Here is a 41,122-nt window from a genome sequence, read left to right as displayed (position 1 = left end):
GCGTCGGAGTGCCCGTGATAGCAACCTTCGAATTTGACGATGTACTTGCGCTGGGTGGCTCCGCGGGCCAGGCGGATGGCCGACATCGTGGCCTCCGTCCCCGAGCTGACGAAGCGCACCTTCTCCATCGAGGGATAGGCTTCGAGCACCAGTTCGGCCAGGTCGGCTTCCGCCGGCGTGCTGGCGCCGAAGCTGGAGCCGTTCCTGTTGGCCTCGGCGATGGCCGCGACGACGGCGGGGAAGGCGTGGCCCAGGATCAGCGGCCCCCAGGAGAGCACGTAATCGATGTACTCGTTGCCGTCGGCGTCGTACATGCGCGAGCCGGCGCCGCGCACGATGTAGGGCGGATCCCCGCCCACGGCGCGGAACGCGCGCACCGGCGAATCCACCCCGCCGGGAATGAGCTTTTCGGCCTTTTCTTGGAGTTCGCGGGACTTCTCGAGTTTGCGGGAGGCGCTCACAGTCATGGCGACGCTAGGCTGAGAACCATCTAATATAGCAGGCAGGGAGCGGGAGACGCCCTGACGGGCGTCTCTACCGGAAGATGTCTTCGGCAGTCCAATCCGAGATCGTTTCCTTGCGGCGCGGGCGCGCCATCAACACCCGGAATGCGGTCACCGCCGCTCTGTGCGGCGTGGTCCCCGCCGCGATCTTCGCCGCGCAGAGCCTTCCGAGTGCCGCGATGTGGGCGGCCGGGCTGGTGATCGGCTTCCTCTGGGCCAATGGCTTCGAGTACGCGCTGCACCGCTGGCCGCTGCACTGGCCTGGCACCTGGACCGGCGACGGACACATGCTGCACCACGCCTCGCTGGGCCGTCCGGAAGAGCCGCTCTATGTGAATCTCGCGGGTCGCCCGCTGTTCGTCATCGGGATGTTCGTGCTGAACATCTGGCCGTTCGCCCTGGCCGACTACTACCTGCGCCTGAACCTGGTTCCCGGCGTGCTCATCAGCTTCGCGGTTTATTTCATCGTGACCGAAGAAATCCATTGGCGCTTCCACATGGGCGGTTGGCTGCCGCGCTGGCTGGATGCGGCCCGAGCCCGCCACATGCGGCATCATGACGTCCCCTCCACCGACTTCGCCATCTTCTGGCCGCTGTTCGACGTGCTACTGCGGACCACGGCCCCGCGTCCGCCAACTGTTAGAATGAATCCGTAATGGTCCTGCCGTTCGTCCGCGAACTCTTCGCGGACGTGGAAAAGAGCCCTGAAATCGCGCGTGCGGCCCCCCACCTCCGGGCCGGCGCGGGGCGGATACGTGTCTCCGGGCTGACCCCTACGGCGAAGGCGCTCTACGCGGCACTGCTGCACCGCGCCGCCGGCGTACCCCTGATCCTGGTGGTTTCCGATAACCGCGCGGCCGAGACCGTGCTTCCGGTGCTGCAGGCGTTCTGCGAGTTGACCGGCGCCGCCGATCCGGCCGCCGTCGTCAACCTGCCCTGCTACGACGTGCTTCCGTACGAGAACCTGTCGCCCCATCCGGAGATCCAGGAGCAGCGCGCGATCGCCCTGTGGAAGATGGCGACCGGCGCTGCCTCGATCGTCGTGACCCCGGTGTGCGCCACCGCTATGCGCATGCGACCGCCGGATTTCTATGCCGGGTTGGCGCGCGTCATCCGGCGCGGCGAAGAGATCGATACTGAGCACCTCATCGAGCACCTCAACACCGTTGGATACATCGCGGTGGATGTGGTGGAAATGCCCGGGCAGTACGCGCTGCGCGGCGGGATCCTCGACGTCTATCCCCCCGACGCCGACCGGCCGCTGCGCGTCGAATTCTTCGGCGACGAGGTCGAATCGATCCGCAGGTTCGATCCCGCGACCCAGCGTTCGCAGAACCCGGCCGATGAGGCCGTGCTCCTGCCGCTGACCGAGACCCCGGTGACCGAGGAATTGCTGGCCGCGGTGCATGGCCGATTGTCGGGCCGGCGGCTCGCCGGCAGCGCCGAGCTGCTGCAAGAGGCGGCCGTGGCCGGCGGGGTCAGCGTCTTCCCCGGCTGGGAGTTCTACGCTTCCTTGGCTGGGGCGGATACGACGCTCTTCCAGTTGCTTCCCACGGTGGCCGTCCTGGTGGACGAGCCGGCCACGGTGAACAATGAACTGGACCGCTGGTGGGAGAAGGTCATCCAGGCACACGAGCAGAGCGGCGTGGGCGAGCTGGCCCGTCCGGATGAGCTCTATCTGGCGCCCGAGTCGTGGCGGGAACGGGTGGCAACCCTGCCGGGCGGCTCGCTGGAACAGCTAGGGCTGGAGCAGCCGAGCGACATACTACATTTGTCGTTTACATCGCAGCCCACCACCCGTTTCCGGGGCTCGATGCCGGCCATGGTGGAAGAACTCAAGAAGCTGACCAGCGAGGGCCGGCGGGTGCTCTTCGCCGCCGCCAACATCGGCGAAGTCGAGCGCCTGGCTGACATCTTCGGCGAGTACGGCGTCCCCTTCCGGCTGGGCAGCCGGGCCCATGCCGCCGCTGCCGATCCCTACCTGGAGGAAAGCGCGTATTTCGCCCAGGAGGTTACAACTACAATTGTAGTAAAAGCGACCATTCCAAACGGCGTGGCGCTGCCCGACGCGGGGCTCATCCTCTTCGGCTACGGCGACCTGTTCGAGGAGTCCGAGGCGGTGCTCACCCGCCCCGTCCGCCCGAAGTCGAAGACCTCGGCCTTCCTCTCCGACTTCCGTGACCTGCAGGTCGGCGACTATGTGGTGCACATCGAACACGGCATCGGCGAGTACCAGGGCCTGAAGGAGATCCAGCAGGCGGACACGGCGGTCGAGTTCATGGTGCTGGAGTACGCCGAGGGCGCCCGTCTGTACGTGCCCTTGACCCGCCTTGACCTGGTGCAGAAGTATCGTTCCGCCGAGGGCGCCAAGCCGGTCTTGAGCCGCCTGGGCACCGCCACCTGGGCCAAGACCAAAGCGCGGGTCAAAAAGGCCATGCAGGACATGGCCGACGAGCTGCTCAAGCTCTACGCCCAGCGCAAGCTGGCAGAGGGCCATGCCTTCCCCACGGATTCCGAATGGCAGCGGGAATTCGACGACGCCTTTGAGCACCAGGAAACCGAGGACCAGGAGCAGGCCATCACCGATGTGAAGCGCGACATGCAGTCGCCGCAGCCCATGGACCGTCTGATCGTCGGCGACGTCGGCTACGGCAAGACCGAGGTGGCGATGCGGGCCGCCTTCAAGGCGGTGGGCGACAACAAGCAGGTCGCCGTGCTGGCGCCCACCACGGTGCTGGCGTTCCAGCACTACCAGACGTTCAAGCAGCGCTTCGCCGCCTTCCCCATCGCGGTCGAGATGCTCAGCCGTTTCCGCTCGTCCAGGCAGCAGAAGGAGATCGTAGAAAAGGTCGAGCAGGGCAAGGTGGACATCCTGATCGGCACGCACCGCCTGCTCTCCAAGGACCTGAAGTTCACCGACCTGGGGCTGGTGGTGGTGGACGAGGAGCAGCGCTTCGGGGTCAAGCACAAGGAGCGGCTGAAGCAGCTCAAGAAGGAAGTGGACGTGCTGACGCTTTCGGCCACACCCATCCCGCGCACGCTGCACATGTCGCTGACCGGGCTGCGGGACATGAGCGTGATCGAGACGCCGCCGCGCGACCGCATCGCCATCCAGACGGTGGTCGCCGCCTTCGACGAAAAGCTGATCAAGACCGCCATCGAACACGAGCTGGAGCGCGGCGGCCAGGCGTACTTCGTGCACAACCGGGTGGAGACGATCTACGAGATCGCGGCCAAGGTGCAGGAACTGGCCCCGCAGGCGCGGGTGATCGTCGGGCACGGGCAGATGTCGGAGGGCGAACTGGAGAAGGTGATGCTGACCTTCATCCAGCACGAGGCGGATGTGCTGGTAGCGACCACCATCATCGAGAACGGCCTCGACATCCCGCTGTGCAACACCATCGTCGTCAACCGGGCGGACCGGCACGGGCTCTCGGAGCTGTACCAGCTGCGCGGGCGCGTGGGGCGCTCGAACCGGCGGGCGTACGCGTATCTGCTGGTCCCGCCCGAAGCCGAGCTGACACCGCTGGCGCGGCGGCGGCTGGCGGCGCTGAAGGAGTTCTCCGATCTGGGAGCCGGCTTCAAGATCGCCGCCCTGGACCTGGAGCTACGCGGGGCAGGCAACTTGCTGGGAGGCCAGCAGAGCGGACATATCGACGCCGTCGGCTTCGAGCTGTACACCACCATGCTGGAGCGCACGGTGCGCGAGCTCAAAGGCGAGGAAGTGCTCGCCGAGGTCGAGACCCAACTCAACCTGGGCATCAATATCCGCATCCCAGCGGAGTACATCCGGGAGGAGAACCAGCGTTTGCGCATGTACAAGCGCGCCGCCGCGGTGGCGAGCGAGGCGCAGCTCGAGGACGTGCGCGCGGAGCTGGAGGACCGCTACGGCGAGCCGCCGGCGGCGGTGCGGCACCTGCTGGAGTACGCCGCACTCAAGCTGCTGTGCAGGCAGGTGGGAGTGACGGCCATCGACCGGCGGCGCGAAGTGGTCAATGTCAAGTTCGCGGAGAGCGCGGCGGTGGACCCGGAGAAGCTGGCGCGCTTCGTGGCCCAGAACCGCGGCGCCCAGTTCAGCCCCAGCGGCGTGCTCAAGTTCCAACTCGCATCCACCAGCGCGGAAGAGGTGCTGGGGCGCTTACGTGCGCTGCTGGAGGAGCTGTCGGTGCCCAAGATCGCAGCCGATTGAGGTCGGCAAAGGCGGCTGGCGTAGAATGCGGGCGCATGCCGACCGTGCTCAGAGTCGGGCCGTATCGGTTCTACTTCTTCAGTCACGAGCCGAACGAACCGCCACACGTGCACGTCGATCGGGAGAAGTTCTCCGCGAAGTTCTGGCTCGATCCGGTTGCACTGGCCCGGAACTTAGGGTTTTCCGCTGCAGAGCTGCGCAGGATAGAATCGATCGTCCGAGAACACCGGGCGACACTGCTGGAGGCATGGCATGGGTATTTTGGCGCTGCAGGCGGATGAGCGCGTTGCCGACGTGAAAGTCACGAGCGACGACCTTGTCGTGCGGCTTATGGACGGACGCAGCATCAGTGTCCCCCTGGTGTGGTATCCGCGCTTGCTGAACGCTTCTGCCCGGCAGCGCCGCCAGTGGCGCATCTCCGCCGGAGGCTACGGCATCCATTGGCCGGAAATCGATGAAGACCTGAGCGTCGAAGGATTGCTGCGAGGAGCCCCAGCTCCTCCTGAGGGTCGCAAGCGAGCGACCCGCAACAAGAATGGCGAACGCCGCCGCATCCCCGCCCCGAGATAGCATGAAAGTCCGCAAAGCCGTTTTCCCCGCTGCCGGCCTGGGCACGCGCTTCCTGCCCGCCACCAAGGCGCAGCCCAAAGAGATGCTGCCGCTGGTGGACAAGCCCATCATCCAGTACGGGGTCGAAGAGGCGCTGGCTGCCGGCTGCGACCAGATCATCATCGTCACCGGCCGCGGCAAGCGCGCCATCGAGGACCACTTCGACGTCAGCTATGAGCTGGAGAAGATGCTGGAGGAGAAGGGCAAGACCGAGCTGCTCACGGTGGTGCGCCAGATCTCCGACATGATCCACGTGGCTTACGTGCGCCAGAAGGAGGCCCTGGGCCTGGGGCACGCCGTGCTGATGGCGCGGGAACTGGTCGGCGATGAGCCCTTCGCCGTGCTGCTGGCCGACGACGTGATCGATGCGCCCACCCCCTGCCTGAAGCAGATGATGGAGGTCTTCAACCAGACCCAGTCGTCGGTGATCGCCACCCAGGTGGTGGAGGGGCCGGCAATCTCGCTCTACGGCGTCATCGATCCTAAGGACTCCGGCTCGCGCTTCGGTGAGAACGTGGTCGAGATCAAGAACGTGGTGGAGAAACCGAAGATGAAGGATGCGCCCTCCAAACTGGCGGTGATCGGGCGCTACATCCTGACGCCGCGCATCTTCGAGATGCTGGAGCGCACCCCGCTGGGCGCCGGCGGTGAGCTGCAACTCACCGACGGCATGCGCCTGCTGCTGCAGCAGGAGAAGATGTACGGGTTCCGCTTCCAGGGCAAGCGCCACGACACCGGCGACAAGCTGGGCTTCCTGAAAGCCACGGTGGAGTTCGCGCTCCAGCGGACGGACCTGGGTGAGGATTTCCGCGCATATCTGAAGACACTGAAGCTCTGATTGGGTAATCGGGTAATTGGGTAATTGGAACACGGACGGGTGCATGGCAATTACTCAATCACCCAATTTCCCAATTACTCAATCTCTTCACTCCATCGCGTCGGAGAGCAGGAAGTCGTGCATCCAGTCCTGCTTATAGCCCTTGAGGCGCAGGGTGTTGGCCATCTGGGCCCAGTGGCGGACGCCGTGCAGCAGGGCATGGATCAGGCACTTGCGCTTGCTGGCCGTCAGGGTGCCGGCGGTGATGGTGGGGAAGGTCAGGACCTTGGCCATGTCGCGCTCGTTGGTCTGCGCCAGCCACTGGTCCATGTTCTTGCGCGCCCGGGCATGGATGCCGAACAGCTCGTCCAGCGTCCCGGTGGGCAGCTTCTCGTAGGCGGTCACTTCGGTCTCGAGCAACCGCTCGGAGTAGCGCAACTCGACGGCGAAGATGTGCAGCAGCACCCCGCGCACGTCTTTCTGGTTCGCGGTGTCGAAGGGGACGTCGAGGATCCCCGGCCCGGCGCTATTCAGGAAGTGGTGCCACTTGGCGGTTTCCAACTCGGTGTAACGCAGTAATTCTTTGAAGCTGACGCCGCTCATTTCCTTGCCGAGCCTCGCAACTTCGCCGACTTCTCTTCCACGCCCCGGGCGAGCTTCTCCTTGTGGGCCTGCATTTTCCTGGCGATCTCCGGGTCGGCGGTGGCCAGGATCTGCGCCGCCAGGATGCCGGCATTGGTGGCCCCCGCCTTGCCGACAGCGACGGTCGCGACCGGGATGCCGGCGGGCATCTGCACGATGGCCAGCAGGGAATCCAGCCCTTGCAGCGAAGTGGAAGGGATGGGCACACCAATGACCGGCAGCGTACTCTCGGCGGCGATGACTCCGGCCAGGTGAGCGGCGCCACCGGCGCCGGCAACGATCACCTTGATGCCCCGCCCCGCGGCCTCGCGCGCGTACTTGCTGGTGCGCGCGGGCGAGCGATGCGCCGAGGTGACATCGATCTCGTAGGGAATGCCGAAGCCGTCCAGGGCCTTGGCACATTCCTGCATGATCTCCAGGTCCGAGTCCGAGCCCATGACGATGGAGACTACCGGCTTTTTGTCCATGTCTCTCTATGCCTTCTGCTTCATTGCCCGGGCGGCGATGTCCTTGCGGTAGTGCATCCCTTCGAATTGGATGCGATCGACGGCCTCATAGACTCGCGCCAAGGCGGTGGGCAGATCGGCGGCCCGCGCCGTCACTCCCAGCACGCGGCCGCCGGCGGTGTAGAACCCGCCGTCGCGGTACGACGTGCCGGCGTGGAACACGGCCGTGCCCTCGACCTTGGCCGCCTGCTCCAACCCGGTGATCTTCTTCCCCGACTCGTAGGCACCCGGATAGCCGCCGGATGCCAGCACCACGCAGACCGACGGGTCCTTCGCCCAGCGGAAGTCTCCCTCGCTGGCGCGCCCTCCGATGGCGGCCTCGATGGCGTCCACCAGGTCGGATTCCAGGCGCATCAAGATGGGCTGGGTCTCGGGGTCGCCGAAGCGGCAGTTGAATTCCAGCACCATGGGCCCGCGCGCGGTCATCATCAGCCCGCAGTAGAGAATGCCCTTGTACGGATGCCCTTCGGCGGCCATACCGGCCACCACCGGCTTGGCGATGTGCGTGATCAGCCAGCCCTGCATCTTGGGATCGAGCAGCGCATCGGTCGAGTACGCGCCCATGCCGCCGGTATTGGGTCCGCTGTCGTTGTCGCCCACGCGCTTGTGGTCCTGGGCCGCCACCAGCGGCACCACGCGCTCCCCGTCGCTCATCACCAGAAACGAGAGCTCCTCGCCCTGCAGGCATTCTTCGAGCACGACCTTGACGCCGGCGTCACCCAGCATCTTGCCGCTGAGCATCTCGGCCGCGACCGCGGTGGCCTCGTCCTTGGTGGCGGTGATCACCACGCCTTTGCCTGCCGCCAGGCCGTCGGCTTTCACCACGATGGGAGGCTTGAAGTGCGGCAACGCGCCCTTCACTTCGTCATTGGACTTGCAGACCGCGTAATGGGCGGTGGGAATGTGGTGCCGCTGCATGAATTCCTTGGCGAAGCTCTTGCTCGATTCCAGCTGCGCCGCGCCGGCCGTGGGGCCGAACACCGCGAAGCTGCGCTTTTGGAATTCATCCACCACGCCCAGGGCGAGCGGAAGCTCGGGCCCGACCACCGTCAGGTCGGGGCGCACCTGGTTGGCGACGCCGAGGAGCGCGTCCACGCTCTTGACGTCGCCGGCGACACATTCGGCGTCGCGGCAGATGCCGCCATTCCCCGGGACGCACACCACCTGCTGCACCCGCGGCGACTGCCGCAGCTTCCACACCAGCGCGTGCTCGCGCCCGCCGCTTCCGATGACAAGGACCTTCATGGCTTGAAAAGAAAACAAGGTTAGGCGTCCGCCGGTGCGGGTGTCAATCGCGAGAGGAAGGCTGCGCGTTTGGCCCGCGGCTACTTCGTCTTTGCCCGGAGCAGAAGAACGGGGACGCTGATGCTGTGTTGCACGCGACTGGCAGTGGTGCCGAGGAACAGATCGGCAAGGAAGCGATGCCCGTGGGTGCTCATCGCCACCAGGTCGCAGCCCTTCTGCTCCACCCACTTGACGATCTCCCGAGCGGGCTCGCCGTAGGCCAGCTCGGCTTCAGCGGGAACGCCGGCGGCCTGGAATTCCGCTCGCACTTTTTGCAAGTACTCGGTGTCTTCGGCGATCTCGGGACTGACGGCGTCGGGGCCGTATTGTCTCGCCGCCCACCCATCCGCCACATGGAGCAACACCACGCGGCTGTTCGCCAGCTTCGCCAGACGTTTGACGTGCTCGATGATCGCCCGGTCGGTGGGCGTGCTGTCGAGCGTCACGAGGATGGTGTCGTACATGACCTTTTCCGTTGAGAAGCTATCCGCCGGCGATCACCTGCCACGCGGCCCGGAGGGAGGCAGGAAGGCCATAGAGGTCCATGGCGGTGATGAGAATAGCACTCCCCCAACCGGCGACCAGCAGCAAACGGCTGTTCCTCCATGGCCCCATGCGCTTGCGCGAGCTGGTGAAATGCAGCAGGGGAAACATGGCGAAAGGAAGCTGCAGCGCCAGCACGACCTGGCTGAGAGTGAGCAGGTCGGTGACGCCGCTGTTGCCCCGCAAGCCGATGATGAAGACCGCGGGCAGGATGGCCAGGGTGCGCGTGATGAGCCGCCTCAGCCACGGCTGGATCCGCCAGCGCATGAAGCCTTCCATCACCACCTGTCCGGCCAGCGTCCCGGTGATCGTGCTGCTTTGCCCACTGGCCAGCAAGGCCACCGCGAACAGCGTGCTGGCGGCGGCCGTCCCCAACAAGGGAGCCAGGGTCAAGTATGCGACCCGGATCCAATCACTGTTCGCGCTGAAGGTGACCACCTGGCCGCCGGCGGCCACGACGCTGGCCTTGCCGAAGAACACGGTCGCCGCCAGCACCAGGATGGCCGCGTTCACGAAGAAAGCGATGGTCAGGGCCACGATGGAGTCAATGGTGTTAAATCGGATCGCGCTGCGGATGGAGTGTTCGTCCCGCTGCAGCCTGCGGCTCTGCACCAGCGCCGAGTGCAGGTACAGGTTGTGCGGCATGACGGTGGCGCCGATGATCCCGACCGCGACGTAGATCATCCCGTATTGACGGAAATTCGGCGAGACCAGCGCCCGCCCCATCTCCCAAAAGGCGGGCTTGGTCTGCGGAAGAACGAACAGCTCGATAAAGTAACAAATGCCGATGGTGGCCACCAGCAGCACCACGACGGCCTCGATGGTGCGCATGCCAAAGCGTTGCAAGGCCAGGAGCAGCAGCACATCGAGGCCGGTGATGATCACCGCCCACAGCAGCGGGATGTGAAACAGCAGGTTGAGCGCGACGGCGCTGCCCAGGACCTCGGCTAGGTCACAGGCGCCGATGGCGACTTCGCCCAGCAACCAGTTGGGCCAGCGGGTCCAGGGCGGATACCAGTCGCGACAGCATTGCGCCAGGTCCTTTCCGGTCACCACTCCCAGTCGGGCTGAGATGATCTGCATGAAGATGGCCATCAGGCTGGCCAGGCCGACCACCCACAGAAGGCCGTACTTGAACTGTGCGCCCGCCTGAAGGTCGGTCCCCCAGTTGCCGGGATCCATGTAGCCCACGCTGATGAGAATGGCCGGGCCGACGAAGGCCCGCCACTGCTCCCAGAAGCCGGCTTCATGGTGCGGCACCGCGACCGTGCTGTGCACGCCCTCCAGCGAGCGTGGACCGTCGTAGGGAATGTGGTCAGTCATGGCGCTTCATCGATGCAGCTCGGTGGCAGTCTAGCACCCTGCCCTCGGCCGCATGTGACGGCGCGTCCATTCAACCCCCTCCTGAATCTATAGAATCAGCGTTCCTGAAGTGGTAGTGTAAGAGGTTTGATACCGCCCTTCATGAAGGTTTGTAGCCATGCAGAACAGTTTCGGAAGTCGCTCTTCCCTCCGCGTCGGCAATAAGGAATACGAGATCCACCGCATCGATGCCCTCGACAGGCAGGGCCTGTCCACCAACCGGCTGCCCTACTCGCTGCGCATCCTGCTGGAGAATCTGCTGCGCACCGAAAACGGCCGTTCGGTTATGCCGGAGGACATCCGCGCCCTGGCGCAGTGGGACGCCGCCGCCACCCCCAGCACCGAGATCGCCTTCACCCCCAGCCGCGTGCTGCTGCAGGATTTTACCGGCGTGCCCGCGGTGGTGGACCTGGCCGCCATGCGCGACGCCATGAGGAAGATGGGCGGCGATCCCGGGCTGATCAATCCGCTCTCGCCTGCCGAACTGGTCATCGACCACTCGGTGCAGGTGGACGAGTTCGGGACGCCGCAGGCGCTGCAGATCAACGCCGACCTCGAATTCCAGCGCAACCGCGAGCGCTACCAATTTCTGCGCTGGGGGCAGTCGGCCTTCAAGAATTTCCGGGTGGTGCCGCCCGACATGGGCATCGTGCACCAGGTCAACCTCGAGTATCTGGCGCGGGTGGTGTTCGTGAAGCAGAACGGGCAGCCCACCGCCTACCCCGACACCCTCGTGGGCACCGACTCCCACACCACCATGATCAACGGCCTGGGCGTGCTCGGGTGGGGGGTCGGCGGCATCGAGGCCGAGGCCGCGCTGCTCGGCCAGCCGGTTTCCATGCTCATCCCGCAGGTGGTCGGCTTCAAGCTGACCGGCCAGTTGCGCGAAGGCTCCACCGCTACCGACCTGGTGCTCACCGTCACCGAGATGCTGCGCAAGAAGGGCGTGGTCGGGAAGTTTGTAGAGTATTACGGCTCGGGGCTCGACAACCTGCCGCTGGCCGACCGCGCCACCATCGCCAACATGGCTCCCGAGTACGGCGCCACCTGCGGCATCTTCCCGGTGGACGAGGAGACGCTGCGCTTCCTGCGCTTTACCGGCCGCCCGCCCGACCTCATCGCCCTGGTCGAGGCCTACTACAAGGAGCAGGGCCTGTTCCGCACCAAGGAGTCGCCGGAGGCCAAGTACTCCGACACGCTCACGCTCGATCTCTCCATCGTCGAGCCCAGCATCGCCGGCCCCAAGCGCCCGCAGGACCGGGTCGGGCTCTTCCAGGCGAAGTCCAACTTCCAGCAGGCGCTGCCTTCGCTGCTCAAGCCCAACGCGAAGAAGGATGGCTCGGGCGACGGCAAGCTGCACAATGGCTCGGTGGTCATCGCGGCCATCACCAGCTGCACCAACACCTCGAATCCGTCAGTGATGGTTGCCGCCGGCATCCTAGCGAAGAAAGCGGTGGAGAAAGGACTCGCCACCAAGCCCTGGGTGAAGACGTCGCTGGCTCCGGGTTCGCGCGTCGTCACCGACTACTACAAGCGCGCCGGCCTGACGCCTTATCTCGATCAGCTCAAGTTCAACACCGTAGGGTATGGCTGCACCACCTGCATCGGGAATTCCGGTCCGCTCCCGGCCGACGTCTCCAAGCAGATCCAGGACAACGACCTGGTTGCCGTGTCCGTGCTCAGCGGCAACCGCAATTTCGAGGGCCGCATCAACGCCGAGGTCCGCGCCAACTACCTGATGTCGCCGCCGCTGGTGGTGGCCTTCGCCCTGGCCGGGCGCATCGACATCGACCTAGCCAACGAACCGCTCGGCCAGGGGAAGGACGGCAAGCCGGTCTTCCTGAAAGACGTCTGGCCCACGCAGCGCGAGGTGGCCGACACCATCCAGAAGGCGCTTGGCTCCGACATGTTCCAGCAGAACTACTCGCAGGTGTTCGCAGGCGACGAGCGCTGGAAGAACATGCAGGTTCCCAGCGGCGAGACCTTCGCCTGGGACCCCAAGTCCACCTACGTCAAGCATCCGCCGTACTTCGTGGACATGCCGCACACTCCGCCGGCGGTGGAAGACATCAAGGACGGGCGCGTGCTGCTCAAGCTCGGCCACAGCATCACCACCGACCACATCTCGCCTGCCGGCTCCATCAAGCCCGACAGCCCGGCCGGCAAGTACCTCGTCGGCCACGGCGTTGCGGTCAAGGATTTCAACTCCTACGGCTCGCGCCGCGGCAACCACGAGGTGATGGTGCGCGGTACCTTCGCCAACGTCCGGCTGCGCAACCAGGTCGCCCCTGGCACCGAAGGCGGATGGACCCGCCACTTCCCCGACGGCGAGACCATGACCGTCTTCGACGCTTCGGTGAAGTATGAGCAGGAAGGCGTGCCGCTCATCGTCCTGGCCGGCAAAGAGTACGGCTCGGGCTCCTCGCGCGACTGGGCCGCGAAAGGACCGCGACTGCTCGGCATCCGCGCCGTCATCGCCGAATCGTACGAGCGCATCCACCGCTCCAACCTGGTGGGCATGGGCATCGTGCCGCTGGAATTCCTGGGCGGCGCCACCGCCGACTCCCTCGGCCTTTCCGGCGAGGAGTCCTACGACATCGTGGGCCTCAAGGAGCTGGTAGAGAACAACTTCGCTACCGGCCGTGAGGTCACGGTCCGTGCCACCGGGCCCGCCGGCGTCAAGGAGTTCCGCGCTCTGGTGCGCATCGATACTCCGCAGGAAACGCTCTACTACCGCCACGGCGGCATCCTGCAGTACGTGTTGCGGCAGTTGCTGGCCGGCAGGCCGAAGCCGGAGGTGGTCAGCGCCGGGAGGTAGTTCTCAGTCCTCGGTTGTCAGTTCGCAGATAGGAAAGCGCCTCCTCGCGGAGGCGCTTGTTTTGTATCTGAGGACCGAGGACTGAGAACCAGGACTAGATCCCCACCGGCTCGTAATCGTCCGTCCCGGTCGCCGTTCGTTTGGGTTTGCGCTGTGTGGGCGCCTGGTGGACGTCGTAGGGCAGGTCGCGCTGCCATCTCTGCTGGCGCAGTTTCTTGCCGGCCAGCAGACCGGCGGTGAGCGCGCCCGCGGCCAAGGCTGCCGCCGCGATCGCCTTGCCCGGATTCATGGCCACGGGCCGCACTACGCGGCTGGCGGTCAGGAAGGCACGTCCCGGCAGGCCCATGGATTCGCGAAAGTCCGCAAGCGACCTTTGGCCGCCGCGCTCCAGCGCCCGATAGGCATGGATGACCGCATACGAGACCGGCATGGAGCGGTCTTCCCCGCTATTGACCACGGCGTGATCCACGCCGCGCTCGCGCTGTCGTTCCAGCAGGGCTTCCAGGGCGTCCTCCACCACTCCAGGCTGCGTCCACAGGCAGCGGAAGGCGACGCGTCCCGACTTGTCGATCAGGTAGGTGGGATTCGGGAGCTTGCCGTACCTGCGGTGGATGGGCCCGCTCAGCTCGTCCACCACGATCGGCATCTCGATCTGCTCTTCTGCTTGGAGGATCTGCGCCGCCCGCACCTTGTCCTTCATCTCTTGGTGGGCGGGGATCTCTTCGCCGGGGTGGGCCTCGCGCACATAGACGAAGAGGAATCGCACGTCTTCGCCGCGGTACACCTCGCAGAGCTTGTTCATGCCGCCGATCGAACCTGCGGTCATCGGGCAGGTGGCCGACCCAAAAGTCACCACGACGTTCCGGTCGCCCCGGAAGTCGCTGAGTCTGATCTTGTCGCCGTCCAGGGTGCGCCCTTCGAAGTCGGGGGCCTTTTCGCCCGGTTCCGGGCCTCCCGCCGACCTACAGGCCTCCATGTCCTTCACCAGCAGGTCGCGCGTGAACTTCTCGTAGTTGTAGGAGCTGAAGCCGAACAAGGATGCCTCCTCTCGGGTTCCGATGCCGCGCTGTTCCGCTCGCGTTATCTGGAAAACGTGCAGGGGAATCATACGCTCCGGAGAGGTTCCGTGCCCCGCGTGTGTGTGGGCCGGGAATCTTCTTCACCAGCGGGGTGCTCTCGGTATTCTTCGTCAACGATGTCGTGTGCCTGGTGATGGTGCCGTTCCTGGGCGCTCTGGTTGTGGTGGATCGGCTAGCCTGTGACTTGTCCCTTTTTTCCCCGCTGACTACAATCGAATGTTCGCCATCGATTGGCGGACGAAGCAGTAGTGCGGAGGAACCCCGAATGGCGTTGAAAGTCGGTGAAATGGCGCCGGACTTCGAGGTCCCTGCGGTCGTCGGCGACAAGAGGCAGAAGGTAAAGCTGAGCGACTTCAAGGGCAAGAAGCATGTCGTCCTGGCCTTTTATCCTCTTGATTGGACCCCGGTTTGAACCGCACAGATGCCGGCGTATAACGCGGACCTCGACAAGTTCGCCGGCTTCGATGCCCAGGTCGTGGGCATAAGCGTGGACTCGATCCCCAGCCACATCGCGTGGCAGAAGAAAGATATCGGCTTGCTGAACTATCCCCTGGGCAGCGATTTCTATCCCCATGGCTCGGTGGCACAGAAGTTCGGCGTGCTGCGGCAGGGCGACCCCATCCCCGGCATCAACGAGCGTGCCGTGTTCATCATCGATAAGGGAGGGAAGGTCGTCTTCAGCAAGATCTATCCCCTCGACCAGCAGCCCGACAACGAGGATGTGTTCGAGGTGTTGCGCAAGCTGTAGAGGAAGTACTCAGTACTCGGTACTCGGTACGCAGTGAAAGAGGGTGAAGGGCAGGTTGTGTGACCCGCCCTTCCTATTATCTTCAGGGTATTCGTGACTTCAGTGCCGGCGTTGTCGGCGCAGGCGGGGGAATCTATTTCTTGCCGGCCGCCGAATTCGCTAGGAGAATCTGCATCTTCCCTGTATGATAAGGCTGCGTTTGAAGTGAAGCGGTTGTGCGCAAGTTTCTCTCACGAGTTTCCTGCCTGCAGTACCCTCCGATTCAGTCTCAGCGTAAATCACAAAAAGAGAAAAGAGTTACAAATGGAACAAGGAACAGTGAAGTGGTTTAACGACGCCAAAGGGTTCGGCTTTATCAGCCGGCAGAATGGCGAAGACGTGTTCGTGCATTTCTCGGCCATCCAGGCGAGCGGTTTCCGCAGCCTGCAGGAAGGCCAGGCCGTGCAGTTCACGGTGACCAAGGGTCCGAAGGGACTCCAGGCAGAGAACGTTCAGCCGCTCTAAATCGCGGTGTAGAAGGTTCGAAAGGGCGGCTGTGAAGCCGCCCTTTCATTCTCCACGGCGGCGTTGACGCCCTCCGAATTCTGCCGGAAGGCATCGCTCGCAGCGTATACTCGGGTCACCGCTTAACCACGAAGACACATCGCCTATCCCACCTTGCGCCTTCGCGATTGAACCGGCCCGCACCAGATGCGGGACAAGCATCGGACGGACCGCTCTCCTGGTCCGGGAAATGAGAAACTCGTGGACAACGTGCAAGAGATGGTGAGGCCTGCCTCACCGGAGCCGGGCATGGTGCCGGTGGGCATCGGCAACGACCGCGTGCTGCTGGTGGACGCCGATCCGAGGAAGCGCAAGCTGCGGCTGGCGAGTATGACGCGCATGGGAATCAGTGTATGCTGCGCCACCGACGCCGCCCAGGCGCGAGTCATGGTGCGGGAGTCACCCTACGCGCTGGTGCTGATCGATCTGCCGCGTGACCGGCAAGCCGCGCTGAAGCTGCGCGCCGACATGAAGGAAGACCGACCGGGACAATCGGTTCGCTTCTTCGTCGGAAAACCATCGTACCTGGGGTTGAACCCCTTGCATGAGCATGAGTCTCCCGAGGCCGGCCCGGCTGATCCCAGGAAGAGGGTTCACGCTCTCATCGCCAAGACCTGCGACGGACTTCCCGGACGGGGACGGTTGCTGGAAGCCGCTTGGCGAATGACGCTCCTGCGCCGAGAGCGATGTGGTCCAGCGCCCAGTCCTACCATGGAAGGCTCTGCGCAATCCTCCTTCGCCGAGGCCGTGCGCCATGCGGAGAAAGAATCCAGGGATGAGTGACAACTCCGCGGCAAAGATCCTGCTGGTGGATGACAACTCAAAGGCGCGCAAGCTCCGCGCCCTGATGCTGCTCACGCACGGTTATGCAGTCGATACCGTCGGCTCACTGGCTGATCTGGGCCGCCCGTGGGAAGATGGGCGCTATGGCCTGGTGCTGCTCAGCATGGCTTCCCGCAAGGGGCGGGAAATCGATGCCTGGAAAAGCATCCAGCGCGACCATCCCGCCCAGGGGTTCATGTTCGTACTCAGCGCTTCCCAGCGGCTGTGCCCGCTATTCTTCAATGGTGACCAGATCCGGGACGAGGAACTCTCGGATTCCTTCCTGCAAAGGGTCGAGGCGGCGCTTTCGCTTGTCTAGACTGAGGCCCAATTCCTGCGCTCCAGGATGGTGGGCGGCTCGTAGGTGACGCCCGCGGCCAGGCGCTTCTCCTCGCGCTTGTGCATCCACAGGATGGCGGGGCCGATCACGCCCGCCAGCAGGCGGGTCCGCAGGACCCCGAACTCCCGCGACAGCTCGCGACGCAAGGAACGGATCTTCGCGCTCACCGGGGGATTCTGCTTCCTCAGACGCTTCTCCATCGCCCACAGCAGCCAGGCGTAAGTCGCTTTCAGGTCGCGCGCCTCCCACTCGAAGCGACGGCGCACCCGCTCGTCGGGGTGGTCCTTGTAGCGCTTCCAGCCCTCGAGCGTCGTGCGGCAGACGCGGAACAGGCTGGGGCCGTTGCGCTCAAAATCGCGGCGAAAAGCCCAGTCGAGGAAGCGCTTGGAATCGCCGTGCGAGATGGCGGCGTGCCGGAAGTTGAACTTGAATTGGCCGTGGATGTCGGCCAGGTCCATGTGCTCGAGCAGCCGGCCTTCCTCCTTCATCTGTTCATACAGAGGCGTGCCCGGCACCGGCGTGTAGAGCATGAACTGGTGGAAGTCGGTGTCGTGGGAGACGGCGAACTCGATCTCTTCTTCGATGTTCTGGGGCGTGTGGTGCTCCATGCCCACGATGGTGGAGCCCAGCACCTTGATGCCGTGCGCGCGCAGCTCGCGGGCCAGCGCCAGGGTGTCGGTGCCGTTCAGCTTGGCGTATCCGGAGCGCGGCGACTCCAGCCCCAGCCAGATCCAGGAGATCCCCAACTCCACCAGCTCCTCCATGGTGTACTTGCGGATGGCGTTGGCCGAGGAAAAGACGTAGAAGATCCACGCCTTCCCGTGCTCCTTCATGCGCTGCAGGAGCTGCAGCGCCCGCTGATGATTGAGCAGGAAGTTCTCGTCCATGACGAAGAACGACTGCACCCCCAGGGCGGCCTCGATGTCGCACAGCACCTGGAAGAGCTCGTCACCGGTCTCGTAGAAGTTCACGGACTTGCCTTTGCCGCCGAAGAACGCGGAGGTGGTGCAGAAGTTGCAGCCCATGGGACAGCCGACCGAGGGGATGAAGGTGGCGGCGGTGCCGCCGGCGCGCTCCCGATCTCGCACGCCCATCACCTGGGCGCCGAAGGCGGAGATGATGTGCGGGTGGCGGATAGGCGCGTGCTCGTCTTCGCCCAGGTAGCGCCGCATCCAGGCGATGCCTTCGCCCTTCACGATGTGGTCGGCGTCGATCATGTGCTCCAGCCCGGGAACGGCGGCAACGTGCCCGCCCACGATGATCGTGCTCCCCGGCGACAGCTCCCGCACCATGCGGCACATCTCCCGCACTTTGCGCAGATTCACGATGATGGAGCTGATGCCGACGATGTCATAGCGCTCCCGGCTGAGCTCCTCGGCGAGCCTCTCCCGCGTGGGGAAATCCAATACCGTGCAGGGGGCGGAGATATTGTGCTGGATCATGGTGATCCCCCAGGAGCGGTGGAACATGCGCAGGGAGAACGCGCCCTGGGCGCGGGTCACCTGGTTCTGGAAGAGCTCCATGGGATTGATGGCGCGGCTGCCGAACTCGTCGTCGCGCGCGTACGGGCCAAACACGCTGGTGAGCAGGATGCGGGCGTTCGAACCTTTGGGATGTTGTTCCATGTATCAAGCCGGAAGCTGCTCAGTGAGCTGGAGGCAGCGTTTCCCGTCCTGCAAGCATGACGTGTCGCCGGCACACAATGCTGTGACGGCCGTCAGGTTTACAAAAAGATTACATAAGGAGGCGGGACGGGGGCGGCGAGGTTATTCGTAGCGCAGGCAGACGATGGGGTCGAGGTTGGCGGCGCGGTTTGCCGGGTAAGAACCGAAGAACAGGCCGACACCCACGGACATGGCCACGCCGGCGGCGACCCAGAACAACGAGACGGTAGCAGGCACGGATGCGAAGGCGTTGCGCACAACCGCGGCGACGACGATGCCGATCATGATGCCGAGCGCGCCGCCAGTGCTGGTCAGGAGCACCGATTCCAGCAGGAACTGCACCCGGATGTCGGACTTGCGGGCGCCCATGGCGCGCCGCACACCGATCTCGCGGGTGCGTTCGGTGACCGAGATCAGCATGATATTCATCACCCCGATGCCGCCCACCAACAGGCCGACGGAGCTGATCACGCCGGTCAGAATGACCAGTGCGCCGGTGAGCTGGTTCCAAAGCTGGGTCAGGAAATCGGAGGAGATGACCTCGAAATCGCTGTCCTGGTCGTGGCGCAGGTGGCGGATGCGGCGCATCGCCTCGGTGACCTCGTCCACCCCCCGTTGCGGGTCGCCGTTCCGCGGAATCGTGAAGGCGATGTGGGTCTCCTTCGACTCCGGATAGTTCTTCTGGAAGTTGGACAACGGGATCATCACGAAGGCATCCACGCCACCGCCCCCGAACAGCCCAGGGTCCTTTTCAAAGACGCCGATCACTTCGTACAGCCTGCCGTTCAAGTAAGCGGTCTTCCCGACCGGATCGGCATTGGGGAAGAGGGAATCAGCGACCGCCGCCCCCAGGACCGCGACGTCGCGCGCGTGCTCCTCATCGAAGCGGGAGAGGAAACGGCCCTCGCTGACCGAGAACAGGGGGATGGCGTCCACATAATCCGGCTGGGCGCCCCGCAGGATGACTCGTTCCACGCGCTTGTCGCCCACGTGCATCTCGTTGCTCTGGCCGAAGAAGAAGGCCCGGGTCTTGAAGGGGGTAGCAAGCTCGATGTCGGGGCAGGCGCTACGCAGGTATTCCGCGTGGCCGACCTCGAGATAGCGGCGAGAGCGCATCTTCTCGGGCAGCCGGTCGGGCGGCTGCCCGAAGGGGATGCGCGAGATGAAGTAGGTCCGCGAGCCGAACGACTCGACCCGCTTCTGGATGTACAGGTTCAGGCCGTCGATGATGGAAGCTACCGAGATCACCGAGGTCACGCCGATGACGATGCCCAGCACGGTCAGCCCGGAGCGCACCTTGTGGCCGCGCAAGGTGGCCAGAGCGTTCAGCAGGTTCTCCTTGAGGTCGTGGCGCGTCATTCCGCCCTCAGGGCCTCCACCGGATCAAGGCGCGCCGCGCGGGTCGCAGGATAGATGCCGAAGAACAGGCCGATGGCGGAACTGAGGACCAGTCCGAGGATCGCCACCCAGGTCTGCACCGCCGCCGGGAAAGAAGTGAAATTGCGCAGCATCACCGCGCAGGTGAAGCCGCCCAGGATGCCGGCGGCCCCCCCGATGATGCACTGCAGGACGCTTTCCAGCAGGAACTGCCGCCGGATGTCGCGCTGGGTGGCGCCGACCGCGCGGCGCACGCCGATCTCCTTGGTGCGCTCGGTCACGCTCACCAGCATCACGTTCATGATCACGATCCCGCCGACCACGGCGGAGATCGCGCTCACCATCACGAAGACGGCGAAAAAGGCGCCGCTGATGGAGTTCCACAAGGAGATGTAGCTCTCCTTGGTGCCGATGAAGAAGTCTTCGGGCTGGCCGGGCTGGAGGTGCCGGCGTCCGCGCAGGATGAGGCGGGCTTCGTCCATCGCCTTGTTGAAGGGCACGCCGGACCCGGCCGCCTTCACGTTGATGGTGAGGCTGGAGCGGCTGCCGAACTGGCGCAGATAAGAGCGCAGCGGGACGATCATGAAATTGTCCTGCTCCTGGCCGAGTACCGAGCCGATGCGCTCGCAGGTGCCGACGACGCGGAACTCCTCATTGTTCACCCGCAGCACCCGGCCCAGCGGATCGACCCCGGGGAAGAACTGGTCCACGAGCGTCTGCCCGACGATGGCCACGTTGGCCATGCCACGGTCCTCCGAGTCGCTGAAGTAGCGGCCGAGCTCGATGGTGCGGGTGTCGATCTCCGCCATGTTGGCGGTGTGCCCGATGATGCTGATGTCGCTGAGCTCTTTGTCCTGGTAACGCACGTGCACGGTGGCGGAGGCCGAGGCCCCGACCAGCACGCAACTGGTGCAGCGTTCCGACACCGCGCGCAGGTCGTCCATCTCGACGCGCTTGTAGCGCAGCGCCTTGATGACCGCGTCCCAGTCGGTGACCACGAAGGGGGTCCTGGCCATCTGGAACACGTCCGTGCCCAGGTTCGCGATCTTGCTCTCGACATAGAGGTTCGCGCCCTGGACGATGGTCATGACCGCGATCAGGGTGGCGACTCCCATCATCAGACCGAGGATGGTCAGCGAGGCGCGCAGCTTGTGGGCGCGCAGCGCGCCTACGCTTTGGCCGAGGATGTCGTCGAGCCGGGACACAGGTGTTCCGGAGCCAGAATATTCCTTCGGAGAAGGGAAAAAACAGAGAAACGCCGATCACTCCAGAAGCGTCTATTGAGTAGGCCCGAGCAGCCGCGGCCCGGGTTATAATCGAGTCACAAGGGGACCGCCCGCGAAAGATTTCCTGATGTCCAAAAGCCTGAAGGTAGCAGTTCTGAGCATCTCCGTGGTCGTCGTGCTGGTTGCCGTAGTCGGCGGCCTGGGAGTGAAGGCCTCGAGCGACGATGGCGCGTATCGCCAGCTCGGCGTGTACAGCGAAGTGCTGTCGCGCATCCGCACCGAATACGTCGAAGACCCCAACATCCCGAAGGTCACCGACGGCGCCCTGCACGGCCTGCTGGAATCGCTCGACGCCAATTCCAGCTACCTGAATCCCGCGCAGTACAAGCAGTACAAGGAGCACAAGAGCGACGGCAAGGGCACCATCGGGGCGGCCGTCTCGAAGCGCTACGGTTACGCGGCAGTGATCTCGACCCTCCCGGGCGGCCCCGCGGACAAGGCGGGGGTGGACACGGGCGACATCATCGAGGCCATCGAGGGCCGCAGTACGCGCGAGATGTCGCTGGCCGAGGTCAACACGCTGCTCAGCGGGCAGCCCGGCTCGAACGTGAGTATCTCCATCGTGCGCACCCGCAAGGTGGAGCCACAGAAGCTCACCATCACCCGGACCATCGTGAGCGTCCCGCCGGCCACGGACAAGCTGCTGGAGGACGGCATCGGCTACATCCGTGTGGACGCCCTTACCAAGGGCAAGGCGCAGGAGATTGCGGCCAAGATCAAGGACCTGCAGAAACAGGGCGCCAAGAAGCTGGTGCTCGACCTGCGCAATGTGGCGATCGGCGAGGAGGAAGAAGGTATCGCGGCCGCCAATCTCTTCCTGAACCACGGGGTCATCACCTACATCCAGGGCCAGAAGTACGGGCGCAAGACCTTTGACGCCGATCCTTCCAAGGCCATCACCAATCTGCCGCCCATGCCGCTGGCGGTGCTGGTGAATCGGGGCACCGCCGGCGCGGCCGAGATCGTGGCCGCCGCCGTGCTCGACAACGCCCGCGGGGACGTGCTCGGCGACAAGACCTTCGGCGTGGGTTCGGTCCAGAACCTCATCAACATGCCCGACGGCTCGGCCCTCATCCTGTCTGTGGCCAAGTACTACACGCCCAACGGCAAGGCCATCCAGGATTCGGCCGTCACGCCGAACATCCTGGTCGCGGACCAGGACGACGAAGCGGTGCTGCCCGACGAGAACGAGACCGAGAGCGTTCCGCCCGAGGAACGCAAGACCAACAAGAACGACGAGCAGCTTAAGCGCGCCATCGATGTGCTGAAGGCGAAGCCGCTGAAGGCGTAGTAACAAGTACCAGGTACCCAGTACCAAGCTGAAGCCGCGGGCGACCGCGGTTTTCGTTTCTCTGGAAAAGCTGACCAGGTACCGGGTACTGGGTGCTGGTGTATTCTGACCGTAGCTCCTCGCGAAGCGCGGCCATGGCCCTTTATTCGGATCTTCCTCCCATCAGTGTAGGCGGACGGAAGTACGTCGGCCGGGTGCTGTTCGCCTTCCTGGTGGTGGCGGCGGCGGCCATCGGGGCCATCGGCGGCCTGCTGGTGGTCTACACCACCGACCTTCCTCAGGTGACGCAACTGGAGCGCTACCGGCCCAGTTCGGTCACCGAGTTGTATGACGACCAGGGCCGCGTGATCGGCTCCTTCGCCCTGCAGCGCCGCGTCATCGCTGCTTACGAGGATTTTCCCAAGTCGCTGCGCGATGCGGTGATCTCCACCGAGGACAAGGACTTCGAGAAGCACTGGGGCATCAATTTCTGGCGCGTCCTGGGCGCCGCCTACCGGGACCTGGTGGCGGGCAGCCGGGCGCAGGGCGCCTCGACGCTGACCATGCAGCTCTCCCGCAACCTGTTCCTCTCCGCCGACCGCACCTACGGCCGCAAGATCCAGGAGATCATGCTGGCCATCCAGATCGAGCGGCGCTTCACCAAGCCCCAGATCTTCACCCTCTACGCCAACCAGATCTTCCTCGGGCACGGCGTGTATGGCTTTGAGGCCGGCGCCCAGTACTACTTCAATAAGCCCGCGCGTCAGCTCGCCCTGGAAGAGGCCGCGGTGCTCGCCGCGCTGCCCAAGGCGCCCAATTACTATTCGCCGATCAACAACCCGGAGCGCTGCGTCCGGCGGCGCAATCTGGTCCTCGACAACATGGTGGAGGACGGCAAGATCACCAAGGAAGAAGGCGAGCGGGCCAAGCGCGCTCCCCTGAAGCTCAACCTGCAGAGCGGGAACAACTGGCTGGCCCCCTATTTCGTCGAGGAGATCCGCCGCTACCTGGAGCGCAAGTACGGCAGCGACGAGGTGCACACCGGAGGCTTGCGGGTGTACACGTCGCTGAACCGGGACCTGCAGGCCACGGCCAACCAGGCGGTGCTGGACGGCGTAGCCGCCTACGAGCGCCGCCACGGCTGGAAGGGCCGGCTCAAGAACGTCATCGCCATGGGGAACACGCTCGATGGCTACTCAGATCCCGACTGGGACCAACCCATCGGGCCCAATTCCTACGTACACGCGCTGGTGACGGCGGCGAGCGACAAATCAGCGACGCTGAAGCTGGGGCGCTACACCGCCAGCATCACCACCGCCGAGATGAAGTGGACCGGCCGCAAGCGGCCGGTCGAGATCCTCTCCGCCGGCGACATCGCGTACGTCAAGGTGCTCTCGCTCGCCGACACCGTCGCCAAGGTCCAGCTGGAGCAGGATTCCGGGGCACAGGGAGCGCTGCTGGCCATCGACAACTCCACCGGCGACATCAAGGCCATGGTCGGCGGGCGCGATTTCGACGAATCCAAGTTCAACCGCTCCACCCAGGCGCTGCGCCAGGTGGGCTCGTCCTTCAAGCCCTACGTCTACACGGCGTTGATCGACAACGGCGGGTCGCCCGACGACGTCGTCCTGGACGCGCCCATCACCTTCCAGACCGCCTCCGGGCCCTACACGCCGCACAACTACGACGGCAAGTTCGAAGGGAACATCACCGTGCGCCGGGCCATCGCCTTCTCCCGCAACATTCCCGCCCTGAAGCTGGAGCAGAAGGTGGGGGTGGAGAAAGTCATCGAGTACGCGCGGCGCTTCGGCATCACCTCCCCGCTGCCCCCGGTGATCCCGCTGGCCCTGGGCGCCGCCGACATCACCCTGTACGAGCAGACCGCCGCCTTCAGCACCTTTCCCAACGACGGCGTCCGTGTCACTCCGCGCTACATCCGCAAAGTGACCGACTACGAAGGCCGGGTGCTGGAGGAGAGCTACACCGAGGTCAAGGATGTCATCAGCGCGCAGACCGCGCGGGTGATGGTCTCGCTGCTTCAGGGCGTGGTGCAGCACGGCACAGCATACGCGGCCAGCACCCTCAAGCACCCGCTGGCCGGCAAGACCGGCACCACCAACGATTTCACCGACGCCTGGTTCATCGGCTTCTCACCCTCGATCACCTGCGGAGTGTGGCTGGGCTTTGACGAGAAGAAGACGCTGGGCAACAAGGAGACAGGCGCCCTGGCAGCGCTGCCCATCTGGATGCAGTTCATGAAGGCCGCCATCGCGGGGCACGAGAAGGAAGACTTCGCCGCCCCGCCCGAGATCCCGCGCGGCATGGCCCTTAAGCTCGATACTCCGGACGTCGCGCCCGGCGACCGCGAAGGCCACTGAAGTCCAGCGGTTCCGTGGTCGCGTCCCTTACTTGGTGGCGGCCATGCGGCCCTCTTCCACCGCGGCGAAGGCCTTGTCGAGCATGCGGCAGGCTTCGTCCACGTCCGCCTTGGTGATGTTCAACGGCGGGGACATACGGATGACGTTGCCGTACAGCCCGCCCTTACCCACCAGGAGTCCGGCCTTGCGGCACTCGTCGAGGAGGGCGTTGGTCTCTTTGGCGGCCGGCTGCTTGGTGTCCCGGTCTTCCACCAGCTCCAGCGCCTGCATCAGGCCCATGCCGCGCACCTCCCCGATGAGCGGATGCCGCTCCTGCAGCTCCTCCAGCTTCTCGCGGAAGTGCTTGCCCACCACGGCGGAGTTGGTGCGCAGGTCGTCCTCTTCCATGACCTCGATGACCGCCTTGGCGGTGGCGCAGGTCACCGGGTTGCCGCCGAAGGTGGAGATGGTCAGCCCCTGGAACGAATCCGCGATCTCCGGCCGCGCCATGGTCAGGCCCACCGGGTGGCCGTTCCCCAGCCCCTTGGCCGAGGTGATGATGTCGGGCTCGACCTCCCAATGCTCGATGCCCCACCACTTGTGTCCGGTGCGGCCCCAGGCGGTCTGCACCTCGTCGGAGATGAGATCACCGCCGTACTGCTTCACGATGTTGAAGACGATCTTGAAGTATTCCTTGGGCGGGGTGATGAAGCCGGCCACGCCCTGGATGGGCTCGGCCAGGAAGCCGGCGATGCGCCCGGTGGTGGTGGTCTGGATGACGTTCTCCACGTCCTTGGCGCAGGCCACGCCGCAGTCGGGATATTTCAGTCCCATGGGGCAGCGGTAGCAGTACGGGTTCATGGCGTGCACGATGCCGACTTCCAGCGTGGTCTTGCGCCAGGTGTTCATGCCGGTCATGCTGCGGGCCAGGGACGAGCGGCCGCTGTAGCCGTGGCGCAGCACCACCAGCTCGTAGTTGCCGGTGTGCATGCGCGCGATCTGCACCGCGGTTTCGTTGGCCTCGGTGCCGCTGTTGGTGAAATACGACTTCTTGATGCCGCGTGGCGCGATGGAAGCCAGCTTCTCCGCCAGGTCCACCATCGGTTCGGTGATGAAGCTGGTGGAGACGTGCTGCAGCTTGTCCACCTGCGCCTTCAGCTTCGAGGTCACCCGCGGATTGCAGTGGCCAACGCTGACCGTCACGATGCCGCCGAAGAAGTCCAGGTACTGGCGCCCCTCGATGTCCCACACGTGCTGCATGTTGCCGCGGTCCAGGACCAGCGGCTCGGGATAGAAGGTCGAGACTGAGGGGAAGATGAATTCCTTCTGCTTGCGGATAAGGTCTTCACGCTTCGACATAGGAGTGCGTCCTTTCTGCGGCCGGGCCGCAGCGCCTGGAAACCCCTAATCTTAAACCTCAGCACGCCGTCGGGCCATGTGGTTAAATCGGAGCGATGCGTCGCTTCTTCCGCTACCTGCTGATGGCCCTGGTGCTGCTGACGGTCATGCTGTTCTCTGCCATGACCGCCATGCGCATGGCCATCCACGGGCGCGAGGTGGCGACCCCCAAGCTGCTGGGGCTGAGCATGGAGCAAGCGGAGCGCGTCGCCTCGGACAGCGGCCTGCTGCTCGATACCGAGAGCCGGTTCTACAGCGACACCGTCCCCGAGGGCCGCATCGTCACCCAGTTGCCGGCGCCGGGCACGCGGGTCCGCCGCGGCTGGAGGATGAGGCTCGCGCTCAGCCTGGGGCCGCAACGCGCTGTCATCCCCGACCTGGCCGGCCAGAGCCCGCGGGCCGCGGAGATCAACGTGCGCCGGCGCGGGCTCGACGTGGGAGTGGTGGCGGTGGCGCACATCCCCGACGCCGCTCCCGACCAGGTCTTGGCGCAATCGCCGCCCGCGAATGCGACGTCGGTCGCGAGTCCCAAGGTCAACCTGCTGGTCAGCGCCCCCGAGGAGTCTCAGGCTTACGTCATGCCCAACCTGAGGGGTCGGCAACTGGCCGACGCGGCCCAGGCCCTGCAACAGGCCGGGCTCAAGTTGGGAACGGTCACAGCCACGGAGGCCGGAGCGACCCCAGGGACGATCCTCAAACAGTCGCCCGCGCCCGGCCAGCGAGTCACGCCGGGCATGACCGTGAACTTCGAGGTCACAAAGTAGGTCATCCGCCGAGCTTCTCTCCGCTACGGACGCGGTAGCCATTCACCAAGTCGGCCGCCGTCATGTGCCTTTTGCCCTCGGGCTGCAGCTCGAGGAACTCCAGCGCCGTCCCCGGGGCGCAGCCCACGAACAGGCGGCCCTGCTCGACGCGTAGCTCTCCTGGTGGGATGTCTCTTCTTTCGACCGGCGCGGCGGTGTGCACTGCCAGGTTCTTTCCGCGAAATACCGTGAATGCGCCGGGCCAGGGCTGGAAGCCGCGCATGCGGTTGAAGATGTCGCGCGCCGGGCGCTGAAAGTCGATGCGCCCGTCCTCCTTGGTCAGGATGAGCGCCAGCGTGGCGCGCGAACTGTCCTGGGGCTTTGGACGAATGCGTCCTGCCTCCAGCTCACGCAGCGTCTTCACCATCAGCCGCGCTCCCGACTCCGCCATGCGTGGTCCCAGGGTAGCGGCCGTGTCCTGGGGCGCGATTCGGATCTCCTCCTGCAAGAGGATGTCGCCCGTGTCCAGGCCCTCGTTCAGCAGCATCGTGGTGTTGCCGGTGACGGACTCCCCGTTGGCGATGGCCCACTGGATCGGCGCCGCGCCCCTGTACTGAGGCAGCAGTGAGGCGTGCAGATTGATGTTGCCGAGCGGCGGCAGCCCCAACATCCAGGGCGGGATCAGCCGCCCGTAGCCGACTACCACGATGGCGCGGGGCGCCAGGGACTCCAGTTGCCGGCGGAAATCCGGGTTGTCCTTGATCTTCTCGGGCTGGCTGACCGGCAGACCCAGCGCCAGCGCTGCCTGCTTGACCGGGGACGCCGCCAGTTCCTGGCCGCGTCCGCGCGGCCGGTCCGGCTGCGTGACCACCAGGCGGAGGCGGAACCCGGCCTGCACCAGCGCTTCCAGCGTGGGCACCGCGAAGCGCGGCGTGCCGCAGAAGACCAGGTCGGTCACCATTCACCTGCGCGGACCAGTTTGCGGATCTTGCGTTTCATCAGGTCGCGCTTCAGGGCGCTGATGTGCGAGATGTAGAGCCGTCCGTTGAGGTGGTCGGTCTCATGCTGGAAAGCGCGGGCCAGCAGGTCCTCACCTTCCCTCTCGAACCACCGCCCTTCGGCGTCCTGTGCCCGGATGGTGGCCCGCTTCGCCCGCGTCACCTGCTCGCGAAACTCGGGGATGCTGAGGCAGCCTTCCTGCCCCGCCTGCTTGCCCTCCAAGTGGACGATCTCCGGGTTCACCAGCACCAGCTTGGCGCCCGGGTCCTCCTTGAAGGTCACGTCGATGACCACCAGCCGCTTGGAGATCCCGATCTGCGGCGCCGCCAGCCCCACCCCGTGCGCCGCATACATGGATTCGAACATGTCGGCGATGAGTTTGCGCAGCACGTCGTCGAAGATCGTGACCGGCTCCGCTGGCTTTTCCAGCACCGGGTCGCCGAACTTGACGATGGGGTAAATCATCCTCCTCCAAACTAAAACATGCAGCGGAACTTAGGCAATGTGTTTGCCTCTCCGGTTGAGTTTGCGGGCGATTACAATGTCCAGTCCATGCGCGAGATTTTCTATGGCCGCCATGTCGCACCGATCGGGCCGCTGATCGTCGGCGTGAGCGAGGAGGGTCTTGCCGTCCTGGAATTCGAGAAGGGCCATCTTCGGCCGCAGCGACGGCGGGGCGATGTGTGGACGCGCTCGGCCCGCCGGGTCGCGCCCGTCATCGCCGAACTGAACGACTACTTCGCCGCGAAGCGCCGGCATTTCTCGATCCCGCTTGACCTGCGCGGCACCGACTTCCAGCTCCGCTGCTGGCAGGCTCTGCTGGATATCCCCTACGGGCAAACCATCACCTACGCCGAGCTGGCGCGCCGCGTGGGCTGCCCCCGAGGCTTCCGCGCTGTAGGCATGGCGAACCACGACAACCCGGTCGCCATCGTCGTCCCCTGCCATCGCGTGCTGGCCTCGGACGGCTCTCTCGGCGGCTACGGCGGCGGACTGGACCTCAAGCGCGCGCTCCTGGAGCTCGAGGGCGCCCTGCCGCGCACCCTCAACCTGCTTCCCGCATGAGATCCGGCAGTGCCCGCCCCGGTTGATGCCGAGTTGCTGCGAACGTACACTGAGCATCATGGTGGGGCATGTCCACGACGGCATGAAGGCCTCGCGCATCCTGCGCATCTCCCTGCTGCTCACTCTGGCCTACATCGTCCTGCTGGTCGTCACCGGCATCCGCGCGCACTCCCTGGCGCTGCTCTCCGAGGCGGGCCACAACCTGTCCGACTTCCTGGCCCTCCTGCTTTCCTGGGTAGCGGTGTTCTTTCAGGGCCGGCCGCCGACCTCCACCAAGACCTTCGGCTACCAGCGTACGGGCGTTCTCGCGGCCTTCATCAACGCGCTGACGCTGGTGGCGGTCGCCTTCCTGATCTTTTACGAAGCCGGACGCCGGCTCTACCATCCCGAACCGGTGCACGCGGGCGTGATGATGGTCGTCGCCGCCGCTGGCATCGCCATGAACGGCATCATCGCGGTGCTGTTGTATCGCACCAGCCGGGACGTGAACATCCGCAGCGCACTGGTCCACGAGATCGGCGACACTCTGTCCACGGCCGCCGTCCTGTTCGGCGGCTGGGGCATCCTGCTGACCGGCCAGACCTGGATCGATCCGGCGCTCTCCTTTGGCATCGGCGCCCTCATCCTGTGGTCCTCGTTCGGCATCATCCGCGAGACGCTGAACATCCTGCTGGAAGGCACCCCGCGGGGCATGCAGCTCGACGAGATCGCGGGCCGGATCCGCGCCATCCCCGGCGTTCTCGACGTCCACGACCTGCACGCCTGGAGCCTAGGGTCGGAGAGCCACGCGCTCTCCTGCCATATCCAGATCGCCGACATCCCTCCGTCGGAGAGCGAGATCATTCTCCGCCGGGTCAACGAGCAACTGGCGAGCGCCTTCCGCATCTTTCACACCACCATCCAGTTCGAACACGCGGTGTGCGATGTCGCCCACGGCTGCGTCGTTCCGGTCGCCGAGGAAAACGCCCACGGGGAAGGGCGCAGCCACTGAGTTGCAACCGGTGGAGCAGCGCCTCAGAATGGGTCGGATGAAACATTTGCTGCTTGTATTCTGTTTCCTGTCACTGTTCGCCGGCTGCTCCAGGGATAAGACCGCACCTTCGGCCAAGGCCACGCATTCCTCGCAGCCGGTTATCCTCGCCACTACAGTAGCTCCCGGCTCCACACTCAAGATGTCGGTCAGCTTCGAGCCTCCGCAGCCGGTGATGTCGAAGAAGACCACCTTTCACATGACTGTCACCGACCTCTCCGGCGCGCCAGTCAACGACGCCAAAGTGCAAGCTTCGCTGGTCATGCCCTTGATGGATATGGGGAAGAACGAGTTCGCACTGCAACCCGCCGGAGGCGGCCGGTACCACGGGACTGGTCAGTTCACCATGTCGGGCGAATGGGAAGTCGTCTTGACGGCCAACGCCGCCGGCAAGTCCGGCAAAACCACCTTCAACGTCCGGGTCGAAGACTGATCCCCATGGGACACGTCCGGCAGTGGCATTCGGTAATGTTCAATTGGTCCTCCCGGTAGCGTACTCTAGGGACGCATGGCTCTGACCACGCTGGTCGTGTGCTGCGATCCGCAGCTGCTCCGCAAGGTGGTCCCGGTCTTCGAACTTGCCGGGATCGACACCGACGTCTGTACCCGGGCCGAGGACGCCGAGCAGAAGCTCGTGGCCAATCGCTATGACGCCACGCTGATCGATTGCGCCGGGCTTCCCGGCGCCCGCACCGTCCTGGAGAATGTGCGCCGCTCGCCCGTCAATCGCTCCACCGTGACCTTCGCCATCGTCAGCGAGATCACCAGCCCGCGCGAGGCCGCCATGCTGGGCGCCAGCTTCGTGCTCGATGCCAGCTTTTCCCAGGAGTGGCTGCTGCGCAGCGTTCGCGCCGCCCAGGGCCTCATGGCGCAGGAGAACCGCCGCTACTACCGTCATCCGGTGGACATGGTGGTCTGGGTCCAGCGTCCCAACGACCGTCGCGGCGAGATCCCGGTCACCGCCAGCGACCTCAGCCAGGGCGGCCTGGGCATCGTTACGCCTCTTTCCTTGGCAGAGCACAGCCTGCTCGAGCTCCGCTTCACGCTGCCCGGCGGTTCTCCCATCGACGCCCAGGCCGAGGTCCTGTGGACGCGCAGCGGGCGCGCCGGCCTGCAGTTCACTCGGCTGTCGAGCAAGTCGCGGGCCCGGCTCGTCGCCTGGCTCATGGAGCAGTACGAACTCACGCAGCCACCCTTGCCCGCGGTCCCGCAAACCATGGGAGCGGTTCAGCGCCCGGACGCCTCCGGGATGCCTCGCCGCCTGCTATGCCACGCCTTCGCCCAGAACCTGCCGATCGCCTGGAAGTGCAGTGAATGCGGCTGGCGCTTCTCGATCCGTCTGGAAGAGACACGCTGGCGCTACGCCAATGAGCCGCCGGTACCGGTCGTCTCCGGATTCGAGTCGCACGATTGCGCTCAGCACCCCGCCGGCTCGGTCTTCGCTTCCAATGCGGAGTCCACCGAGAAGAAGTAAGCGCTACGCGGACTTCGCCAGCCTCTGCCGTTCGTAGATGCCGCGGACGGTCTCCAGCGTGTCGATCTCTTCCGCGGACTTGTCTCCGCGGATGCGCAGGATGCGCGGGAAACGTAGGGCGTATCCGCTGTCGTGGCGGTCGGAGCGCATCACCGCGTTGAAGGCGACCTCGAGCACGATTTTGGGCTCGACCTGGCGCACGAAACCGCGGTCTTCCAGCGTGTGTTCCAGGAACCACTGGGTGAGTTCCGCAATCTCCTCGTCGGTCAGTCCGGAGTACGCCTTGCCGACGTTCAGCAGCCGCTCGCCGGAGCGTACCGCGAACGTGACGTCGCTCAGTACTCCGGCGCGCTTGCCATGTCCCCACTCCGCCTGGGTCACCACCACGTCCAGCGTCGCCAGCTCGCGCTTCAGTTTCAGCCACGAACGGCCGCGCCGCCCGGGCACGTACGGGGAGTTGACGTCCTTGACCATCAGGCCTTCGTTGCCGCCTGCCTGCGCGCGCTCGAACATCGCCTCCAGCTCCTGGCTGGAGGTGGCGCGGTGGGTGGGTGCGCGGATGACCCTGGGCTCCGCCTTCGGAGTATCCGAAGGCGCCGCTGGCTCGAACAGGAGCTGCCCCTGCGCGTCTGTCGCTTCCGCCGCAATGACTGGCGACGCGTCGGCAAAAGCGGCGTCAAGCATGATGCCGCGCTCCCGCAGCGGCCGGTCGATCACCATCTCGCCCTCGGTATAGAGGACATCGAAGACGAGGTACGCCACCGGCACTTCGTCCATCAGGGTGTGCGTCGGCTTTTTCCGACCCAGACGCTTCTGCAGCTCGGAGAAGGGAAGCGCCCGCCCCTCGCGCCAGGCCACGATCTCCCCGTCCAGGATCAGCTCGCCTCGGAAGGCGCGCAGCGCCGGCGCCAGCTCGGGGAAGGATTCCGTGATCTCGTCGCGGGTGCGCGAGAACAGCCGTACGCGCGGCGCTTGCGCCCCGACATGCGCCTGGGCCCGGATGCCGTCGTACTTGTCCTCGACTTGGGCCTCGCTGAACTCGGTGAACGCCTCGTCGGCATTCTCCGCCGGGCTGGCCAGCATGAGCCCGATGGGGTGGAAGAGCCGCATCTGTGCCTGCCGCAGAGCGTCCCGCGTGGCCAGTCGCAAGGTCTCTCCGATGTCGCCCAGCAGCATGTTAGCGCGCTGCACCTGCGCCAGCGGGGCATCGTAGGCAAGAGCGATGGCCTCTTCGACCAAGCTCTCCTTCAGCCCGATCCTCAGCTCGCTGGTGATGATCTTGACGATGTGCTTCGCTTCCAGAGGTGTAGCTTTGGAGAGGAGTTCCGCAGCGAGCGCCGACTTGGCCGCCGGCCCGCGCGCCTTGGCGATTTGCCGGAAGTAATTCGCGACATCCGATACATTCACATCGCTCTTCTTCTTCGCCCTTGCCTGCAATACCTCACACGCCGCGCTACCCAGGTCGCCATGCTTGCGATACGCGGCGGTCATTGCCGCATCGGATTTTCTCGCGAGCTGCGCGATCACCCGCCACAACTGCCTCCCGCCGAGGTTCAGCGTGGTCTCTTCGTGCGCCGGGAACGGCCGCCCCGACAGGAACACCGCGGACACGGCAGCATCTCCCAGGCCGCGCGAACGCAGGTAGGCCGCCACCAGCCGGACCTTTTCGGTCTTCCTGCTGGTCCCGGCGACCGCTTCGCACAGTTCGGCAAGCTGCTGCATGGTTTTCTAGGATGTCTGCAAGAACACAAAGGACACGCAGCTTTTCAAGCTCCGTGTCCTAGCTACCAGCTACTGGCTACCAGCTACCTTCTTCCGATGGGGATGGGCTTGGCCTGCTCAAGCGGCGCGGCCGCGGCCTGCGCCTTGTCCGCCGGGCTGGCGATGCCCAGCTTCTTGCGCACCTCGGCCTCGACCTTCGCCAGCACGTCCTTGTTGTCCTTTAGGAACTGCTTGGCGTTCTCGCGTCCCTGCCCGATGCGCTCGCCCTTGTAGCTGAACCAGGCGCCCGACTTCTCCACGATCTCGTGCAGCACCGCCAGGTCGAGTACGTCGCCCTCGTGCGAGATCCCCTCGCCGTACATGATGTCGAACTCGGCCTCGCGGAAGGGCGCAGCCACCTTGTTTTTCACCACCTTCACCCGCGTGCGTGAGCCCAGCACCGCGTCGCCCTCCTTGATGGCCGCGATGCGCCGGATGTCGATGCGCACCGAGGAGTAGAACTTCAGCGCCCGCCCCCCGGTGGTGGTCTCCGGATTGCCGAACATCACCCCGATCTTCTCCCGGATCTGGTTGATGAAGATCAGGCAGGTGCGCGACTTCGAGACCGTGCCCGTCAGCTTGCGCAGCGCCTGCGACATCAGGCGGGCCTGCAGCCCGACGTGGCTGTCGCCCATCTCGCCGTCCAGTTCCGCCTTGGGCACCAGCGCCGCCACCGAGTCCACCACCAGCACGTCGATCGCACCCGAGCGCACCAGCGCCTCGGTGATCTCCAGCGCCTGCTCGCCGTAGTCCGGCTGCGACACCAGCAGGTTGTCGGTGTCCACGCCCAGCTTCTTGGCGTATTGCGGGTCGAGCGCATGCTCAGCATCCACGAACGCCGCCATGCCCCCCGATTTCTGCGCCTCCGCGATGACCTGCAGCGCGATGGTGGTCTTGCCGCTCGCCTCCGGCCCGAAGATCTCCACCACCCGGCCGCGCGGGAACCCGCCCACGCCCAGCGCCGCGTCGAACGAGATCGCCCCCGTCGGGATCACCGCGATGGGCACCACCGCGTCCTTCGTACCCAGCCGCATGATCGAGCCTTTGCCGAACTGCTTTTCGATCTGCGACAGCGCCAGATCGATCGCCTTTGCCTTCTCGTCTGCCATGATTGCTCCCTCTCGAATGGAGGATGAATGACGGCTAAGACTACACGCCTCGCGCGTCTTCCGTCAGTGCTGGAATCACCCTAGCGTGTGAGTATATCCCGAAAATCCCTGTAGGCGAACAAAAAGCGAACAACTATTTACTCGTGTGGGACAGCCGCCCCGGCTGTCTCCGCGCAGTACTGCTCCAGGTTCCCCAGCACCTTCGCCCAGGCTTTCTGGAAATAGGCGAACGACTCGTCCCACTTGCCGCCTTCGCGCGAGCCATAGTAGCCGAGCTGGACATCGGTCCCGCCCGCTTGCGCCGGCTGGAAGTGGAGCTCCACCCAGGTCGGCAGAGGGCGCTGGTTGCGGACGGCGGCCGGCATCTGCGGCGGACCGGCCACATGCGGCGTCCCGTCGTCCAGGGTGAACGCCACCCACTCGAATGCCAGTTCTTTGTCAGGCACGAACCGCAGTACCCGCGCTCCGCCGGTGCCGTAGGACTTCGCCTCCGGGTCCACTTTTGGATTGAAGATGATCTCGTAGCGCCCGCCGGGCCAGGGATCGACGTGCGCGCCTTCGCTGAAGAACTTGCGCAGGCCCTCCTCGGTCGTCCACAGCTTGAAGGTCGCCGCCGGAGCGCATATGACCTTCTTTTCCAGTTCGGCGCTGTGCGCCGTCTTCTCCTTCCCTTTCATCAACTCCGGCTCGGACATCTGCGGGAAGAAGTGCTTCACCAGTTGCTGAAGCTCCCACTCATTGCCGCGCCGGAAGTGATCGTAGGATTCCTCCCACGCGGCTCCTGTGCCCCAACCGAGCATGGTCACGGTCACGCGCGTCTCCTGCGGCGATATCGGCTCGAAGCGATAGACCGCCCAGGTGGCCTGCGCCACCTTTGCCCAATCGGGGGCGGTCTCGGGCGCCGTGAAGCGGGTGGTCAGCATGCGCTCCGGCTCGTAGCTGAGGATGTGGTGCACGATCGTCCCCGGGTCGCCGATCTTCGCCTGCGGGTTGTAATTCGTCTTCAGGGTGCCGCCCAGGCGCAGGTCCACCTCCGCCACCGGCACCATCCATGCCTGCACGCCTTCCTTGCTGGTGAACGCTTTCCATACCTCGGAAACGGGCGCGTGTACCACCGCCTCCGTCCGCAGGATCCGATCGCCGGCCCGGCACTGTCCCACCATCACGACCACTGCGACTATCCACATCCATCGGCTGGACATCTCGCACCTCTCCATCGTTCGACAAAGGAACCCGCGCGGCCCTATTTTCTGTACACCGCCCCCAACACCATCCCCATGATCGCCAGCCACACGAATTCGTATCCCACCTGTTTGCCCACCACGTCTGCGGGCCACGGCTGCACCGCGTAATTGATCAGGTAGTGGTTTGCGCTCTCCACCAGCCACATCACGATGCCGTAGAACAGGCCGGCCCGCACCGGGGAGCTGTACTTCGGCACCCACAGTGCCCAGACCAGCACGAAGGCCAGGGAGAAGACTGCGAACGCGGCCAGCAGGTACACAAAGTGCCGATTGGCGTCTTCCACCGTCCGCAGAAGGCTCGGGAAGTGCGAGTAATCGGGGTGCAGGAGCATGCCGTGGATCACATAGCTTGCCACCGCCGTCAAGACGAACATCAGCAAGAACGCCACTCCGGATCGCTTCCAGTCCATTCTTCCTCCTGAGAAAGTTCTTAAACGCTGTGGCACGGCCGCCCCCGGCCCCGTCCAGCGCGCAGCGCACGAACGCCAAGAAGCCCCTTAAGTCCTCGCCTCCGCCTCCGTCACCAGCCTGGCCAGGTAATCCCGCAGTATCTCCACCGCGGAATCGAACGGGGCTAGGCTGTGGTACGCCCGTGCCTGCATCACCGCGCCCTCCATGACCGTCAACACGAACCGCGCCAGGGCCGCCCTGTCTACCTCCGGCGGCAGCTGGTCACCGGCCTCGTCGAAACACTTCTTGACCCATCCCACCCAGCCGTCAAAGTTCGCCGCGATCTTCTCCCGGGCGCTGGGGAAAGCCTCTCCGATCTCCAGCGAGAGGCTGCCGATGGGGCAGCCACGGGCAAAGTCCGTGGCCATCAACCCTTGGCGGTAGCCCTCCAGTACGGCGAAGATCCGCACCATCGGATCGTCGACCGCGTTGAACGCCGGCTCCATCACCACCGGCCACACCAACTCCCGGTAGCGTTCCAGCACCGCCAGTAGCAGGTCTTCCTTGGTCTTGAAGCAGTAGTACAGGCTTCCCGGATTCGCCTTGGCCCGCTTGACCACATCGCCCAGGCTGGTCGCCTCGAAGCCCTTCTCCCAGAACAACTCGCGCGCCGCCTCCACGAGTCGCAGCCTTGTCGAGAGTTTCGAGGTCGCGAGTGCAGTCACCATGAGTTAGGTAACCAACTAAGGAGGCGATTCTGCCTCCTCATTGAGACTCTGTCAAGTGGGATTTTTCGTTCGGAAGCCTGGCCTTATCTAGGGACTGGATAGCGGGTGCTGGGTGCGAGCCTTTTCGGGCCACCAGACGAGCACCTTCAGCTCTCGCGCGAAGAGCAGGTGGGGCGCTTCGTTCGGTAGTTCCAGTCCAACCGCGGACGCCATGGTGTTCTTCTCGATCACGGCTTCCGCGCGCTGCAGCGGCCACGGGACATGGTGGATCTCCCCGCGCCAAGTCTGCCTGCCTCTGACTGCGTAAAGGCAGTAACGCTCGGTGAGGAAATGCTCGAGCGATCCGGCTTCGGAGTGGAAGACCGGCGAGAGTGGCCGATACTGGCTGCGGAATTCAGCCGTGCGGGGCCCTTGCAGGCGCTCACAGCCGTAGTGCACCGCCTCGCCACAACGCTCGGTCCTCATCCGGGCGTGGTAGTAGGGAAGGTGGTATGCGACGCGCGCGCTGCACACCGCAGCAGGGTTGGCGGCGTCCAGGCTGAAGAAGAAGACGCCCGGCTTCCCACCCAGGGTCACGTAGGTGCGGACGTTCAATTCCGGGAACCGCGACAGTCCCGGCAGCGGCGGCAGCCCGCGAGCGCGCACGCCGCTCATCCAGAACGGCGCGACGGCCACCCACGCCGACCCGTCGTACAGATCGAGCTCCAGCTGTTCGGGGACCAATGGCCGGAGCACCTGGGGCGCCAATCGCCAGTGGGCGAACAGCAGGTCGTGCCAGGTCTGGACCATGATCCAGGGGCGCCGCGGCAGCAGCCACGGACGATGCTGCACGGCCCGCAGGATCTCCGGGATCGAGCTCACAGGAAGATTAGAGCCGGCGCGAGCGCCGGCTGCTGCAGGAAATCACCAAGTCCTAGTTACCGCCAGAGACGGCGGAGACCAGTTGCGCGGTCTGTACCGACGGCGCGTAGTCGCGGTTATAGACGTCCACCACCGCCCGGCCGACCACCCGCGTCTTGGCCACCGAATGGGCGTGCACCGGGAAGGTGAAGTGATTGAAGTCGGCGTAGTCCTGCACGAACTCGACGCTCTTGATGAAGAACGAGGGGTTCTTCACCAGCCTCCCTTCGGCCCGGCGCAGGCTGCCGCTGGCCACATCCACGTAGATCCTGCCCTTGAACAGCCCCGGACGCTTCTGCCGCGGCTTGACCGCGTACACGTGCACCGCGCGCCCGTCGATCTCCTGCACGCCCTTGTAGTTGAACTTGTAATTCGCCGAATTGATGGCGGTCTGCGCGCCTTCCTGCTTCTCGACGTGGGTCACTTCCGACTGCAGCATGCGCAGGATGACGTTGCTCTTGACGAACTTGTCGCCGCTGAAGCGGAGAGCGGTGAACTTCAGCGTCCGCGGGGCGACATACTCGCGGGTCAGCTCATACTCCCCGCGCTGCGCGGTGTCGGGCAATTCGGCCGCGATGGTGGTGCTGGCAGTGTAGGCGGCCAGCATCTCGCCCTGTTGCGCCGAGCGTTGTTCGTAGGTCTCCAGCGCCAGCTCAGGCGACATCCGTGGCGGTTGTGACGAGAACGACAGCTCAGGCGTCGACCGGCTCACAAGAACCGACGGGGCATCCGGTGCCAGGAAGGACTGCGACCATGCCGGCAATGCCAGCGCAACCACCAGCGCGAACTTAGATGTAGTGCTTAATCGCATAACACAACAATTCTTGATTTTACCCTGCTTTTCGCTTCGGAATAAAGTTACTCAGGTAATTACCCCTCTTCCGAAGTACCGGCGATTCATTGCGTTGGATACGAACGAGCGCCCATCGCAGTTCCCTGGTCTTGCCACCGCTGCCGGACATTTCGAACCGCGAGCCTGGAGTTTACGTATCTCGTGCCGCTGCTTAGAATGGCAACCCTGTTGAGGGAGGTCCCATGCGACCCAATCGCATCCTTTGTCTGCCCCTGCTGCTTCTCCTGCTTTCACCGCTGATCTGGGCTTCCGACCAGCCCATTTCCACTCCCCTGATCCCGCGCCAGTTGCTCTTTGGCAACCCCGAGCGCACCAGCCCGCGCATCTCCCCGGACGGCGCCCGCCTGGCGTACCTGGCTCCCGACGACAAGGGCGTGCTCAACGTCTGGGTACGCACCATCGGCAAGACCGACGACCAGCTGATCACCGCCGACAAGAAGCGCGGCATCCGCTTCTTCCAATGGCAATTCGATTCCCAGCATGTCCTGTACATCCAGGACAAGGACGGCGATGAGAACTGGCACCTCTACCAGACCGACCTGAGCACCAAGCAAACCCGCGATCTGACGCCCTTCGAAGGCATCCAGGCCCGGCTGGGGGAGTATTTCCCGCAATTCCCCGACACCATCCTGGTGCACATCAACTCGCGCGACAAACGCTTCCACGATGTCTATCGCCTGGATCTCAAGAGCGGCAAGGCGGAGCTCGACACCGAGAACCCGGGCGACGTCTCCGGCTGGACCGCGGACAACAATCTCCAGGTCCGCGCCGCCGACGTCACCCTGCCCGACGGCGGGTGGGTGATCCGGGTGCGCGACACCGTCAAGTCACCCTGGCGCGAGCTCATCAAGTGGGGACCGGATGAGAGCCTGGGCGGGGCCGCGTCGTTTTCTCCCGACAACAAGAGCCTTTGGGTGCTGACCAGCGTCGGCGGTAACACCCTCCGCGTGCTGGAGGTCGATGTCGCCAGCGGCAAGCAGAAGGTGGTCGCCGAGGACCCGCAGTACGACGCCGGACAACTGCTGGTGAACCCCAAGAGCCATGCCCTGGAAGCGGTCGAGTTCATCCGTGCCCGTTCCGAGTGGCAGGTGCTCGACCCGGCGGTAAAGACCGACTTCGAGGCCATCAAGAAGGTCCGCGACGCCGATCTCCGGGTGGTCAGCCGCGATCTTGCCGACCAGCACTGGGTCGTCGCCTACTCCGCCGACAACTCGCCGGTGTATTTCTACGTGTACGACCGCAAGGCGAAGAAGGCGAACGTCATCTTCAGCGACCGTCCCAAGCTGGAAGGTTACAAGCTCGCTTCCATGAGACCCATCTCCTTCAAGGCCCGCGACGGCATGGAGATCTTCGGTTACCTGACGCTTCCCGCCGGGGTCGAGCCCAGGAACCTGCCCATGGTCGAGTTCGTCCACGGTGGGCCGTGGGGACGCGACACCTGGGGTTTCAACCGCTATGCCCAGTGGCTGGCCAACCGCGGGTATGCAGTCTTGCAGGTCAACTTCCGCGCCTCCACCGGCTACGGCAAGAAGTACCTCAACGCCGGCGACCGCGAGTGGGGCGCCAAGATGCACACCGACCTGCTCGACGGCAAGAAGTGGGTCATCGACCAGGGCTACGTCGATCCCAAGAAGGCCTGCATCATGGGCGGCAGCTACGGCGGATACGCCACCCTGGCCGCGGTCACCTTCACCCCCGACGAGTTCGCCTGCGGCGTGGATATCGTCGGGCCGTCGAACCTGAACACGCTGCTCAAGACCATCCCGCCGTACTGGGTGACCATCAAGGCCGTCTTTGACAAGCGCATGGGCACAGGCGAGGAATTCCTGAACTCGCGCTCGCCCCTGTTCAAGGCCGACCGCATCAAGGTCCCGTTGCTCATCGGGCAGGGCAAGAACGATCCCCGGGTGAACAAGGCCGAGAGCGACCAGATCGTCGAGGCCATGAAGAAGCACAACCTGCCCGTCGAGTACATCGTCTTCCCTGACGAGGGACACGGCTTTGCCCGCCCGCAGAACAACATGGCCTTCAATGCCGCCAGCGAGCGCTTCCTCGCTAAGACCCTGGGGGGACGCGCCGAGCCGCCTTCGCCCGACGAGGCCAAACTGCTCAGCGAGGTCACCCAGAAGTAGCGACGCGATTGCCTCGAGCGGGGGGCGAAGGCCCTCCGCTTTTTTCATCCCTCTTTTCCACTTCCGGTTGCGGTAATCTTCTCTCCTCATGTCCAGCAACGGTTCGCCTGGGCCCAAGATCGAGGTCTTCGCGGTGCACGGCGTCGAGCCCGAGGTGCAGGCCTACGCCATGGCCAAGTACTCGCGCTCCGCCCTCTCCATGAAAGAGTCGCTGAAGCAGATCAGCGAGCAGAAAGCCGAGCAGTTCCTCAATACCTTCTACTTCCAGTACGGACACCGCTCCATCGCCGACCTGGCGCACATCGCCCTGGCCATCGAGCGGCTCTCCATCCTGGCGGCCATCGCGGTGGTGGACGAGCAGCGCTGGGACGGTCAGGAGCGCTCCACCCGCTACCAGGACTTCAAGAAGAGCGGCTACCACGTCCCCGACTTCGGCGATGCCGCCGCCGGCAAGCTCTATCGCGAGTTCCTGGACTTCCTCTTCGCCGAGTACGAGGCCTTCTCCGGCGAGATGTTCCGCTACCTCGCCGAGCGCAC

Annotated in this window: 39 protein-coding genes; 19 read left to right on the top strand and 20 right to left on the bottom strand. The window is 64.9% G+C overall.

The annotated features are described in order from the left end of the window. On the bottom strand, nucleotides 1-467 hold a 467-nt coding region (locus VMS96_02755; protein HVP42321.1), incomplete at its 3' end, for an aminotransferase class III-fold pyridoxal phosphate-dependent enzyme. Nucleotides 468-544: 77 nt separating this feature from the next. Here VMS96_02755 and VMS96_02750 point away from each other — a divergent pair. Genes VMS96_02750 through galU form a run of 5 tightly spaced genes read left to right on the top strand, consistent with a single transcriptional unit; the run spans nucleotide 545 to nucleotide 6,139 of the window. Further along, complete coding sequence (locus VMS96_02750; protein HVP42320.1) at nucleotides 545-1,159, top strand: sterol desaturase family protein; 615 nt, start codon at nucleotides 545-547, stop codon at nucleotides 1,157-1,159. Next, complete coding sequence (mfd, locus tag VMS96_02745) at nucleotides 1,159-4,692, top strand: transcription-repair coupling factor (protein HVP42319.1); 3,534 nt, start codon at nucleotides 1,159-1,161, stop codon at nucleotides 4,690-4,692. Before VMS96_02750 ends, mfd begins: the two co-directional genes overlap by 1 nt. A 35-nt stretch (nucleotides 4,693-4,727) precedes the next feature. Continuing rightward, the gene (locus VMS96_02740; protein ID HVP42318.1) at nucleotides 4,728-4,973 is read left to right on the top strand and encodes a DUF4160 domain-containing protein; all 246 of its coding nucleotides are present in this window, start codon (nucleotides 4,728-4,730) and stop codon (nucleotides 4,971-4,973) included. Next, a complete protein-coding gene (locus VMS96_02735; protein ID HVP42317.1) occupies nucleotides 4,945-5,262 on the top strand; it encodes a DUF2442 domain-containing protein in 318 nt (105 codons plus the stop codon). The genes VMS96_02740 and VMS96_02735 overlap by 29 nt, the downstream gene beginning before the upstream one ends. 1 nt (nucleotide 5,263) lies before the next feature. Then, a complete protein-coding gene (gene galU / locus VMS96_02730) occupies nucleotides 5,264-6,139 on the top strand; it encodes a UTP--glucose-1-phosphate uridylyltransferase GalU (GenBank protein ID HVP42316.1) in 876 nt (291 codons plus the stop codon). A gap of 87 nt (nucleotides 6,140-6,226) precedes the next feature. On the opposite strand, the gene VMS96_02725 is transcribed toward galU, so the two are convergent. The 5 genes from VMS96_02725 to VMS96_02705 form a co-directional block, all read right to left on the bottom strand. Beyond that, the gene (locus VMS96_02725) at nucleotides 6,227-6,721 is read right to left on the bottom strand and encodes a DinB family protein (protein ID HVP42315.1); all 495 of its coding nucleotides are present in this window, start codon (nucleotides 6,719-6,721) and stop codon (nucleotides 6,227-6,229) included. Then, nucleotides 6,718-7,227, bottom strand: a complete 510-nt coding sequence (purE, locus tag VMS96_02720; protein HVP42314.1) for a 5-(carboxyamino)imidazole ribonucleotide mutase — start codon at nucleotides 7,225-7,227, stop codon at nucleotides 6,718-6,720. The genes VMS96_02725 and purE overlap by 4 nt, the downstream gene beginning before the upstream one ends. A gap of 6 nt (nucleotides 7,228-7,233) precedes the next feature. After that, complete coding sequence (gene purD, locus VMS96_02715) at nucleotides 7,234-8,511, bottom strand: phosphoribosylamine--glycine ligase (protein ID HVP42313.1); 1,278 nt, start codon at nucleotides 8,509-8,511, stop codon at nucleotides 7,234-7,236. Nucleotides 8,512-8,591: 80 nt separating this feature from the next. Next, a complete protein-coding gene (locus tag VMS96_02710) occupies nucleotides 8,592-9,014 on the bottom strand; it encodes a universal stress protein (protein ID HVP42312.1) in 423 nt (140 codons plus the stop codon). A 19-nt stretch (nucleotides 9,015-9,033) separates the two neighbouring features. Beyond that, entirely contained in the window at nucleotides 9,034-10,416 is a 1,383-nt protein-coding gene (locus tag VMS96_02705) for an Nramp family divalent metal transporter (GenBank protein ID HVP42311.1), read from the bottom strand. A gap of 157 nt (nucleotides 10,417-10,573) precedes the next feature. Between VMS96_02705 and acnA the strand changes: the two genes are divergently transcribed. Beyond that, a complete protein-coding gene (gene acnA / locus VMS96_02700) occupies nucleotides 10,574-13,273 on the top strand; it encodes an aconitate hydratase AcnA (protein HVP42310.1) in 2,700 nt (899 codons plus the stop codon). A 94-nt stretch (nucleotides 13,274-13,367) separates the two neighbouring features. On the opposite strand, the gene VMS96_02695 is transcribed toward acnA, so the two are convergent. Next, a complete protein-coding gene (locus VMS96_02695; protein ID HVP42309.1) occupies nucleotides 13,368-14,309 on the bottom strand; it encodes a deiodinase-like protein in 942 nt (313 codons plus the stop codon). A 2-nt stretch (nucleotides 14,310-14,311) separates the two neighbouring features. On the opposite strand from VMS96_02695, the gene VMS96_02690 reads away from it, so the two are divergent. The 4 genes from VMS96_02690 to VMS96_02675 all read left to right on the top strand — a co-directional run bounded on the left by VMS96_02690 (nucleotide 14,312) and on the right by VMS96_02675 (nucleotide 16,784). Next, nucleotides 14,312-15,100 carry a redoxin domain-containing protein gene (locus tag VMS96_02690; GenBank protein HVP42308.1) on the top strand — a complete coding sequence of 263 codons (789 nt, stop codon included), beginning with the start codon at nucleotides 14,312-14,314 and terminating at the stop codon, nucleotides 15,098-15,100. Nucleotides 15,101-15,403: 303 nt separating this feature from the next. Next, nucleotides 15,404-15,604, top strand: a complete 201-nt coding sequence (locus VMS96_02685; protein HVP42307.1) for a cold-shock protein — start codon at nucleotides 15,404-15,406, stop codon at nucleotides 15,602-15,604. Nucleotides 15,605-15,844: 240 nt separating this feature from the next. Next, the gene (locus VMS96_02680; protein ID HVP42306.1) at nucleotides 15,845-16,426 is read left to right on the top strand and encodes a hypothetical protein; all 582 of its coding nucleotides are present in this window, start codon (nucleotides 15,845-15,847) and stop codon (nucleotides 16,424-16,426) included. Continuing rightward, on the top strand, nucleotides 16,419-16,784 hold the full coding sequence (locus VMS96_02675; protein ID HVP42305.1) for a response regulator: 366 nt from the start codon (nucleotides 16,419-16,421) through the stop codon (nucleotides 16,782-16,784). The genes VMS96_02680 and VMS96_02675 overlap by 8 nt, the downstream gene beginning before the upstream one ends. Here the strand turns inward: VMS96_02675 and VMS96_02670 are convergent. The 3 genes from VMS96_02670 to VMS96_02660 all read right to left on the bottom strand — a co-directional run bounded on the left by VMS96_02670 (nucleotide 16,781) and on the right by VMS96_02660 (nucleotide 21,051). After that, on the bottom strand, nucleotides 16,781-18,430 hold the full coding sequence (locus VMS96_02670) for a radical SAM protein (GenBank protein ID HVP42304.1): 1,650 nt from the start codon (nucleotides 18,428-18,430) through the stop codon (nucleotides 16,781-16,783). The two genes, VMS96_02675 and VMS96_02670, sit on opposite strands and share 4 nt — an antisense overlap. Nucleotides 18,431-18,571: 141 nt before the next feature. Beyond that, nucleotides 18,572-19,828, bottom strand: coding sequence for an ABC transporter permease (locus tag VMS96_02665; protein ID HVP42303.1), 1,257 nt, complete (start codon nucleotides 19,826-19,828; stop codon nucleotides 18,572-18,574). Continuing rightward, complete coding sequence (locus tag VMS96_02660) at nucleotides 19,825-21,051, bottom strand: ABC transporter permease (GenBank protein HVP42302.1); 1,227 nt, start codon at nucleotides 21,049-21,051, stop codon at nucleotides 19,825-19,827. Before VMS96_02660 ends, VMS96_02665 begins: the two co-directional genes overlap by 4 nt. Nucleotides 21,052-21,199: 148 nt before the next feature. Between VMS96_02660 and VMS96_02655 the strand changes: the two genes are divergently transcribed. Beyond that, nucleotides 21,200-22,423: a S41 family peptidase gene (locus VMS96_02655; GenBank protein HVP42301.1), complete on the top strand. Its 1,224-nt coding sequence runs from the start codon at nucleotides 21,200-21,202 to the stop codon at nucleotides 22,421-22,423. 134 nt (nucleotides 22,424-22,557) lie between these two features. After that, a complete protein-coding gene (locus VMS96_02650) occupies nucleotides 22,558-24,780 on the top strand; it encodes a PBP1A family penicillin-binding protein (protein HVP42300.1) in 2,223 nt (740 codons plus the stop codon). Between the two features lie 27 nt (nucleotides 24,781-24,807). Here VMS96_02650 and VMS96_02645 read toward each other — a convergent pair whose 3' ends face one another. Then, nucleotides 24,808-26,118: an aspartate aminotransferase family protein gene (locus tag VMS96_02645; GenBank protein ID HVP42299.1), complete on the bottom strand. Its 1,311-nt coding sequence runs from the start codon at nucleotides 26,116-26,118 to the stop codon at nucleotides 24,808-24,810. Between the two features lie 95 nt (nucleotides 26,119-26,213). Between VMS96_02645 and VMS96_02640 the strand changes: the two genes are divergently transcribed. Next, nucleotides 26,214-26,921 (top strand): PASTA domain-containing protein, encoded by a 708-nt coding sequence (locus VMS96_02640; protein HVP42298.1) that lies wholly within the window; start codon nucleotides 26,214-26,216, stop codon nucleotides 26,919-26,921. A 1-nt stretch (nucleotide 26,922) separates the two neighbouring features. On the opposite strand, the gene fmt is transcribed toward VMS96_02640, so the two are convergent. Next, nucleotides 26,923-27,861 (bottom strand): methionyl-tRNA formyltransferase, encoded by a 939-nt coding sequence (fmt, locus tag VMS96_02635; protein ID HVP42297.1) that lies wholly within the window; start codon nucleotides 27,859-27,861, stop codon nucleotides 26,923-26,925. Beyond that, nucleotides 27,855-28,364, bottom strand: coding sequence for a peptide deformylase (gene def / locus VMS96_02630; GenBank protein HVP42296.1), 510 nt, complete (start codon nucleotides 28,362-28,364; stop codon nucleotides 27,855-27,857). Before def ends, fmt begins: the two co-directional genes overlap by 7 nt. Before the next feature lie 18 nt (nucleotides 28,365-28,382). On the opposite strand from def, the gene VMS96_02625 reads away from it, so the two are divergent. The 4 genes from VMS96_02625 (at nucleotide 28,383) to VMS96_02610 (ending at nucleotide 31,468) form a co-directional block, all read left to right on the top strand. Beyond that, nucleotides 28,383-28,964 (top strand): methylated-DNA--[protein]-cysteine S-methyltransferase, encoded by a 582-nt coding sequence (locus VMS96_02625; GenBank protein ID HVP42295.1) that lies wholly within the window; start codon nucleotides 28,383-28,385, stop codon nucleotides 28,962-28,964. Between the two features lie 58 nt (nucleotides 28,965-29,022). After that, nucleotides 29,023-29,955 (top strand): cation diffusion facilitator family transporter, encoded by a 933-nt coding sequence (locus tag VMS96_02620; GenBank protein HVP42294.1) that lies wholly within the window; start codon nucleotides 29,023-29,025, stop codon nucleotides 29,953-29,955. Between the two features lie 37 nt (nucleotides 29,956-29,992). Further along, the gene (locus VMS96_02615; GenBank protein HVP42293.1) at nucleotides 29,993-30,427 is read left to right on the top strand and encodes a FixH family protein; all 435 of its coding nucleotides are present in this window, start codon (nucleotides 29,993-29,995) and stop codon (nucleotides 30,425-30,427) included. A gap of 75 nt (nucleotides 30,428-30,502) precedes the next feature. Next, the gene (locus VMS96_02610) at nucleotides 30,503-31,468 is read left to right on the top strand and encodes a PilZ domain-containing protein (protein HVP42292.1); all 966 of its coding nucleotides are present in this window, start codon (nucleotides 30,503-30,505) and stop codon (nucleotides 31,466-31,468) included. 3 nt (nucleotides 31,469-31,471) lie between these two features. Here the strand turns inward: VMS96_02610 and VMS96_02605 are convergent, their stop codons facing one another. From VMS96_02605 to VMS96_02575, 7 genes are all read right to left on the bottom strand, one after another. Beyond that, on the bottom strand, nucleotides 31,472-33,190 hold the full coding sequence (locus VMS96_02605) for an ATP-dependent DNA ligase (protein HVP42291.1): 1,719 nt from the start codon (nucleotides 33,188-33,190) through the stop codon (nucleotides 31,472-31,474). Nucleotides 33,191-33,273: 83 nt separating this feature from the next. Beyond that, nucleotides 33,274-34,338 carry a recombinase RecA gene (gene recA, locus VMS96_02600; GenBank protein ID HVP42290.1) on the bottom strand — a complete coding sequence of 355 codons (1,065 nt, stop codon included), beginning with the start codon at nucleotides 34,336-34,338 and terminating at the stop codon, nucleotides 33,274-33,276. Nucleotides 34,339-34,475: 137 nt separating this feature from the next. Beyond that, complete coding sequence (locus tag VMS96_02595) at nucleotides 34,476-35,540, bottom strand: SRPBCC domain-containing protein (GenBank protein HVP42289.1); 1,065 nt, start codon at nucleotides 35,538-35,540, stop codon at nucleotides 34,476-34,478. Nucleotides 35,541-35,581: 41 nt separating this feature from the next. Beyond that, nucleotides 35,582-35,992, bottom strand: coding sequence for a hypothetical protein (locus VMS96_02590; protein HVP42288.1), 411 nt, complete (start codon nucleotides 35,990-35,992; stop codon nucleotides 35,582-35,584). A gap of 87 nt (nucleotides 35,993-36,079) precedes the next feature. Beyond that, entirely contained in the window at nucleotides 36,080-36,700 is a 621-nt protein-coding gene (locus VMS96_02585; GenBank protein HVP42287.1) for a TetR/AcrR family transcriptional regulator, read from the bottom strand. A gap of 87 nt (nucleotides 36,701-36,787) precedes the next feature. Continuing rightward, nucleotides 36,788-37,561, bottom strand: a complete 774-nt coding sequence (locus VMS96_02580) for a DUF2071 domain-containing protein (protein HVP42286.1) — start codon at nucleotides 37,559-37,561, stop codon at nucleotides 36,788-36,790. 52 nt (nucleotides 37,562-37,613) lie between these two features. Next, complete coding sequence (locus VMS96_02575) at nucleotides 37,614-38,411, bottom strand: hypothetical protein (protein HVP42285.1); 798 nt, start codon at nucleotides 38,409-38,411, stop codon at nucleotides 37,614-37,616. Nucleotides 38,412-38,635: 224 nt separating this feature from the next. Between VMS96_02575 and VMS96_02570 the strand changes: the two genes are divergently transcribed. Both VMS96_02570 and VMS96_02565 read left to right on the top strand, forming a co-directional pair. Then, entirely contained in the window at nucleotides 38,636-40,585 is a 1,950-nt protein-coding gene (locus VMS96_02570; protein ID HVP42284.1) for a S9 family peptidase, read from the top strand. A gap of 88 nt (nucleotides 40,586-40,673) precedes the next feature. Next, nucleotides 40,674-41,122, top strand: a 449-nt coding sequence (locus tag VMS96_02565) for an FAD-dependent thymidylate synthase (protein ID HVP42283.1), incomplete at its 3' end; no start/stop codon positions are given.

The organism is Terriglobales bacterium (genome assembly GCA_035543055.1).
Taxonomy (GTDB): Bacteria; Acidobacteriota; Terriglobia; order Terriglobales; family Acidobacteriaceae; genus JAIQFD01.
Note: the sequence above shows the minus strand (reverse complement) of the source record. Positions and strands in the feature narration are given on the sequence as shown.

Coding starts and splice junctions, on each gene's coding strand:
- galU (HVP42316.1), top strand. CDS start 5,264: ATGAAAGTCCGCAAAGCCGTTTTCCCCGCTGCCGGCCTGGGCACGCGC.
- VMS96_02675 (HVP42305.1), top strand. CDS start 16,419: ATGAGTGACAACTCCGCGGCAAAGATCCTGCTGGTGGATGACAACTCA.
- VMS96_02640 (HVP42298.1), top strand. CDS start 26,214: ATGCGTCGCTTCTTCCGCTACCTGCTGATGGCCCTGGTGCTGCTGACG.
- VMS96_02750 (HVP42320.1), top strand. CDS start 545: ATGTCTTCGGCAGTCCAATCCGAGATCGTTTCCTTGCGGCGCGGGCGC.
- VMS96_02620 (HVP42294.1), top strand. CDS start 29,023: ATGGTGGGGCATGTCCACGACGGCATGAAGGCCTCGCGCATCCTGCGC.
- VMS96_02645 (HVP42299.1), bottom strand. CDS start 26,118: ATGTCGAAGCGTGAAGACCTTATCCGCAAGCAGAAGGAATTCATCTTC.
- acnA (HVP42310.1), top strand. CDS start 10,574: ATGCAGAACAGTTTCGGAAGTCGCTCTTCCCTCCGCGTCGGCAATAAG.
- VMS96_02670 (HVP42304.1), bottom strand. CDS start 18,430: ATGGAACAACATCCCAAAGGTTCGAACGCCCGCATCCTGCTCACCAGC.
- VMS96_02735 (HVP42317.1), top strand. CDS start 4,945: ATGGGTATTTTGGCGCTGCAGGCGGATGAGCGCGTTGCCGACGTGAAA.
- VMS96_02615 (HVP42293.1), top strand. CDS start 29,993: ATGAAACATTTGCTGCTTGTATTCTGTTTCCTGTCACTGTTCGCCGGC.
- VMS96_02610 (HVP42292.1), top strand. CDS start 30,503: ATGGCTCTGACCACGCTGGTCGTGTGCTGCGATCCGCAGCTGCTCCGC.
- VMS96_02570 (HVP42284.1), top strand. CDS start 38,636: ATGCGACCCAATCGCATCCTTTGTCTGCCCCTGCTGCTTCTCCTGCTT.
- VMS96_02725 (HVP42315.1), bottom strand. CDS start 6,721: ATGAGCGGCGTCAGCTTCAAAGAATTACTGCGTTACACCGAGTTGGAA.
- def (HVP42296.1), bottom strand. CDS start 28,364: ATGATTTACCCCATCGTCAAGTTCGGCGACCCGGTGCTGGAAAAGCCA.
- VMS96_02605 (HVP42291.1), bottom strand. CDS start 33,190: ATGCAGCAGCTTGCCGAACTGTGCGAAGCGGTCGCCGGGACCAGCAGG.
- VMS96_02655 (HVP42301.1), top strand. CDS start 21,200: ATGTCCAAAAGCCTGAAGGTAGCAGTTCTGAGCATCTCCGTGGTCGTC.
- VMS96_02575 (HVP42285.1), bottom strand. CDS start 38,411: ATGCGATTAAGCACTACATCTAAGTTCGCGCTGGTGGTTGCGCTGGCA.
- VMS96_02625 (HVP42295.1), top strand. CDS start 28,383: ATGCAGCGGAACTTAGGCAATGTGTTTGCCTCTCCGGTTGAGTTTGCG.
- purD (HVP42313.1), bottom strand. CDS start 8,511: ATGAAGGTCCTTGTCATCGGAAGCGGCGGGCGCGAGCACGCGCTGGTG.
- VMS96_02590 (HVP42288.1), bottom strand. CDS start 35,992: ATGGACTGGAAGCGATCCGGAGTGGCGTTCTTGCTGATGTTCGTCTTG.
- VMS96_02585 (HVP42287.1), bottom strand. CDS start 36,700: ATGGTGACTGCACTCGCGACCTCGAAACTCTCGACAAGGCTGCGACTC.
- VMS96_02740 (HVP42318.1), top strand. CDS start 4,728: ATGCCGACCGTGCTCAGAGTCGGGCCGTATCGGTTCTACTTCTTCAGT.
- VMS96_02710 (HVP42312.1), bottom strand. CDS start 9,014: ATGTACGACACCATCCTCGTGACGCTCGACAGCACGCCCACCGACCGG.
- purE (HVP42314.1), bottom strand. CDS start 7,227: ATGGACAAAAAGCCGGTAGTCTCCATCGTCATGGGCTCGGACTCGGAC.
- VMS96_02665 (HVP42303.1), bottom strand. CDS start 19,828: ATGACGCGCCACGACCTCAAGGAGAACCTGCTGAACGCTCTGGCCACC.
- VMS96_02705 (HVP42311.1), bottom strand. CDS start 10,416: ATGACTGACCACATTCCCTACGACGGTCCACGCTCGCTGGAGGGCGTG.
- VMS96_02685 (HVP42307.1), top strand. CDS start 15,404: ATGGAACAAGGAACAGTGAAGTGGTTTAACGACGCCAAAGGGTTCGGC.
- recA (HVP42290.1), bottom strand. CDS start 34,338: ATGGCAGACGAGAAGGCAAAGGCGATCGATCTGGCGCTGTCGCAGATC.
- VMS96_02650 (HVP42300.1), top strand. CDS start 22,558: ATGGCCCTTTATTCGGATCTTCCTCCCATCAGTGTAGGCGGACGGAAG.
- VMS96_02595 (HVP42289.1), bottom strand. CDS start 35,540: ATGTCCAGCCGATGGATGTGGATAGTCGCAGTGGTCGTGATGGTGGGA.
- fmt (HVP42297.1), bottom strand. CDS start 27,861: ATGGTGACCGACCTGGTCTTCTGCGGCACGCCGCGCTTCGCGGTGCCC.
- mfd (HVP42319.1), top strand. CDS start 1,159: ATGGTCCTGCCGTTCGTCCGCGAACTCTTCGCGGACGTGGAAAAGAGC.